Genomic DNA, 56,858 nt, shown 5'->3' with positions numbered 1-56,858 from the left:
CCGAGCGAGCCTTCGATGACGCTCATGTTCTGATCGAGCACGAGGTGATGGATGTCGGCGCCGTCGAGCAGCGCCCCTATCGCCGAAACCAGCACGATATCATTGGTCCGAACCAATTCCTTCAATCGTTATGTCTCCATGCGGGCTTGGGTCAAGAAGGCTCGGGTCAAGACGGCTCGGGTCAAGGTTCCGTGTCTGCCCTTGCCGCCTGCGGCCGCAGTTTCTATTGTCGTTTCGAGCATAGCAAAATCGGAGACCAGAGTGGCGGTTATCGTACCTTTCGAGAGTCCATCGGGAGCCTCCATCGATGGGCTGGTCGCGCTGGTCGCAGCCGACATGGAACGGGTCAACGCTACGATTTTGTCGCGCACCGGCTCGGACGTCACGATGATCCCGGAGGTCGCAAACCACCTGATCTCCTCCGGCGGCAAGCGGTTGCGGCCGATGCTGACGCTGGCGATGGCGCATCTCACCGACTACACCGGCGATGGTCACGTCAAGCTCGCCGCGGCCGTCGAGTTCATGCATACGGCGACGCTGCTCCATGACGACGTGGTTGACGAGAGCGAAATGCGCCGCGGCAAATTGTCGGCGCGCATGCTGTGGGGCAACGAGGCCAGCGTGCTGGTCGGCGACTTCCTGCTCGGCCAGGCGTTCCGCATGATGGTCGAGGTCGGCTCGCTGCGCGCGCTCGACATTCTCTCGGCCGCCGCAGCCACGATTGCCGAAGGCGAGGTGATGCAGCTTGCCGCCGCCAAGAACACCGCAACGACCGAGGACGAATATCTCGCCGTGATCCGCGGCAAGACGGCGGAACTGTTCGCTGCCGCCTGTGAGGTCGGCCCGGTGCTCGCCGACCGTCCCAAGGCCGAGCAGGCCGCATCCCGGTCTTTCGGCATGAATCTCGGCATCGCCTTCCAGCTCGTCGACGACGTGCTCGACTATGGCGGCAAGGCCGCCAAGCTCGGCAAGAACGTCGGCGACGATTTCCGCGAGGGCAAGATCACGCTGCCGGTGGTGCTGGCGTTCCGCCGCGGCAGCGACAGCGAGCGTGCCTTCTGGATCAAGGCGCTGGAGCGCGGCGAGATCAGCGATCACGATCTCGACCATGCGATCGGGCTGATGAACAAGCACCGCGCCTTGGAGGACACGATCAGCCGCGCGCATCACTATGGCGCCATGGCCGTCGACGCGCTGGCGCTGTTTCCGGCGTCACCGATGAAGGCGGCGCTGGAGCAGGTGGTGGCGTTCTGCCTGGCGCGATCGCATTAGTTCGTCCGTCTACCGAGAGACCGTCACCCAAGCAAGTTCTGTAGGGTGGGCAAAGGCGCCTGCCCAGCTGATGCGACAAATCACGCTGCAATGGCGCCGTGCCCACCATCGGGCGTCGTGCCCCGCGGTCAGACGGTGGGCACGGCGCCGCCACGACCTTGTGCCGGGCTGCAGCCAGGCTGCGCCTTTGCCCACCCTACGAATCATCAGCGCGCCGGCATCGCGAGGAGCGTAGCGACGACGCGATCCAGGGCCGCAGCAAAGAGTCTCGATGCTTCGCTCGCAACGGGGGCCGAGCCAGCAAACTAGCTCAGCGTCCCCGCATGCACCCACCATTCAGGGTGCGCGGCTGCGATCGCAGCGCCGGCCGACTTTGCATCCGCCTCGCTGCCATAGATCGCAAAGCAGGTCGCGCCGGAGCCGGACATGCGCGCCAGCAGCACGCCTGAACTCGCGCGCAGCGCGTCGAGCACCGTGCCGATGATCGACTGCACCTTCAGGGCGGGCGGCTCCAGATCGTTCTTCACCTGATCGAGTGCAGCGATCCAGTCTCCGACCGATGCGCCGGCCTGCGGCCAGGACGGCGCCGTGAGGACATCGGTCACGCCGACCAGCAGCTCGCCAGGCTTCAGGCCGAGCGCCTGGAACACGTCCTTGGTCGCGACCGGCACCCGCGGATTGATCATCACGCAGGGCAGGACGGGAAGCGCAAGCGGCTGCAGGTTCTCGCCGACGCCGGTCATGGTGCAGGCGCGCGAGGGCACGCAAACCGGCACGTCGGCGCCGGTCTTCAAGGCAACCGCAGTGAGGCGCGGATCGTCCAGCGACAGGCCGTTCAGCTTCGCCAGCAACCGCAGCGCCGCTGCGGCATCGGCCGAGCCGCCGCCGATGCCGGCGGCGACCGGCAGCACCTTCTCCAGCGTGAACGCGCCGAGCTTCAGGCCGGGAACGGCCTCCGCCAGCAGACGCGCCGCCTTCAGCACCAGATTGTCCGTGGTCTCGCCACAGGCCTCTGCCAGAGGTCCGGTCGTGGTCAGCGTCAGCTCCGGCCCCGGTACCAGCGCGAGCTGGTCCGCGCAATCCGCAAAGGCGACGACGCTTTCGAGATCATGATAGCCGTCGACCCGGCGGCCGACGACCCGCAGGGTCAGATTGACCTTGGCGCGCCCCTGCTCCTGCAGCGCGCCGGTGACCGTGGACGCCAACATCGGCGCAATGCCCCCAGCATGTTCGGTGGTGGAGCTCAGATGCCAACTCGCCGCGGCCCGAGGCCGAAGCGAACGTGGCCGGCAACCGCCACACCCTTCATCAAAATCATCCGGGCTCCCCGGCAAGCCGAGGAGCCCGTGATGGCTCTCACATCGTAATCAGGACGACCTAGCCGCCCTTGCCGTCGTCCTTCTTGGCGTCGGACGGCGTATCCTTGGTGTCGTTGCTGGCCGCAGCGGGTGCCGGATCATCAGTCAGGCCGTTCTGGATCTTGGCCTCGATCTTCGGCAGCTCCTCGGCCTCGGGCTTCAGGTCGCGGGCATGGGCCCACTGGAACTTGGCTTCCAGCTTGCGGCCGATGCGCCAATAGGCGTCGCCGAGATGGTCGTTGATGGTCGGATCCTCAGGCTTGAGGTCGATCGCGCGCTCGAGGTTCTTGACCGCCTCCTCGTAATTGCCGATGCGGTAATAGGCCCAGCCGAGCGAGTCGACGATGTAGCCATCGTCCGGCCGCTGCTCGACGGCACGCTTGATCATCTTCATGCCTTCGTCGAGATTGATGCCCTGGTCGATCCAGGAATAGCCGAGATAGTTCAGCACATGCGGCTGGTCAGGCTGCAGCTCGAGGGCCTTGCGCATGTCGGCCTCAGCCTTCGGCCACTGCTTGGAGCGCTCCAGGCAGATGCCGCGGTAGTAGTAATAGACGCTGTTGGCCTTTTCATTGTTCACCGGCAGCGAATCGACGCCGAGCGAATAGGTCTTGGCGCAGTCGGCGAACTTCTTGCGGCCGCGCTCGATGTTGCCGAGCGCCATGATCGCCTCGAGATCCTTCGGATCCTGCGCAATGACGTCCTTGAGGATCTTGATCGCCTCGTCGCTGCGGTCGGCGCTGTCGAGATCGGTGGCGAGCTGGATCTGCGCATTGCGCTTCAACGGCGAGCTCGCCGGCACACGCTCATAGACCTTGATCGCCATCTGCGGCTTCTTCACGGTCTCGTAGAGATCGGCGAGCGACAGCAGCGCCAACGGATGATTCGGCTGCAGATGCAGCGCGAGCTGCAGATAGACCAGCGCCAGATCCTCGCCGCCGCGGCGGCTCAAAGTGGCGCCGATGCCGTACAGCGCCTCGGCGGCGCCGGCCTGCGCCGAATCGACCAGCGACGGCAGCTTCTTGCCGGCCTTGGTCTCGCGCAGGCCCTCCTGCACCAGCGGATGGCGCGCGAGCTTCTTGTCGAAGGCTTCATAGATCGCGGTCGCGGCGGCCGCATCCTTGTTGCGCGACAGCCAATGCGCATAGGCCTCGGTGATGCGCAGCATCGAATCGTCGAGCTTGTAGGCGCGCTCGAACCGCGTGCCGGCGTCCTTCTCCTTGCCGGCCAGCTCCAGGATCATGCCGGCATGGAGGTCCTTGAACAGCGGATACCATTCGGGACCAGTCAGCTTGTCGATATTGGCGACGGCGGTCTTCGAATCGCCCGCACCGGCCGCGGCCCACGCCGACAGCAAGGTGGCGACGAGATCGGTGATCGGCCCGCGCACCGATTGGTTGATGTTGGTCTGGGCGGCTGTGTATTTCTTCTGCTTGATGTCCTGCACGCCGACAACGAGGCGCGCGATGCGGTTCGCCTTGTCGATCGTGAGCACGCGCTCGGCCAGCTTCACGGCCTCGTCGATGTCGCCATCGGCGACCGAGGAGATGAAGGCGCGGTCGAGCAGCTCGTTGTTCTTCGGGTCGCTACGTAGCGCCGAGCGGTAGAACGCCGCCGCCGAGGCCGCGTCGCGCTCGACGCTGGCGTGGCGGGCCGCCAGATAGCTGCCCGAGGTGGTGAGCGACTTCAGATCGACGCTGGTCGGAAACTTCGCGGCGTTATCCGCAGGATGATCCGGCGTCTGGGCCAGGACGGCACCGGGGAGCAGCAAGGCAGAAACGGCAATTGCGGTCCAGCGATTGCGAATTGACAACATCACGGTGCGCTCTGGTTGTTGGAAATGACGGATCGGTACGGACACGACCCCGATCGGCAGCTCTTCAAGGCGCCGACAATGCCGCGTTTGGCGGCCAACCGCAAGGATTTGCAGGATATTCGGGTCAGCCGGAGGCCCCTTTGGCGAAGGTGACCCGCGTCAAACCGCGCCAGTATGGCCGTATCGTGGCCGGCTGCCCTCCCCGGAGCAGCCGACTCACGCAATCGTGCGTTATGCGAGGCTACATCGCCTCGTAGTTCGGCCCACCGCCTCCTTCCGGAGGAACCCAGGTGATGTTGCCGTTGGGATCCTTGACGTCGCAGGTCTTGCAGTGGACGCAGTTCTGCGCGTTGATCACAAAGCGCGGGGTGGCGCCCTCCTCGACCCATTCGTAGACGCCCGCCGGGCAATAGCGGTTGGACGGCCCGGCATAGACGTCGTGCTCGGAGCTCTTCTGCAGCGCCATGTCGGCGACCTTCAGATGCACCGGCTGGTCTTCCTCGTGATTGGTGTTGGACAGGAACACCGAAGACAACCGGTCGAAGGTCAGCTTGCCGTCCGGCTTCATCGCAGGCTTCGGCTGATGCGCCTTGGCCGGATCAAGCGTGGCGCGATCGGGCTTGACGTGCGACCGGGTGCCGAACAACGAGAAACCGAGCGTGTTGCACCACATGTCGAAGCCGCCGAGCGCGACGCCGAGCACCGTGCCGAACTTCGACCATAGCGGCTTGACGTTGCGGACCTTGAACAGATCATCGCCGACTGGCGAGCCGCGCCAGGCGTTCTCGTAACTGACCAGCTCGTCATTGGCGCGGCCGGATGCGAGCGCGGCATTGACGTGCTCGGCCGCGAGCATCGCGCTGCCCATCGCGTTGTGCACGCCCTTGATGCGCGGCACGTTGACGAAGCCCGCGGCGCAGCCGATCAGCGCGCCGCCCTCGAACGACAGCCGCGGCACCGACTGATAGCCGCCTTCGGTGATGGCGCGCGCGCCGTAGGCGAGGCGCTTGCCGCCTTCGAACACGCCGCGGATCGACGGGTGCGTCTTGAAGCGCTGGAATTCCTCGAACGGCGACAGATAGGGATCGTCGTAGTTCAGGTGGACGACGAAACCGACTGCGACCAGATTGTCGTCGTAGTGATACAGGAACGAGCCGCCGCCGGTCTTCATGTCGAGCGGCCAGCCGAAGGAATGCTGGATCAGCCCCTTCTGGTGCTTGGCGGGATCGATCTGCCAGACTTCCTTGAGGCCGATGCCGAATTTCGCCGGCTCGCTCTTGGCGTCCAATGCGAATTTCGCGATCAGCTGCTTGGACAGGCTGCCGCGCGCGCCTTCCGCGAACAGCGTGTACTTGCCAAGCAGCTCCATGCCGCGCGTGAACGAGGATTTCGGCTTGCCGTCCTTGCCGATGCCCATGTCGCCGGTGGCGATGCCGCGCACCGCGCCCTGCTCGTCATAGAGCACCTCGGTGGCCGCGAAGCCCGGATAGATCTCGACGCCGAGCGCCTCGGCCTTGCGCGACAGCCAACGGCAGACATTGCCGAGCGAACCGATGTAGCAGTGATGGTTGTCCATCAGCGGCGGCATCGCGAAGCCGGGCAGCGAGATCGCGCTGCTCTCGGTCATCCAGAAGAACTTGTCGACCTTGACCTGGGTCTTCAGCGGGCAATCGTCGTCCGAGCGCCAGTCGGGGATGAGCTTGTCGAGCGCCGCCGGATCGATCACCGCACCGGACAGAATGTGCGCGCCGACCTCGGAGCCCTTCTCGACCACGACGATGTTGAGGTCGGCATTGAGCTGCTTCAGCCGGATCGCGGCGGACAGGCCCGAGGGGCCGGCGCCGACGATGACGACGTCGAACTCCATGGATTCGCGCGGAGGTAATTCTTCGGTGCTCATCTCTCTCGATCTCAGGCCCGGCCGGTGCAGGGGACCCGACCTCTGCCGCCCCCTGGCGCGTGCAAAGGTCAAACCCGGAGCTGCAATGGCAACAATGACTTAACTAGGGTTCCTGAAGGCGTTCACCGTTCGCTGAAGACTGGTCCGGAGGGGGAGCGACGGCTGGCGCCGGAACACTAGGGCGTTCCGTCCCTTTTTGGGTTATTCCAAACTCTTGTTTCCGATTTTTCGGGGCAGGACAACCACCGAAATGCATTCCGCCATGCGCCGAGGCAGCGTACACTGCCGCGGCGATCGATCATGATGACTCCCGAGCCCCTCCCCGACGTCCGGCAACTGCTCGCCTTCTATCTGGAGGCCGGGGTCGATTGCGCCTTGGCCGACGAGCCGATCAACCGGCTGGTCGAGCCCGAGGCGGTTTCGTTCCCCGCCGCGGCCCCCGTCGCCCGTCAGGCGCCGACGCAGCCCGGCCGGCCGGCCGCGCCGGCGATCATTCCGCCGCGCGGAGAACCGCCGCCTCCGCCGGAAGCGGCCGTCGCCTCGGCCCGCGAGGCGGCGCGGACGGCGCCGACCCTGGAGGCGCTGCGCGAGCTCCTGGAGACTTTCGACGGCTGCGCGCTGAAGCAGACGGCGTCGCGGCTGGTGTTCGCCGACGGCAATCCGCAGGCGCGCATCATGCTGGTCGGCGAGGCGCCCGGCCGCGACGAGGACATCGAGGGCCTGCCATTCGTCGGCCGCTCCGGCAAGCTGCTCGACCGCATGATCGGCGCGATCGGGCTCGACCGCAGCAAGGTCTACATCGCCAATGTCATTCCCTGGCGCCCGCCCGGCAACCGCACGCCAACGCCGCAGGAGACGCAGATCTGCCTGCCGTTCATTCGCCGCCAGATCGAGCTGGTCGATCCCGATGTGCTGGTGACGCTCGGCAATCCCTCGACCCAGTCGCTGCTCGGTACCACCGAGGGCATTATGCGCGTGCGCGGCAAATGGCGCGACTACGACACCGGCAAGCGGACGATCCGCGCGATCGCGACCTTCCATCCGGCCTATCTGTTGCGCTCGCCGTCCTATAAGCGGCTGTCCTGGCAGGATCTGCGCGCAATCGCGACGGTGATAGCGGTCTGAAGACCCAATTCGCTTCCGTCATTGCGAGCGCAGCGGCGCAGCGAAGCAATCCAGAGTCACGCGCGCAGCCCTGGATTGCTTCGTCGCTTCGCTCCCCGCAATGACGGCTCGCATGGAAAGCGCTAAGGCCCCCTCGGCCGCACGATGGCCCAGCCGATGCGCAGCACCGGCTGGCGGCCGTTGATCAGCCAGTCGAAGCTGCGCGGCACCTCCGGCACCAGCCCGGGAAAGCGCTGGGCGATGTCAGGCGGTGGGGTGCCGACCGTGTCGGAGGCGCGCCACACCACGACGCCGCCGCTCTCGGCGAATTTCGCCGGCGTGACCCAGGGTGTCCGCTGCGGGGTGGCATCGAGGAACAGATGCGCGCGGCGGCGACCGAGCGCGACCAGGCTGGCGAGTTGCGGATCGCCGGCGACCGCCTGCAGCCGCTGGTTGGTACGGCGCTCAAAACTCTCGACGAAGAAGCGGGCGATGTCGCGGGCCGGCATCGACGTCGCGACCTCGCCCTCGCCGATCACGGGCTGAATCACGGCGCTGCCGGCAACGAAAACCGCGGGTGCAGCGACCGCAGCCGCCCACACCGTGCGCAACAGCCGCTGGCGGCGCAGATAGATCAGATCGCCGGACGCGACCACCAGCGCGAGGCCGACCATCGTCAAGGTGACGGCGACGCCGCCGAACACCGTGGGCAGACCGAACAGGCCGGAGATCAGGCTGCCCGCCAGGGTCGGTGCGATCGCGAAGCAATAGACGAAGTCGCGGGCGAGCGGCGGGACCGAACGGCGGTAGATGATCGGGGCGTCGGTCTCGCTGCGGCTGATCCAGCTGGCGTCGAGCAGCACCAGCAGCACCATGGCCGAGATCGCCAGCAGCGCCCCGCCAGCCAAGGCGAGCCAATGCCAGGCGCGCACCGAGAGCTCGGCGAGAACGGGCAGCGCCGGCAGCCCGACGCTGTCGGCGCGCAGCACGAAGATGAGGTAGGGCAGCGCCAGCGCCAGCACCACCAGCAGCGCGAACAGCGGATCGAACGAGCGCAGCACCCGGCGGCCCTGCGCGGTGGAGACCACGAAGCCGGCGATCAGCAGCAGCAGGCCCGCCGCGGCCGAGGTGGTCAGCAGCAGCAGGCCGGCCTCGATCGACCAGGCAAACCAGGCGTTGCGCCGGCCCTCGCCGAGAATCCGCCAGCTATGGAGCAGCAGCAGCGCCCAGAGCGGACGCGCCAGCACCTCCGGACCGAATTCCAGCGTGGGTGCACCGAACGCGGTGATGGTCATGGTCAGCAGCACGGCGAGCACCGCCTGCTGGCCGCCGACGATCGCCCCCGCCAGGAGATACATCACCCACAGACCCAGGGCCGAGCACAGCACGGCCAGCACGTAGACGCCGAACAGGTGGTTGCCGGCGAGGCGATAGGCGATGTCCGACAGCCAGAACGACAGTGGCGGGCCGAGATCGGTGCCGACCTGGTACTCGCGTCCGAACGCGATGGTGGTGGCAAGCTGGCCGGGTGGACTGCGATAGAACAGCATGGCCACGCCGAGCCACATCAGGGCCTGGCACAGCACCACGATGACGACGACCAGCCGCGGCCTTGCGCGGATCAGTTCGACAACCAGTGACGTGAAACGCATGAACGGCTGGATCGCTTGGCTGAATCGCTGAGGACGTCGAGGAGGCCGGCAGGACCGTCGCTCATCCGCAGCAGCCTCGCTGTCCGACGCCCGCAATCGATACCGCACGATCGGGGCGCACAACACCGCCCCTGCTGCGAGGGGTGACACTTCGTGCTGGCTGGCTGACAAAAACTATTAAGACCGCGGGGCCCGCGAGGCAACCTGCATCAGACCTCGAGCGAGATTTCGGTGGATGTCACCACAGTCACCTCCGCGAAAAGATCCGGCTCCGGCACATCGGTCCACGGCTGATGCTTGCGCCGGGCGGCGACGACAGGCGCGAACAGGCTGCGATGATGCACCGAGGGGCCGAGCCGGTCCAATGCGGCGAGATGCTCCGGCACAGCATAGCCCTTGTGCTGCTCGAAGCCGTAACCCGGGCAATCCTGCGCCAGCGCGCACATCAGCCGGTCGCGCGTGACCTTGGCGACGATCGAGGCGGCCGCAATCGACATCACCAGACCATCGCCGCCAATCACCGCCTCGCAGCCGCAATCGACGTCGATGCGGTCGCGGCCGTCGACGAAGACGTGCTTCGGCGCCTCGGGCAGCGCCCTCACGGCGCGCGACAGCGCCCAGAGCGAGGCACGCAGGATGTTGTCGCGATCGATTCGCGCCGGCGATGCGACGGCCACCGCAAACGCCGACGTCTTGCAGATCTTGTCGAACAGCGCCTCGCGCTGCTCCGCGCTCAGGCGCTTGGAATCATCGAGACCCCTGGGGATGCGCGCAGGATCGAGAATCACGGCCGCAGCGACCACCGGACCGGCCAGCGGCCCCCGTCCCGCCTCGTCGCAGCCCGCGACCGGCCAGACCCCCTGCTTCAACAGCGCGCGCTCACGCCGGAAGCTCGGCGGCGCCACCGCGATGACGCCCTTGCCGAGCTTGGCGCCCGACTTGCCGGCAGCACCCGGGGCAGCAGGCTTGGTCGCGGCCTTTGCAGGGGCGCTCTTCGCCACGGCACGGCTCGCTGCTTTCGCCCTGCCCGGCTTCTTTGACTGATCGCGAATCATGGCCGCCATGGTGCGAAACGGCTGGCGGCGGCGCAACCCGAACGGGCCTCAATTCCCCGCTATTCGCCCCCTGCCGGCGACCGACTACGCCGGCAGATGCACTCGATCATCCTCGCCGACATCAATCCCCGGCGCGACCACCACTTCCCAGACATGACCGTCCGGATCGGAGAAATAGCCGCTATAACCGCCATAGTCGGTCCGTTGCGCCGGTCTCAGCAGCATCGCGCCTTTCTCCACCGCCGACGCGAGCGCCGCATCGACCTCAGCCTCCGAGCGGCAGTTCCATGCCAGCGTCACGCCTCGGAACGCCTGGGGGCGCGGTGCGTCTGGCACGCCCGCGTCATCGGCGAGCGCGCCCCACGGGTACAGCGCCAGCACCGTCCCGCCGGTCTCGAAGAATGCCACGGCCTCGCCGGTCGCGCGGAATTTTCGGACGAAGCCGAGCAATGTATAGAAGGCGATGCTCCGCCGCATCTCGGACACACCGAGTGTGATGACGGTGAACCGCGGAACGCTCGCTTGTGCGCTCATCACTTACTCTCCACCTACTCTCCGCACGCTTCAGAACAGGCTGAGCTGCTGGCCGCCGCCCTTCGGCCGGACGAAATGATCGGTCGTCAGCTTGGTCCGACGCTTATTCAGCCCGAGCTTCTCGCAGGCGATCTCGAAGCGGCGGCCGATCATCCAGGCCATCGGGCCTGTCCCCTTCATTCGCGTGCCCCATTGCGAGTCGTAATCGCGGCCGCCGCGCATGTCGCGGATCAGGGTGAAGACGTGGCGGTAGCGGTCGGGATAATGCTCGAGCAGCCATTCCCGGAACAGGTCGCGCACCTCCAGCGGCAGCCGCAGCAGCACATAGGCCGCTTCCTTGACGCCGGCATGGGCGGCGGCATCGAGAATGCGCTCGATCTCGCTGTCGTTGAGCGCCGGGATCACCGGCGCCACCATCACCGTGGTCGGAATGCCGGCCTTGGACAGCGCCTGCAGCGCCTCCAGCCGCTTCGACGGCGTCGAGGCCCGCGGCTCCATCGTGCGCGCCAGCTTCGGATCCAGCGTGGTCACGGAGATCGCGACCTTCGCCAGGTTCTTCTTGGCCATCCGCGCCAGGATGTCGGCATCACGCATCACCAGCGCCGACTTCGTGACGATCCCGACGGGATGGCCAACCTTTTCCAGCACCTCGAGGATGCCGCGCATGATCTTCCGCTCGCGCTCGATCGGCTGATAGGGATCGGTGTTGGTGCCGATCGCGATCATCCGCGGATCGTAGCCGCTGGCCGCGAGCTCCTTCTCCAGAAGCGCGGGCGCATCCGGCTTCACGAACAGCTTGGATTCGAAGTCGAGACCAGGCGACAGCCCGAGAAACGCATGGGTCGGCCGCGCGAAGCAGTAGACACAGCCGTGCTCGCAGCCCCGATACGGATTGATCGAGCGATCGAAACCGATGTCCGGCGAGTCGTTGCGGGTGATGACCTTGCGCGAGGTGTCGGTCGCGACCGTCGTCTTGAACGGCGGCAGCTCCTCGAGGCTCTGCCAGCCATCATCGAAGACAACGCGGGCCTCCGCCTCGTAGCGGCCGCTCGCGTTGGATTGGGCACCCCGGCCGCGGCGCCGGCCCCGTTCGATGGCGACCGCAAGTTCGGGAAAGTCCTTCCCAGGACCTGACGAAGGCGCGCCCGCCGGCTCGGAGGGCACCGGGACCGGCGGGCGCTTGAGGGCATGTGAAGATGCTCGGCTCATGGCCAAGACATAGCACGCAAACAGAACATTACAAGAACAAAATAGAACAAAAGCGCACGCATGCTCTGCACGGGCGCAAGGCCAGCCATCACATTCCCGTTCTATCCTGCAGGTGCGCTGGAACAGGACGGTGCGGCGTTACTCTCATACAGTATCCCGCAGGCGCGAAGCGGAAGGCAAGCGAGGTCCCATGCAGATCACTTCTCCCCAACAGACCACCCCGGCCGACGATCTTGACCTGCTCGATCGCTACTGGCGGGCGGCGAATTATCTCTCGGTGGGGCAGATCTATCTGCTGGACAATCCGCTGCTGCACGAGCCGCTGAAACCGGAGCACATCAAGCCGCGCCTGCTCGGCCACTGGGGGACGACGCCCGGCCTGAACTTCATCTATGCCCATCTCAACCGCGCCATCGAGGCGCAGGATCTCAGCGTCATCTACATCTGCGGCCCCGGCCATGGCGGTCCGGGCATGGTCGCCAACACCTATCTCGAAGGCACCTACAGCGAGATCTATCCGGAGATCACGCGCGATGCCGATGGCCTGCGCAAACTGTTCCGGCAGTTCTCCTTCCCCGGCGGCATCCCGAGCCATGCCGCGCCTGAAACGCCGGGCTCGATCCATGAAGGCGGTGAACTCGGCTACGCGCTGGTCCACGCCTATGGTGCGGCGTTCGACAATCCCGATTTGATCGTGGCTTGCGTGGTCGGCGACGGCGAGGCCGAGACCGGCCCTCTCGCCGCGTCCTGGCATTCGAACAAGTTCCTGAACCCGGCCCATGACGGCGCGGTGCTGCCGATCCTGCATCTCAACGGCTACAAGATCGCCAATCCCACCGTGCTCGGCCGCATGGGCGATGCCGAGATCAAATGCCTGTTTGAAGGTTACGGATACGAGCCGCTGTTCGTCGAAGGCGCGGAGCCGAAGGCGATGCATCGGCAGATGGCGGACGCGCTCGATGTTGCGCTCGCGAGCATCCGCTCCATCCAGCAGAATGCGCGTCAGCCGGATGCAACGATCCAACGGCCGCGCTGGCCGATGATCGTGTTGCGCAGCCCGAAGGGCTGGACCGGGCCGAAGGAGGTCGACGGCCTCAAGGTCGAAGGCTTCTGGCGCGCCCATCAGGTGCCGATTGCCAACCCCCGCAGCAAGCCGGAGCATCTCGCGCTGCTCGAAGCCTGGCTGAAGAGCTACGAGCCGGAGACGCTGTTCGACGCCCATGGCCGTCTCAGGCCGGAATTGCAGGCGCTGGCGCCGAAAGGGCAGCGACGCATGGGCGCCAATCCGCATGCCAATGGCGGTCTGCTCAAGCGCGAGCTCAAGCTGCCGGACTATCAAGCTTTCGCGATCGAGGTGTCCTCACCAGGCCAGACCATCGCTGAAGCGACGCGCGAGCTCGGCAAGTTCCTGCGCGACGTGATCACGCTGAATGCGAAGACCCGAAACTTCCGCATCATGGGTCCCGACGAAACGGCGTCGAACCGGCTCGATGCGGTGTTCGAGGTCACCGAGCGCGTGTGGATGGAGGGCATCGAGCCCTATGACGTCCATCTGGCGCATGACGGCCGCGTCATGGAGGTGCTGAGCGAGCATCTCTGCCAGGGCTGGCTCGAAGGCTATCTGCTCACCGGCCGCCATGGCCTGTTCTCCTGCTACGAGGCCTTCATCCACATCATCGATTCGATGTTCAACCAGCATGCCAAATGGCTGAAGGTGTCACGCGAGCTGCCGTGGCGGCGCCCGATCGCGTCGCTGAACTATCTCTTGACCTCGCATGTCTGGCGGCAGGACCATAACGGCTTCAGCCATCAGGATCCCGGCTTCGTCGACCTCGTCGCCAACAAGAAGGCGGATATCGTCCGCATCTACTTCCCACCGGACGCCAACACGCTGTTGTGGATCGCCGACCATTGCCTGCGCACCTACGACCGCATCAACGTCATCGTCGCCGGCAAGCAGCCCGCGCCGCAATGGCTGTCGATGCAGGACGCCGCCACGCATTGCGACGCCGGCATCGGCATCTGGTCTTGGGCCGGCACCGAGCCCGCCGACGAAGAGCCCGACGTGGTGATGGCCTGCGCCGGAGACGTCCCGACCCTGGAAACGCTCGCAGCCGTCGACCTCCTGCGCAAGGAATTGCCCGACCTGAAGATCCGCGTCGTCAACGTCGTCGATCTCATGACCCTGCAGCCGAAGCAGGACCATCCGCATGGCCTCAGCGACCGCGACTTCGACAGCCTGTTCACCGCCAACAAGCCAGTGATATTCGCCTATCACGGCTATCCGTATCTGATCCATCGCCTCACCTACAGCCGCACCAACCATGCCGGCATGCATGTGCGCGGCTTCATCGAGGAAGGCACCACGACGACGCCGTTCGACATGGTCGTGCTCAACGAGCTCGACCGTTTCCACCTCGCCATCGAGGCGATCGAACGCGTGCCCGGCCTCAGCGTGTCCGCGGCCCATGTGAAGCAGAAATTTCGCGATGCGCTGATCGAGCATACCCGCTACATCCGGGCGCATGGCGAGGACATGCCGGCGATCCGCGACTGGGTCTGGCCGAACAGCGCCGGCGGCACCACGCCGACACAGGCGGGCGACTGAACCAGCCAAGCGCGAGCTCCAGCAACGCAGCACCTTGAAATAGCAATCGTTCGGCGTTGCCCGAACGTGCGCGACCCGCTACGTGCTGCAAAATTCCGCAGCGCAGCGGGCTGATTTGGCTATGACAAGATGATAACAGTCATGCTGGAGGCGCGACAGATAACGATGCCAGGTTCATGCTGAGCGTGATCATCCCGACCGAAGGTGTCGAGCAGACCGCCGTGGCCACCCTGTCCGCGCTGGTGCCAGGCGCCGCGGCCGGTGTCGTCACCGAGGTGCTGCTGGTCGATCGCTCGCCCGATTCCAGCGTGATCGAGCGTGTCGCGGACGTCGCCGGCTGCCACTTCATGAAGTTCGAGGGCTCCCAGGCCGCGGCACTCGCGGCAGGGGCCGCGAACGCGCGGGCGCCCTGGCTGATGTTTCTGCCCGCTGGCGCGATGCTCGATCCCGGCTGGATCGACGAAACCAGGCAGTTCGTCCAGAGCGTCGCCGCCGCCGGCCAGCCCCGCGCCGGCGTTTTCCGTTACGCCAGGTCTCCTTACGCTGCGATCAGTCTGCGCGAGCGGATGCGATCGGTCGCTCGGGCCCTGGTCGGACCGCTCGGCGACCAGGGCCTGCTGATCGCCCGCGATCATTACCGGCAGGTCGGCGGCTACCAGCCCGATCGAAAGCGTGCCGAGACGCGCCTGTTGCGTCAGCTCGGCCGCTCCTCGCGGACCATGCTGCGCAGCCGGATTGTCATGGTCTAGCATCGGGACGATACTTGCCAAAGTCAATCAATTGATTGACAATGGCAAGTATTGGAGGTGCCACATGATTCCTGCCCCATCCGACGGCCAGGTCGCCGCCGTTCGCGCGTTCAACCGCTTCTACACGAGGAAGCTCGGCGCGCTGGACCAGCATCTGCTCGACAGTCCGTTTTCGCTGGCCGAAGCGCGTGTGCTCTATGAGCTGGCGCAGTACGACGCCATCTCGGCCAAGGAGATCGGTCTCTCGCTCGGCCTCGATGCCGGCTATCTCAGCCGCATCGTCCAGAGCTTCGACGAGCAGGGCCTGATCACCCGCACGCCATTGCCGACCGATCGCAGGCAGCAGCAGCTCGGGCTCACCGCCAAGGGACGACAGGCCTATGCCAGGCTCGACCGCAGCTCGCAGAAGGAGATCGCGGCCATGCTGGCGTCGCTGGCGCCATCCGTGCGCGACCGGCTGGTCGGTGCAATGACGACGATCGAGACCGCCCTGGAGCCGCAGCAGCCGGGCCGCTCCCCGGTGCTGCTGCGCAGCCATCGCCCGGGCGACATCGGCTGGGTGGTCTCACGGCACGGCGCCATCTACGCCGAGGAATATGGCTGGGACGTCTCGTTCGAGGCGTTGGTCGCCGAGATCGGCGCGCAGTTCATCAGGAGCTACGACCCGGCGCGCGAGCACTGCTGGATCGCCGAGCTGGCGGGTGAGCCGGTCGGCTCGATCTTCCTGGTCAAGGGCAGCGACGAGGCCGCCAAGCTGCGGCTGCTGCTCGTCGAGAAGAAGGCCCGCGGTCTCGGCGTCGGCCGGGCCCTGACCGAACAATGCATCCGCTTCGCCCGCGAGAAGAACTACAGGACGATCGAGCTGTGGACGCAAAGCATTCTCACCGCCGCGCGCGACATCTATGCCCGCGCCGGGTTTCGCAAGATCGCCGAGGAGCCGCACGCCATGTTCGGCGTCCCGCTGACGGGCGAGACATGGCGGCTCGAGCTGTAGCCCGCACCGCCCGGGTTGCAGCAACCGCCGGTAGGCCGAGATCACCCCCACAACACGTTGCGCATGCCGATTGCGAAGTTCCCGCGCGTCGGTAGTATCCCGCCGAACGGGGCGGGTATCAGCAGTGATGGAATCGATGGTGCGATCGAAGCTTGCGGCGCTTGCCGCGCTGGCAGGCTTGTTGGGGGTCGCGGCTGGGACGGCGGCTCACGCCGCGCCCAAAGGACGCGCAACGGTCGCGATTTCGCGCACGGCCGATTTCCTCTATCTGGCGGCGCCCGCGGCGATCGAGATCAACGGCGCCAAGGTGGCGAGCCTTGGCCGCGGCGAGAGCTACAGCGGCCCGATTGCGCCGGGCGCCACGACGATCACCGTATCGACATGGTCCTCGCCGGGCTCGTCGAACATTCGTTTCACCGCCGTGCCCGGCAAGACCTATCGAATGGTCGTGGGACCGCGCGGACAGAATTTCGCCGCCAGCATGATGGGCGGCCTCATTGGAGCGGCAATCGAAGGCGGCGGCGCTTTCGAGATCGTACCAACGAAGTGAGGCGTGCGATGGACGCGCGGCGCGTCGTCGTGCCGGGGCCCTACGCCGTCGCGCCCTGCGCCTTGGGCCGGCGCAGATGCTCGTCGAGCCGCGGCATGATCTCGACGAAGTTGCAGGGCCGCGTGCGGTAGTCGAGCTGGGCGGCAAGGATGCCGTCCCAGCCGTCGCGGCAGGCGCCCGGTGATCCCGGCAGGCAGAAGATGTAGGTCGCGCCGGCGACGCCGGCCGTGGCCCGGCTCTGGATCGTCGACGTCCCGATCTTGGCGTGGCTCAGCATGTGGAAAGCGATCGAGAAGCCGTCCATGCGCTTCTCGAACAGCGGCTCGATCGCTTCCGGCGTGACGTCACGGCCGGTGAAGCCGGTGCCGCCGGTGGTGATGACGACGTCGACGCCGGGATCGGCGATCCACGACTTCACCACCGCGCGGATCTTCTCGACGTCGTCGGTGACGATCTCGCGCGCCGCGAGCCTATGGCCGGCAGCGGTCAGGCGGTCACTCAGGGTGGTGCCGGACTTGTCGTCGGCAAGCGAACGCGTGTCGGACACCGTCAGCACGGCGATGTTGAGGGGAATGAAGCTCTTGCTCTCGTCGATCGCCATCATCGCGCCTCCCTACAGCGAACTGGCGCTGAACGTATTGCAGGCCTGCACCGTGCCCTGCTGGTAGCCGATCATGAACCAGCGTTTGCGCTGCGCGGCGGAGCCATGGGTGAACGAATCCGGCACCACGCGTCCGGTCGCCTTCCGCTGCAAGGTGTCGTCGCCGATCGCCGAGGCCGTCGTCAACGCGGCGTCGATGTCGCCATCCTCGAGGAAGCCCGGACGCTTCTTGGCCTCACGATTGACCCAGACCCCGGACAGGCAGTCGGCCTGCAGCTCGACCTTGACCTGCAGCGCGTTGGCTTCGGCCTTGTTGTCCGACTGCTGCTGCATCCGCGTCACGCGCGGCAGGATGCCGAGCAGGTTCTGGATGTGGTGCCCGGCCTCGTGCGCAATGATGTAGGCCGCGGTGAACTTGCAGGCGCTGCCCGAGCAGCCCCGGAAGCGCGTCTCGACCTCGCGGAAGAAGTTGGTGTCGAGGAAGATCTGCCGGTCCGGCGGACAGTAGAACGGTCCCATCGCAGACTGCGCCATGCCGCAGCGGCCGCCATTGGTGCTGTTGCGAAACAGCACGATCTTGGGCCCGGTATAATTCTGGCCGCTGGCCTGGAAGATCTCGCTCCAGCGGTCGTCGATCTCGCCGAGCACGCCGGAGATCATGTCGCCCATCTCGTCCTTGGGTGCGCCCGTCCGGCCCGGCGAGCGCCGGTCCGCCTGCTGGGTCGGCGCGCCGCCATGGCTCAGCATCTCGGCGCCGCCGATCAGGATGCGCGGATCGATGCCGAAGGCATAGCCGATCAGGCCGAGCACGATGATGGTGCCGATGCCCAGGCCGCCGCCGCCGATCGGCAGACCCATACCACCGCCCATCCCGCCGCCTTCGTCGCGACGGTCGTCGATGTCGTCGCTGCGACGGAAATCATCGTAACGCATGGGCGGCCTTTCCTCACGATTCTTGCGCGGCTCTGCACGAAATGCCTAACGCGGCAGACAGGTAAAATTTCCACTGTGTTAATCAATAACCCGGCCGGCAAATTTTGCCTAGCGCAGCCCAAAAAAACCGGCCCGCGCCGAACCTCGATCGGCTGCGCTCGCGCGCGACCGGCGCGAAAAACCCATCGCAATCGGCGTCTTGCGCAGAGACCATCGTGCATCGACGAACGGAATTCGTCGCTGGTGCGCGTGATGAAAGCGTGCGCATCGATGCGAATAATTTTCCGGGTTAAGTCCATTTTTACTTTGCCGGGTCAATGTGTGGGCAGTCGGTTGTTAGGTCCCGCGTCGCCGACAGCGTCGCCTGAGTCAGAGTTCTTGAGTCATGGTAGAGTCGCGTCGCGGGGCGTCTGCAAGGGCGCCCCGCACTAAATTTCAGACCCTCGAAGAGCAACGAATCATCGTCGGCGACTGCGTCGCCGAGATGTCGAAACTGCCAGGCGCATCGGTCGACCTGGTGTTTGCAGATCCTCCCTACAATCTGCAGCTCAAGGGCGAGCTCAAGCGTCCCGACGAATCGCAGGTCGATGCGGTCGACGACGATTGGGACAAGTTCTCCTCGTTCTCCGCCTATGACGACTTCACGCGCGCCTGGCTGCTCGCCGCGCGCCGCCTGATGAAGCCGAGCGCAACGATCTGGGTGATCGGCTCCTATCACAACATCTTCCGCGTCGGCGCGATCATGCAGGATCTCGGCTTCTGGATCCTCAACGACATCGTCTGGCGCAAGTCCAACCCGATGCCGAACTTCCGCGGCCGCCGCTTCACCAACGCGCACGAGACCATGATCTGGGCCGCGCGGGACGAGAAGGCGAAGGGCTACACGTTCAACTACGAAGTGCTGAAGGCCGCCAACGAGGACGTCCAGGCGCGCTCGGACTGGCTGATTCCGCTGTGCACGGGCGAGGAACGGCTGAAGGATGGCGATGGCAAGAAAATTCATCCGACGCAGAAGCCGGAAGGCCTGCTGGCGCGGGTGCTGCTATCATCCTCGAAACCCGGCGATCTGGTGATCGATCCGTTCAACGGCACCGGCACGACCGGAGCCGTGGCAAAACGCCTCGGCCGCCGCTACATCGGCTTCGAGCGCGACAAGGTCTATGCGAAGGCAGCAGAGCAGCGCATCGCCGCGGTCGAGCCGCTGCCGGAGGCAACGCTGGCACCGTTCATGACGGCGCGCGAAGCGCCGCGCGTCGCCTTCTCGGAGCTGATCGAGCGCGGCATGATCGCGCCCGGCACCAAGCTCGTCGACTCCAAGCGCCGCCACGGCGCACTGGTGCGCGCCGATGGGGCCATCATGCTGGGTGACAAGGTCGGCTCGATCCACCGCATCGGCGCGGTGGCGCAAGGCCTTCCGGCCTGTAACGGCTGGACCTTCTGGCATGTCGAGACCAAGGGCGGCCTCAGGCTGATCGACGAATTGCGCGCCGAGATCCGCTCCGAGATGTCCGCCGCCTGACGCTCAGGAATTCCGGCGTTCCTGTCCGGAATAGCGCGCCAGCAGGTCTTCGACCTCGTACTGCTCATCGTAGCGAACGTCGTCCCGCGGTACGACCGAGACCTGCGCGGTGGGCTGCGACGATTTACCCCTGCGTCCCGCCAGGGCCGGATAGTAGCTGTCCACCGGCGGCAGGTGCATGCGATCGAGCTCGGGCTCCGCCGGCCAACGCGTGACGCGCCGGGCGGCCACCGGCTCGATGCGAAGCTGCCGCCTGCCCCGGGCGCGCGCAAACAGCACGCTGATCGAGAAGCCCGCAATCGCGACTGCGCCGAGGAAAGCAAACATCCGCGTCCTGGACGCATCATCCCCGGACATGCCGAGCGTCACGGCCGGCGACGCATCCGCGGCGGCCAGCGCCGGCGTCGCGGGAGCAGCCGCTTCCGCGGCGCTGGTGTCACTGGCGGCCGCGAGCGTGTAGGAGGACGCGCGGGGCGCGGCGGGCTCCGCCGCTGCCGGCAGCGTGCCGGACTGGTCGGGCCAACGCGTCGCAACAGCAGATTCGCTCACAGCCGCGCCGACCGGGTCGGGCGCCGCCGGCGCTGACGCGACGGGCGCCGGCGCAGCCGGAAATGCGGCAACCGACGGAAACGCAGACGTCGCCGGCACAGACGGCGCGGCGGTCGGTGTCGAGGACACGACCTTCACCTCATCGGCGGCGTCCTTGGACGACGATTGGATCTCGGCACGTGCATTGGCCGCGGTCGACGAGAGCTGAGCACGTTCCTTCTGCGAGGCGAGCTTACGCGTGACGAGCGATGCGCCCTTCGCCTCGCGATCGTCGTCGCGCAGATACCAGCACTGCTTCTTCGTCGCGCGATCGATGCGATAGAACCAGTGCTTCCCCGCCGGCGTTCCCGCAGGCTTTGCAAGGCATTCGTCAGCAGCCGATGCCGGTGTAAACTCGATTGTCGCCGCAGCCGCTCCCGCCAGCACGGCGACAGCAACGCGCGGCAACAAACTCGTCGTTCGATTCGTCATCACACCTCCGACGATTCAACGCGCCCCCGCTGCGCCGTTTCGGCGATGACTTCGTTCGGAATAAGGCTGCGGAGGTTCCATTTGTCGAAACAATGTTAGAACAGCGGTGTCCTTTGGATGCGTTCCAATATTTTTGGGCTGTTTTGTCGCAGCAACAGTGGGAATTCGCGTTGATACGACGACGATACGCGTGCTGTGCCATTCGAGACAACACGCGGATGTGAGAAAACCCAAGACTGAAATCCTGAATGCCAATCACCGCAAGGCGTAGTCCAGAGATTGATGCGCGTGCGCCTCACTTGATCTAAGTCAATGACTCTCGACGGTCCCACGCGTGTACGACGGCGTCGGACAAACTCGCCGCTTCATCGACGTACGCTCGCCATGGCCGTTGCGAACATGACGCGCACATCGACCACACGCCGCGCCCCGCTCACTTCATCATCCTCGTCAACGCCTTCTCGACCAGCTCGCGCGTGTACGGCTTCTGAATGATCGGCGCGTCGGACAGCTCGGGCGGAATCGGCGCGCGCTCGCCATAGCCGGTGGCGAACATGAAGGGCACGCCGAGCTCCTTCAGCCGGTGCCCGACCGGCAGGCTGCTCTCCGCGCCGAGGTTGATGTCGAGCAGCGCGAAGCCCGGCACCGCGCGCTCGATCGCCTTCAGCGCCTGACCGACCGAAGCCGCCGTGTCGACTTGCCGCGCACCGAGCTCGAGCAGAATCACTTCGGCGCCCATCGCGATGATCAAATTGTCCTCGACGATCAGCGCGGCGCCTGAGAGACGCGGCGTCGGCTCCTGCTTCTGCTCGGGACGTGGGACCGCGCCGGTCGGCGCCGGAATCAACTGGACGAAATTGGCGGGAATCATGAAGCGGGCCTGAACGCCGAGCAGATCAAAGCGAATCTCGGCGTCGCCCTTGAGATCGAATGGCACCGACCGCTCGATGATGGTGGTGCCGAAGCCGCGCCGCGTCGGCGGCTGCACCGGAGGTCCGCCGCTCTCCTTCCAGTCGATGACGAGGCTTGCGCCGGGATCCAGTCGCCACGCCACCTGAACCTGCCCGGTGGAGTCGGCCAGCGCGCCGTATTTCGCCGAGTTCGTCATCATCTCATGCACGACGAGCGCGAGCGTCCCGAACGCCTTGGGGTCGAGCGCGACGTCCGGCCCTTCCATCCGCACCCGCGCGGCCCGCGAGCCGAGATAGGCGCCCGCCTCCGACTCCAAGAGCGCGCGCAGCGCGACCGGCGCCCAGTTGAGATTGGTGATCTGGTCGTGGGCACGCGCCAGAGCCTGGATGCGGCCGCCGAGCACCGCGGCGAAGTCCTCGACCGATGTCGAGGTCTCCTTGCTCTGCGCGACCAGGCCGCGCACGAGACTGAGGATGTTGCGAACGCGGTGATTGAGCTCGGCGATCATGAGCTCCTGCCGCTCCTGGGCGCCGCGGCGCTCGCGCGCGGCGAGCTCCGACAGTTGCAGGATCACCTCCAGCAGGGTGATGCGCAGGCTCTCGGCGATGCGCAGATCCGCCGCTGACCATGGCTTCGACTGGCCGGCCACCGTCTGCTGCCAAAGCTCGAAGCTCTTGCGTGGCGTGAGGCGCGGCCCGAGCGGGCCTTCAGCGTAGGTCTTGTTGGGATCGCCCGCCCAGTTGACCGAGCGCAGCACTTCGCGCCGGAAGAAGATCAGGCAGTCGCGCGGCGTCCGCGAGATCGGAACGGCGAGAAATCCGGCGGCGCGATCGCGGAACGCCTCGCCCGCCGCGTACACCTTGGCAATCTCGGCGCTGGCGCAGATGCGGCCGGGGGATGTCCGGTTGATGAAGCCGATCAGGTCCTGCACCTCCTCTTCGGACGGCGTCTCGCCGTCGAGCGTGATCTCGTCATCGGACCACACGGCAATGCCGTCGCATTCGATCATCTGCCGATAGTCGGCGACGAAGTCGAGGATCGCTCGCTTGCTGTGGGCGTGCAGAGCCGCACGCTCGATCAGACGCTCCTGGATCTGATGCGCGCGCGTCTCATAGGCGACGTCGGTCTCCCGCTCGCGGGCCTCGAGCAGCCAGGAGTACATCTGGCCGAACAGCTCGGCCGCAGTGCGCTTCTCGAACGACAGGTGATGCGGCGCATAGTGATGGCAAGCGAACAGGCCCCACAGCTTGCGTTCGCGCAGGATCGAGACCGACATCGACGCGCCGACGCCCATGTTGCGGAGATATTCGATGTGGATCGGCGAGACCGCGCGCAGCACGCTCATCGACAGGTCGAGCAGGCCGGCATTGTGCGACGGCGTCGACAGCAGCCGCGCCGGCGCGGCGTCGATGTCGGCGATGATCCGCAGCCAGTTGCGCTGATAGAGCTGCCGCGCCTGCCTGGGAATGTCCGAGGCCGGATAATGCAGCCCGAGGAACGGCTCCAGGCCGGAGCCCGCGGCCTCGGCGATCACCTCGCCCGAGCCGTCCGGATGAAAGCGATACACCATCACCCGATCGAAGCCGGTCAGCAGCCTGAGCTGGCGTGCCGCCTCCTGCGCGAGGTCCATCATCCCCGTCGTCTTGCGGATGCGGCCGAGCATCAGCCGGACCAATTCGCCGGAATTGACGCCGGGCTCGATCAGGCTCGGCTCGGCCTCGACGACGAGATACGCACCGGAAAAATGGATGGCGAGGTCGAACAGCCGGCCCCGGCCCTGAAGATCGACGCCGAACACGCGCTCGACCGCGTCCGGACCGCTGAGATAGTCGACCCGGGCACGGATCGCCGTCACGGCGGCTTCCGAGAGCACGACGTCGAGCGGCCGCTGCAGCAGCCAACCGATGTCGCCGCCGAGAAAGTCCGGCACGTTCTCCGAAGCCATGCAGATGGTGAAGTCCGACACCAGCGCCAGCAGGAAGCCAAACGGCTGGACGCTCCCGGGAACATGGATCGGCTCGCGATCGCAATTGGTGAGGTTGACCGGCTCGTTCATGCTGCTGCCATTGCCTTCGCAAACATCGCGAACGCTGCGCGCGCACTCACGATCATCCTGACTTCCTCGTCGGCTGTCGTCCGCTCCTGTGCGAGTTGTGACAGGAAGCTGCGCCACAAGCCCTGCCGCGCGCCATGGCCGAGATAGCGGGTCGCGCGTCTCACCCGCGGATCGGCGGAGGCCGCGACCATGCGCAGCAGATAGACTGCGCCGAGCCGCGATCCTTCCAGCACGTAGAGCGTGCCGAATACGCCCGCACGGTCGAGCGAGGGGGCGGGAAGGTCCATCGGAACCGGCACGGCACCGAAATCCGCGAGATCGCTGGCGATCGCCTGCGATCGTCGGCGCTGCGGCCAGTCCTCGATCAGTTCATCCACCCCGGCCTGATCGAGCGCCGCCTCCAACGGCAGCAGCGCGGCCGCGCTGGCCTGCAGGAACCGGCGGTAATGAGCCGTCGTGGTGAGATCGAAATGAACGAGCCCCTCATCCAGCGCGCGGTGCGCCGAGGCCGTTGCCGCCTTCAGTCTCTCGCGGATGCCCTCGGTGCCGGTCGCGCGCAAACGGTCATCTGAAACGGCAGCCGGCAACATCAAGGGGTCCCAGAAAAGGAGATCGGTCGCAGGCCGCGCCACGGCCTCCTGCAACGTCGATGGCCGGAGCTGGGTTCCGGCTTCGCGCGGCTATTTTTTCCGCTCTCCCGATGCGCCATGCTGGCGGGCGCTGTTCCGACGCCATGGCCTCGAGGATGGCCGTCAGCCCGCCAGCTCGGCCAGCGCCTTCTTGACGGCCGGCCGCCCGGACATGCGGCCAAAATGGTCGGCGACCTTCGGGAAGGCGTTGATGTCGACGCCGTCGCCTTCGAGCCATTGGGCGATCGTGAACAGATAGGGATCGCAGATCGTGTACTGCTCGCCCATCACCCACGGGCCGCGCAGCATCTTCTGCTCGATCAGCGCGAAGCAGGCGCCCATCGTCTCCGGCACCTTCTTCTTCATGTCGGCGAAGGAGGACTCTTCGGTGGCCCAGCGATAGCCCCGCATCTTGTGCGCGTGGGCGATGTGGACCGTCGAGCAGAGATAGCTGTTGAACGACTGCACCTCGGCAAACGCGAAGACGTCGTCGAGCGGCGCAAGCCGCGCTTCCGGAAAGCGCTGCGCGACATAGGCGAGCATCGCCGGCGTCTCGGTCAGGACGCCCTGCTCCGTCACCAGCGCCGGAACGCGCCCCTTGGGATTGATCGCGAGATAGTCCGGGCTGTTCTGCTGGTCGGTCTTGAAGCTGAGCTTCTCGGCGACGTAGTCGGCGCCGGTCTCGGCGAGCGCGATGTGTGAAGCGAGCGCGCAGGTGCCCGGCGCGACATAGAGCTTGAGCATGGTGATCCCTGACAGATGATGTCCGACCCTATCTGCACCCATCCAGACCGTCCACCCCTGGCCGCCCGCGTGCGCCGTCATGGGCGATCTGCATTCTGCGGGCCGCGTGCTCGACCCGCGCGGATCCGGACACGACCCATGCCGATCGATGACGACGCGACGACAGACATCCCGATGCAGGACATCCCGATGAAGGACATGACCTCACCCTCTCGCGGCGCGCAGCGCCCGAGGTGTTGCCGAGAAGGACCCCCGCAAAGAAAAGAGGAGGGCGCAGGGAATGCCGGGTGCTGGCCGCAACCCATGGCCCGCCTGCAGAAAAGAAAGCAGGCGGCAGTCACCACAGGTCCAGCCGGTCATCCGGCATTCCCTGCGCGATGGGCTTTACGTCTTATACGTGATCTCCCTGGTGCGCCGGGCTTTCTGGCCACCATCCCCGCGCGAAGCGAAGCCTCAACGCGAGTTGACATCAGCATCGGGATGCCAGGACCACACGATTTCAACGTCCGCGAAAGGCCCCGCACCCGCGCCACGCCGGCAAGCCGCCGCAGCACTGGACGAAGCCGGTCGACGTCGCTCGTCGTGACGACGCCGTCGCAGCCACCGCATCCCGCCCCGCGTGTCGTGACGACGCGTACGCCCCTCCTGCCGGGACGGAACGGGGCGGATATAGCCATTGATTTGGGGTCGGAGTCAAGACAAATTCCGAAAAACGGAAGACGCATCCTGGAACGGAACGGAGCGACGGATCGGAATGACGTGCAATGTCGGCGCATGCTGCGCCGTCGATGCGATCAGCGCCGACCGGTATGCAGCCGTCTCGTCGGGGCAGCGCGCCACGACAAGTTTCATGCAGCGTCACCTTAATACTCAACGAAATACTGGAATCCGCCGCCCGGCGTGCTACTGCCACCGACAAAGCGTGGGGCGTGACTTCGCTTTAGTTTCGCGGCATGCTGTCGATTAGCTCGCGGGATGGGTGGAGCAACGCGAAACCCATCAATTGGTCTACGAGACAACAATGGTATCGCTTCGCTCCAACCAGTCCACGCGCTGGCGGGTTTGTCCTATCTGGTGACGCAGCGGAAGTCTTTAAGCCTGACCTCATACGCTCGCGGAAGGCGTCACCATATTCATGTTCATCCTCCGACGGATTGCCTCGCGGCCGATCGCCGGTATGACGATGAACTCACACCGGGTGCTTCCGCTCGAGTTTCCCAACAATGCGCTCGCCAAGTCTACGCACAATCGATGGTACCAGCCGCAAGCCGAGGACGGCCAGCCGGGCGCGGCCACCCGGAACGATGAAATACCGGTCGCGCCGGATTCCGCGCAATGTGTCCGCAACCACGATTTCCAAGGGAGTTCTCGGGATGGTCAGCGTATGTCGCCGGTTCTCCGGTGTCCGATAGGAATCAAGCGCCGCCACCATAGGCGTCTCGAACTCCGCTGGGCAGACGAGGTGAACCTTGATACCTTGGCGCAGCAGTTCGTAGTGCAGGCATTCGGTGAAGCCGACCAAGGCGTGTTTCGCAGATCCATAGGCGGTGAAACCGAAGATTCCGGTCAGACCAGCGATCGATGCTATGTTGATCAACCGCCCGCCAGCGGCGCGTAGATGGGGTAAAGCAGCCCTGGTGACATTTACCGGACCGAAGAAATTGGTTTGCATCACGGCCTGGAAGTCATTGTCGGTGAGGGTCTCGAACCGCCCCTCGCGCATCACACCTGCATTGTTGAACAGCATATCGATCCCTCCACGGCGCCGAGCAACCTCCTCGATAGCCTGAGACGTTGCAATCGGATCGCCAACATCGACGGACTGAACCTTGATATCGGCGCCGGCGTGTCGCCGACGAAGTTCATGAACCGCGAGATCCAGATTATCGGTTCGCCGCGAGAGGAGCGTCAGCCGAGCACCTTGGGGGGTAAGCGCGTTCGCTATCGCAAAGCCTAGGCCCGTCGCCCCCCCGGTGATGACAATGCTACGTGAATGGAACATATGAGAGTCCTAAGCCAGAATCCACTTCGGGAAGCCGGGAGAAAGGACGAGCCCCAGCTTCGCCCAATCGCGCGGTCGAGTGCTGCCCACTGACCGCCGTTGCCTCAGAGACACCTATTTTCATTTTGTCGACCTTGCTGAGCTTCCTAGGTGCAGTTGCTGAGCAGGACTTCGTACAAACTCCGCCAGCGGTTGAAGCCTCCGGTGATACCCCCGCAGGGCGACGGCGCGTTCGCCGCAAGGCATGGCTACATCGTTTTCGTACAGTCACATCGGAGCTTTTCCGATTGCTATTTGAGCGGCAGCAGACCGCATGCCGGGCTGCGGTCAATCAAGCGCAGTGGCGATGCGGTCGGCGAGGGCGAGCAGGGTTTCTGGTTTACCCATCGGCGCCTGCCCGTGGCCCTTCATCGGAACGTCCGCCCAGCGAGGTATGATATGGAAATGCAGGTGGAAGACGGTCTGACCGCTGGCCGCGCCGTTCAACTGAACGATCAGGAAACCCTCGGGTGCCAGCGCCTTGACCACTGCCCGGGCGGTGCGTCGGGTGGCTGCGACCAGCCGAACGAGCACGTCCGGCTCCACGTCCAGCAGGGTGCGGGAGGTCGAGGTCTTCGAGATCACCAGTACGTGCCCTTCGGACTGGGGAAAGGCGTCCATGAACGCGAGGACGTGATCGTCCTCCCAGACCTTGGCAGCGGGGACTTCGCCGCGAAGGATTCGGCCAAAGATGTTGTCGGGGTCGTAGGGGGCGGCGAGGGTCATCTGGTGCTCCGGAGTATGGGCGAGGCTAGAAACCGCGGTGCGGTGGGGCGTTTTGGGTGACGGCGCAGTGCTTCCCTAGTTTTGGCGGCCCGGGCTCCATCGGCCGAGGACGTGCGGTCCCCGGCACGGCGGCTCAATCGCTGAGGGGTCTCGTGTGCCGGGCGCGGCGCCCGTGACATGGACTGTCGTCTCTTAGTCCGGCTGAGGCTGACCGGGCGCCTGTTGCAAGTGGGCTATATCGCGTAGCCCGCTTGAACTCCTCGTGTGACAGGCCTTCAGATTCGGCTGTTCGGGTGATCGTTGAAAGCTACCAGCCATCGCGAGGAAGGTGATCGCGTGCTGACGGCGATCACGCTGACGCCCGGTGGCCAGCTCAGCCGCGCGAATTCTGCAAGAACCAAGCAAACAGGTGAATACATTGGCGCTGCGATGGCAGGGGTCGGCGTAAACAGACGCCCGCACTTCGGGCGACGCAACCATGCGGCGGCATTTCCAGATGCCGCCCACCGGAAGAAGCCGCCACAACTCAATATTCGCAATCAAGAAAGCGTTCGACATTATTTCCCCAAACAAATCTTTCCGCTATGGACGCCGGGTACAAGAGCTTGCGCGCCAAGGTCGCTGGATGCCGTCGGCGTGACCTTCTCGAAGCATAGACGTGTGGAGGAATGGCCGCTTGCCAGAATCGGCTACCAATTTCGACGAGAGAGCTTTGTTGTGCCTCTGGCCTCAACGAATGATGTTCATCGGGCGTCTGGGTACGCTGCCGCTGCACCGGCATCCAATATCGGTCTGCCTGGTGGCGCTTCAGGCCCCTCTGCGGATCGGCACCACAATGGCCGGGGAGAGCCTGGCCTGCCTTACCGCCATCGTCCCCGCAGGCTTGGCGCATACCCTTGATCTAAGCGGGGCGCCGGTCGCCGTGATATACAACGACCCTGACGATCCTTACTATCGGCGCCTCTCGCCCCGTCAGAGATGTGGCCTAAGCTCACTGGACCCTGACATCGAAAGTTCGCTTATCGTCGCTGTGCGGAATCTCTACGCGCTGCATCAGACAGGTGATAGGCTACGCTTCGACGATTTCGATTTCGCTGCTGAACAGGCATTGGGAATCGAACCGCGCCCACCACGGTTCGATGCGCGGGTTGAACGTGTCGTAGCTATCATAAGGGCTGACATCGCCCGCAATCACTCGATCCAGGAACTGGCCCGGCGAGTCGACCTTTCCCCTGGTCGCCTGCAGCATCTGTTCGTCCAAGAGATTGGGGTGCCACTTAGGACGTTTAGGATTTGGATTCGTTTCCGGCACGCTGTGGAGCGCGTGGGAAATGGCGATTCTATCACGTCGGCGGCGCTCGATGCAGGCTTTTCGAGCTCCAGCCATTTCAGCCACGCCTTCAAGGCAACCTTTGGCGCTACTGCCGCCAGCGTGCTCAAGGACGCTCCGTCTAGGGTCCGGATTCAGTTGATCGAATAACTACGATGGCCGCGATGGGCGCCGGAAACTGACGGCTCTTCCCTCTTGCTGCCACAGGTCATCCTCGAAATGCCTGTCGCAGAAATTATCTGTGTCTCACTTGAGGGGTGCAGTCCAGAGATGTCACCGTAATTGTCTCATGACGTCGTCGGCGGCGGACCGAGTGCGGTCTCGATCAGCAGCGTGTCGCAATATTCGATCCATTCCAGGACACGGCCGTTCTCCAGGCGAAGGACGTTGCAATAGCTGTTGTTGTAGATCTTGCCGTCGCTCGTCGTATTGCGGCCACGCGCCTCGACCACGACGCGGTCATCCTCGGCCGTCAGCCGGATCGGGATGGTGGTGATGCGGCCGAGCCGCGCCCGCAGCGGCGCGAACAACTCGGCGAGAACGGTCGCCTTGCCGTCATAGCTGCGCGACCAGGATCCGCTGCCCATGATGACGAAGCGGAAATCATCCGCGAGACGATCGAGTAGCGGCCGCGGATTGCTCTTCGCCAGCTCGTCGAACACATGCTGCACGATCCGCTTGTTGTCATGACCCGTGGCTTCTGCGGCGCTCATCGGCAAACCCTCCTTGAATTCAGGCATCGTCGCATCAACCCGTCTGCCTGAGCGCAGCCGGAAACGGTCCCAGCACCGCTTCCGTCAGCGCCGAGTCGCAGTATTCACGGATCTCGACGATGCGCCCCTCGTGCAGCCGATAGATCAGGCAGTAGTCGTTGTTGTAGGGCCGTCCGGCCCTGGTGCGCATCTCGCCCTTGGCCTCGACCACGACGAGGTCGTCATCCGCGATGAAGCGCAGCGGAATGGCGCGGCGTCCCTCCGCCAGCAGACTGGTGAGGAGGCCATGGAGATTGCGCAACAGCGCCTCCTTGCCGCGGATCGTCTGCGACCACGAATATTGTCCCGTGATCACCATCGTGACGTCGTCGGCGATGGCCGCGACATAGGCCGCGCGGTCGCCGGCGACGGCCTTGGCGAGCAAGTCCTGCATCAATTGCTTGTTGGCGCTTGCGGTCATGTCATCTGTCTCCGATCTCCTCTGCAACGGAGCGAAGCATGACGGGCGGCGGCGCATTCTTCCAATCGATATCGGATATGATATCAATTTGCCCCATGAATTTGGCCGCGCTCGACCTCAATCTGCTGGTGGCGCTCGACGCGCTGCTCCGCGAGAGCAGCGTCAGCCGGGCTGCGCTGCGGATCGGACTGTCCCAGCCGGCCACCAGCCACGCCCTGCAGCGGCTGCGCGACCTGCTCGGCGATCCCCTGCTGGTACGCACCGGCGCGCGGATGGAGCTGACCCCGCGCGCCCTTGCGCTGCAGGCTCCGCTCGCCCAGGCGCTGGATCAGGTGCGCGGCCTGTTCACGCCCGACGCGTTCGACGCTGCACGGAGCGAACGCCAATTTCGCCTGATGATGCCTGATCTCGCGGTCGAGCTGCTGATGCCGTCGTTGATGGCCAAGGTGACGCGCGCCGCGCCCAACCTCCGCATCGACGTCGTGCCTTGGCGAGGCCCTGCGATCTTCCACGCCGAGTTCGCCCGCACCATCGACATGGTGATCTCGATCGGCAACGCCTTCAAGGGCTTCCATCGCCAGTTGCTCTACACCGACAGCGATGCGCTGGCGGTGCGGCGCGGTCACCCGGCCGGCAGGCGACTGAGCCGGCGAGACGGCTTCCTGGCCGCCCGGCATGTCGCGGTGGTGCTGCGCGGCCAAAGCGAGGACCTGGTCGACGGCTGGCTGCGCAGCAAGGGCTGGGAGCGGCGGATCGCACTGGTCGTGCCGAGCTACATCGAGGCGCTGCATGTCGCCGCGCGCACCGATCTCGTCGCCTTCGTGCCGCGCCGCCTGATCGCGGCGCTGGCGCAGGCCTTGTCGCTGTCAACCGTCGCGCCGCCGCTCGATCCCGGCGTCGACGAACAATACATGTTCTATCCGACCAGGGCGCAGGTCGAGCCGGGATCGATCTGGCTGCGCACGCTGATGCTGGAAACCGGCCGCGAGCTCGGCGGCGCGCCAGGACGTCCGACGAAACCGACGTGAGCGGACGCCGGCGGGCGCCCGCGCGTTCTCCTCCGTCAGGCCGCCAACAGCAAAATGCGTTAATACAGTCGAGGTCGCGCAGGGTAGGCAAAGCAGCCGCCCGGCAGGGCGGCAGCGTGCCCACCGCGGTGCTGCGTACTCCGAGTCAGATGGTGGGCACGGCGCGCGATCGAGCGCAGTCTGCGGTGAATACGGTGATGCGCGCCTTTGCCCACCCTACCCTCCAAACCGGCTAGCGCAGCAGCGGCATGAATTCCGCCTCGTTCAGATTTTTGGCTGGCGTCCGCCTTGTTGTCAGGCTATCAGACGCCCGCTGCGCGGATGCGCACCGTAAGCGTCTCACGTCAGGCAACGCATTCAACGGATCGGCTCGATCCGGAGGAATGCAGGATGCGTTGCCCGTGATCGACCGATCGAATTCCGGAACTGCTATCATGAATCCACCTGGTGAACGGCGCGCGCGCAGAAAACTGCCCGCGCGCTATGCAGCCGTCGTCATGCCGCTGACACTCTCGGTGCTGATGACGTTCGTCGTGTCGGCGATCGCCACGCTGAAGAGTCTTGGACCGACACAGGCGTTCATCGAGACCTGGCCCGCAGCGTGGGCCATCTCCTGGCTCGTCGCGCTCCCCACGCTGCTCGCTGTCCTGCCGCTGGTGCGGCGGATCGTGGCGCTGGTGGTGGAGACGCCCAAGCCGAATTAAGCGAAAGCAGCGGGGCCGCTCAACTGCGGCCCCGCTTCAACGGGTATCATGCAAGCCGCTGTTTGAGCCGTGAATCCGCCTCATCTACCGCTGTCGTCCCGGACAAGCCGCGACGCGCACCAGCGCGGCGCGGCGCCGATCCGGGACCCATACTCCGCGGCCGTCGTGATGGGCAGAATGCCAATGACCGGTGTGCCTCAAACCACTCCCTGTGGGTATGGGTCCCGGCTTTCGCCGGGACGACAATGGAGCATATTGATATGCGCGGCCGTAGGGTGGGCAAAGCGGTCGCCGAAGGCGGCAGCGTGCCCACCGTCTCGCTGCGCACTCGCAGCCTCGATGGTGGGCACGGCGCGCCTTCGGCGACCGCTTTGCCCACCCTACAAACTACACGCTCAGCGCGCCCTCACTGCCCCAGCCCGTGCGCGACGACCTTGCGCATGACGTTGGGCAGCGCCTCGCCGTCGAGGGTCGCGATCGGGACCCAACGCATGCCGTCCGGCGCGCGCGTCCGGGCGGGCACACGCGCCGTGTAGACCACGAGTTCCAGCGGGAAATGGGTGAAGACGTGGGTGACGACGCCGAGCTTGCGGTGCCAGCGCTTTACGCCGGCCAGCTCGGGCGCCTGGGCGAGCGCGTCGGCATCGTCCTGGCCGGCGAGCCATTCCGAGCCGGGAACCTCGGTCATGCCGCCGAGCAGGCCCTTTGCGGGGCGGGAGCGCACCAGCAGCTCGTCGCCTCTGGTGACGACGAAGGCGGCGCCGCGCCGGAGCGTGCCGGTCTTCTTGGCGGCCTTGCGCGGGAACGTGTCCTGGTCGCCGCGCTCGCGTGCGGCGCAGTCCTCGCTCAAGGGACACAGCGAACAGGCCGGCTTCTTCGGCGTGCAGATGGTGGCGCCGAGATCCATCAGTGCCTGCGCGCTGTCGCCGGCGCGGGACGGCCCGAGCAGGGTCGCCGCGAGCGCCTGGATCTGCGGCTTGGCCTGCGGCAAGGCCTCCTCCACCGCGAACAGCCGCGATACCACGCGCTCGATGTTGCCGTCGACCGGCATGGTCAGCCGATCGAACGCGATCGCGGCGATGGCGGCCGCGGTGTACGGACCGACGCCGGGCAGCGCGCGCAGCCCCTCCTCGGTGTCCGGGAACACGCCGGCATGCTCGCGCAGCACGGCGACGGCGCAGGCATGCAGGTTGCGCGCCCGCGAATAATAGCCGAGGCCCGCCCACATCCTGAGCACGTCGTCGAGATCAGCGCTGCCGAGCGCGGTGACATCAGGCCAACGCGACAGGAACTTCTCGAAATATGGCCCGACGGCTTTCACCGTGGTCTGCTGCAGCATGATCTCGGACAGCCAGACGCGATAGGGATCGGAGCGCTGCCCGGCCAGCGCGCGCCACGGCAGCCGCCGCTGGTGGCGGTCGTACCAGGCGAGCAGTTGCACGGGACGCTCGGCGGAGGCGCGATTCTCTGATCGGCTCTTGCGCTTGGAAGGAAGGGCTGATGACACCATTGGCTTAATCTAGTACGTCAGGAGCCATCGTCGCCCGCTGGACCGCAGTCTCGTCTGCGGCATCCACGGCTTTCTTCGAGCCCCGGCGGCTCGGACGGGCGGCAGACCACGAGAAGCCTGCATCGATGGCAAAGCCCGGCCGCCTCACCGCAAAACCGCTGTCGCTGATGATGGGCGACGTGCTGTCGGCCGCCTATGCCAAGCAGGGCTTTGCGGCGCGCGAGCTGGTGACGCGCTGGCCGGAGATCGCCGGCCGCGACATCGCCGACCATGCCCAGCCGCTGAAGATGCAATGGCCGCGGCCGGTCGAGGGCCAGCCGCAGGAGCCGGCGACCTTGATCCTGCGCGTCGAGGGGCCGATGGCGCTGGAGATCCAGCATTCGTCGGACGTGATCCTGGAGCGGGTCAATCGCTTCTTCGGTTGGCACGCTGTGGGCAAGCTGGCGCTGCGCCAGGGGCCGCTGTTGCGCCCCCCGGTGAAGCGCCGCCCGGTGCCGCCCGATCCGAACACGGTGGCGAAAGTCGCGCAGACCCTGACCGCCATCGAGGACGACGCCCTGCGCGACGCCCTCGCCCGGCTGGGCGCCGCCATCAAGCGAAATTGACGCTTCCCGTTTGATCCCGGTTTGCGACCCGGCATTGCCTCAAGCTGGGTTTCAAGCTAGCGAAAAGCCGAGTTACGAGTGTTTCAGGCGCGAGATGCGCCCATTCCGGAGCAGAGCCTTGATCATCACCCGCCGCGCCTTCACCGCAGCCTTGTCGCTGACCGGCCTCGCCGCTCTGGCGGGCCTGTCCCCGCTGCGGCTGATTTCGGACGCCATGGCCCAGAGCGCCACCGATGTCGCCAAGCCGGTGTCGCTGCCGGACATGGCGATCGGGCCGGCCGACGCCGCCGTCACCATCACCGAATATGCCTCGATGACCTGCCCGCATTGCGCCGCGTTCAATGCGACCGTGTTCCCGAAGCTGAAGGCCGAATACATCGATACCGGCAAGGTGCGCTACATCTTCCGCGAGTTCCCGCTCGACATCAAGGCCGCGGCCGGCTCGATGCTGACGCGCTGCATCGCCAATGGCGACGCGCAGAAGTATTTTGCCGTCACCGACATGCTGTTCCGCTCGCAGAACGACTGGGTGGTGAAGAACACGACCGAGACGCTGACCCGGATCGGCAAGCAGGCCGGCCTCAGCCAGCAGCAGGTCGAGGCCTGCCTGAAGGACCAGGCGCTGCTCGACAAGATCGCCGCCGACCAGAAATACGCGAGCGACATTCTGAAAGTCGATTCGACGCCGACCTTCTTCATCAACGGCGAGAAGATCAAGGGCGAGACTTCGATCGAGGAGTTTCAGAAGAAGATCAACCCGCTTCTGAAGAGCTGATTCGAATCACTGAGTCCTCAAAGACACAGCGCGGCCCCTCAATGGGGCCGCTTCTGTTTCGTGGGCCGTTCGCCACGAGAAAGCCTTGGAAAAGCAGGGCCGGCGGGTTGCCCTGGGGACCGGCCCTCGCCATTGTCCCGCCCTCAGAATGGGGCGCCAGGGCGACTCAGTCCACATTGACATTGCCTTCCATGGTATTGTCGGGGCTAGGAGATTCGTCTCCCGCCAACAGAGAATCTGTACATGAAACTCACCCGTCTTCGTCTTCACGGTTTCAAGACGTTCGTCGAACCGACTGACTTCGTGATCGAACCCGGCCTCACCGGCGTCGTCGGTCCGAACGGCTGCGGCAAGTCGAATCTGGTCGAAGCGCTGCGCTGGGCGATGGGTGAGACCTCGCACAAATCGCTGCGCGCCGCCGACATGGACGCGGTGATCTTCTCCGGCTCGAACACGCGTCCGTCGCGCAACCACGCCGAAGTGGTGATGACGATCGACAACAGCGATCGCACCGCGCCAGCCGCCGTGAACGATCGCGACATTCTCGAAATCTCGCGTCGCATCGAGCGCGAGGCCGGCTCGGTCTATCGCATCAACGGCCGCGACGTGCGCGCCCGCGACGTGCAGATCCTGTTCGCCGACGCCGCCACCGGCGCGCGTTCGCCGGCGCTGGTCCACCAGGGCAAGATCGGCGAAATCATTCAAGCGAAACCTGAGCAGCGCCGCCGCGTGCTCGAAGACGCCGCCGGCGTCGCCGGCCTGCATGCGCGCCGCCACGAGGCCGAGCTGCGCCTGAAGGCGGCCGAGACCAATCTGCTGCGCGTCGAAGACGTCATCGGCCAGCTCTCCGGCCAGATGGAAGGCCTGCGCAAGCAGGCGCGGCAGGCGATCCGCTACCGCGAGGTCGCGGCCAAGGTGCGCAAGGCGGAAGCCACCCTCTATCATATGCGCTGGATGGGCGCGCATGCCGATCTCAACGACGCCGCCCATGTGCACGATGTCGCCGTGCGCGAGATGGCGGAGCGGACCCGCGAGCAGGCCGAGTCGGCCCGCATCCAGGCAATCCGTTCGTCGCATCTGCCGGCGCTGCGCGAGGCCGAGGCCCGCGCCGCCGCGACGATGCAGCGGCTGAAGAACGCCCGCGACCTGCTCGACCGCGAGGAGCTGCGCGCCAAGGAGCGCGCCGGCGAGCTCGATCGCCGCCTGATGCAGCTCACCGCCGACGTCGCCCGCGAGCAGCAGCAGAACCAGGACGCGCAGGTCGCGCTGCAGCGGCTGGAAACCGAAGACGCGGAGCTGAAGGAAGAGATCAAGGCGCGCGTCGAGATGCGCAGCGGCGTCGACGAGCGCGTCGCCGAGGCCGAGGCGCTGCTGGCCGAAACCGAGCGCCAGTTCACCGAGCTGACGACGCAGCTTGCGGACCTCACCGCCCGCCGCAACCAGCTCGAAGCCAACGTTCGCAGCCACCGCGATCGTCTCGCCCGCCTCGACCAGGACATCGCCAATGTCCGCGCCGATGAGGAGCGGCTGGCGCAGGAGACCGCCCATCTCGGCGATCTCGACACGCTCGCCGCCTCGCTCGAAGCGGCCGAGGAGGCTGAGGCGCAGGCCGAGGCCGCGGTGCAGACCAACGAGTCGGCGCAGGCCAATGCACGGCAGAAGCTCGAAGCCTCGCGCGCCCCGCTCGCCGAGGCCGAGAAGCGCGCTCAGCGGCTCGAGACCGAGGCCCGCACCATCTCCAAGATGGTCAACAGCGAGACCAAGAATCTGTGGCCGCCGATCATCGACGGCGTCACGGTCGCCAAGGGCTATGAGAAGGCGCTCGGCGCCGTGCTCGGCGACGACCTTGATGCGCCGGTCGACGCGTCCGCGCCGATGCATTGGACCGTGGCCGGCGCCGAGGTCATCGACCCCGCGCTGCCGGATGGCGTCGAGCCGCTCGCGGCCTATGTCCAGGCACCGCCGGAGCTGTCGCGCCGTCTGGCGCAGATCGGCGTGGTGTCGCGTGATCGCGGCGCCCAGCTGGTGTCGCAGCTCAAGACCGGCCAGCGGCTGGTGTCCTCCGAAGGCGACGTCTGGCGCTGGGATGGCTTCATCGCCGCGGCGCATGCGCCGACCGGCGCGGCGCGTCGCCTGGCCGAGCGCGCCCGCCTGATCGACATCGAGGCCGAGCTGGAGCAGGCACGCATCGATGCGACGAACAAGCGCCAGGCGCTCGAGAGCGCCGAGGCCGAGGTGCGGGCCGCGACCGCCGCCGAGAGCGCCGCGCGCGAAGCCTGGCGCGCCGCCCAGCGCGAGGTGAACTCCGCGCGTGAGCGCCACGCCAATGCCGAGCGCGAGATCAACCGCCATTCGGCGCGCAAATCGGCGCTGGTCGAAGCCTCGACCCGCCTCGCCCACGACCGCGCCGAGATCGCCGAGCTGCACCAGAATGCGCTGGAGGCGATCGAGGAGCTGCCGGCGACCAACGAAGCCGACGGCCGTCTTGCCGCCGTGCGGGCCGAGATCGAGACCAAGCGCCGCGCCGCGGCGCAGGTCCGGGCCGAAGCGCAGGCGCTGGCCCGCGAGGCCGAGCTCGCCGACCGCCGCGTGCAGGCAATCATCAGCGAGCGCAACGACTGGTTCAACCGCATCCGCGGCGCCGGCTCGCAGATCGCCACCATCGAGGCCCGCATCGCCGAGGTGAAGGACGAACGCGCCGAGCTCGAAAACGCGCCGGAGATCTTTGCCGAGAAGCGCAGCGCGCTGATCGACGAGCTCGCCATCGCCGAAGGCGAGCGCCAGGTCGCCGCCGACGCGCTGGCCGAGGCCGAGACCGCGATGGGCGACACCGACCGTGCCGCCAAGGCGTCGCTGGAAGCGCTGTCGAAGTCGCGCGAGGCCGCGGCCCGCGCCGAGGAGCGACTCGAAAGCGCCAAGCGCCGCGTCGGCGACGTCGAGCGCGAGATCCACGACATGCTCGAATGCGAGCCGCAGGCGGTCGCCGCCATGGCCGAGATCGGCCCGGACACGCAACTGCCGCCGTTGCACGAGATCGAAGAGAGCCTGGAGAAGCTGCGGCGCGACCGCGAGCGGCTTGGCGCCGTCAATCTGCGCGCCGAAGAGGAGCTCACCGAGGTCGAGGGCTCGCACACCGCGCTGACCACCGAGCGCGACGACCTCGTCGAGGCCATCAAGCGGCTGCGCCAGGGCATCCAGAGCCTCAACAAGGAGGCGCGCGAGCGGCTGCAGGCCTCGTTCGAGACCGTCAACGACCACTTCAAGCGTCTGTTCACCGAGCTGTTCGGCGGCGGCGAGGCCGCGCTGCATCTGATCGAGAGCGACGATCCGCTCGAGGCCGGCCTCGAGATCATCGCCAAGCCGCCGGGCAAGAAGCCGCAGACGCTGTCGCTGCTGTCGGGCGGCGAGCAGGCGCTGACGGCGATGGCGCTGATCTTCGCGGTGTTCCTCACCAACCCCTCGCCGATCTGCGTGCTGGACGAGGTCGACGCGCCGCTCGACGACCACAACGTCGAACGCTTCTGCAACCTGCTGCACGAGATGAAGGGCTCGACCGAGACCCGCTTCATCATCATCACCCACAACCCGATCACCATGGCGCGCATGAACCGGCTGTTTGGCGTCACCATGGCCGAGCGCGGCGTGTCGCAGCTGGTGTCGGTCGCACTCGACGAGGCCGTGAAGATCCTCGACCAGCAGGTGGCGTGATCTTGCTCCGTCATTCCGGATCGCCGCAAGCGCGGCGCCCGGACTGACGCGCGGAGAGGACCGATGATCTCTCCTGATCTGCCCGCAGCGCTGAAGGCATCCCTCGAAGCCAGGCTGCACGGGCAGTCGCGGCAGGAGGCCGCCGCCCGCGCGGCCCGCATCTCGGATTCCTATCGCAGCGGCGGCAATTCGGGGACGATCACGAGCGAAGCCGACGCGATCGCCTATGCCGTCGTGCGGATGCCGGCGACGTATGCAGCGGTGGTGGCCAGCCTGAATGCCGTGATGCAGGCGAGCCCGGACTTCGCCCCGGCCTCGCTGCTCGATGTCGGCGCCGGTCCGGGCACCGCAAGCTTCGCTGCGGCGGACGCATTCCCGTCGCTGGCGTCTTTCGCCGCCATCGATTCCAATCCCGCCTTGCGCACGCTCGCGCTGGCGCTCGCTGGCGACGCGACACGCATCCGCGACCTCGACTACGCGCTGGGCTCGGCGCGAGCGCTGCTCGAGCGCAGCACGGGCGCCGATCTCGTCATCGCCAGCTACATGATTGGCGAACTGAGCGACGCCGAACGCCCGGGCATCATTGATGCGCTGTGGGCGAGGACCGGCGATACGCTCCTGATCGTCGAACCCGGCACGCCCGCCGGCTATCAGCGCATCATCGCGGCGCGCGACCGCCTGATCGCGTCCGGAGCCCACATCGCCGCCCCCTGCCCGCACGCCGCGGCGTGTCCACTGATCGCACCGGATTGGTGCCATTTCGCCCAGCGGCTGGCGCGCTCGCGGGCGCATCGCGAGCTCAAGGGCGCGGACGTTCCGTTCGAGGACGAGAAGTTCAGCTTCATTGCCCTCACCCGCAAGCCCGCGACGCATCGGCCCGCCGCACGCGTGCTGGCGCCGCCGGCGGTCACCAAGGTCGGGGCAACCGCGAAGCTGTGCCAGGCGGATGGTGCCGCCAGGGTCGTCAGCATCCCCCGCCGCGACAAGCCCGCCTTTGCCGCCGCGCGGCGCTGGGACTGGGGCGACGGCGTGGAGCCGCCAGGTTCGTAGATACCTCGGCCGACGGCCCATGGTTAACGGTGGGTCGTATTCGTCTCTCATTTTCGCGATTTCGCGAAACCGGCGAGAAATCCGCGCTTGCTACGGTGAGCTGCAACAGGCGCTGAAGGCGCTGCTCACTAGGGAACGCGTTTCGATGTACAGGACGATGATGATCACCGCCGCGCTGCTGGCTTCGGCAGGAACGGCCCTGGCAAACGGCCACGGTGGTGGATCCTCGGCACCGCCCCCGCCGAAGCAGGAAGGCCCGCCGGCCAAGGCCATCGTCGGCAAGAACGGCCCCGTCCTGGTCGATCCCAAGGGGATGACGCTGTATTACACCGAGCGCGACAACACCGGGAACAAGTCGACCTGCGACGGTGCCTGTGCCGAGAAGCGGCCGCCGCTGATCGCACCCGACAACGCGACCGCCAGCGGCGACTTCACCGTCATCACCCGCAGCGACGGCAAGAAGATGTGGGCCTACCGCTACCGTCCGCTCTACACCTCGCAGCTCGACAGCGCCCCCGGCGATATCAAGGGCAACGATCCCACGCAGCAATGGCGGGTCGCCCGTCCCTATTGAGCCCTGCGCATCACTGCCTCCGGCGCCCATTCGGTCGCCTGGGCGCCCATCGAACGGACCAGTCAGCCTCAAGCGACTTGAACGGGCATCCCCCCTAGTGCGACCAATGCACGCCGGTCCACCTGCGGACCGGCGGCGCCGTCGCGTGGCGGCGCCTCGTCCTCCTGCCCTCTCCCTCGGAGCCCGTCATGTCCGGCTGGATCGTCCTCGGCATCATCGTCATCCTCGTACTGTTCGCCCTTGGCGCCTACAACCGGCTGGTCGCCCTCAGCCAGCGGGTCGGCCAGGCCTTTGCCGACATCGACGTCCAGCTCAAGCTGCGCCACGACCTGATCCCGAATCTGGTCGAGACCGTGAAGGGCTACGCCGCGCATGAGCGCGGCACCCTGGACGAGGTCATCAAGGCCCGCAATGCGGCGATGTCGGCGCAGGGCCCGGCCCAGGTCTCGGCCGCCGAAGGCCAGCTCTCCGGCGCGCTCGGCCGCCTGATCGCACTGTCCGAGGCCTATCCGGACCTCAAGGCCAACGCCAACTTCCAGCAGCTCGCCGGCGAGCTCTCCGACATCGAGAACAAGATCGCCGCCAGCCGCCGCTTCTTCAACAACGCGGTGCAGGAGTATAATACCGGCATTCAGCAGATGCCGGCCGCGCTGTTCGCCGGCACCTTCGGCTTCACCCGCAAGGAATTCTTCGATCTCGGCGCCAGCCGGACCGAGGTCGAGGCCGCGCCCAGCGTCAAGTTCTGATCCCGCGCCCTCCGCGCTGAAGGGCCCGACGCCATGGCCGCCTATGGTCTCTACACCCACATCGCATCGAACAAGACCCGTTCGATGCTGCTGCTCGGCGGCCTGTTCCTGCTGATCTACGTGCTGGTGTTCGCCGGCGCGCTGATCGCCGAGGTCATGATCAACGGCAATGGCAGCGTCGCCTATTACATGCAGGCCGCTACGCGCGACCTGATCAAGGCGTTGCCCTGGGCCACGATCGGCGCCGCGGCCTGGATCGTCATCGCGTATTTTTTCCATCAGAAGATGATCGACGCCGTGACCGGCGGGACGGCCGTGACCCGCCAGGAGCAGCCGCGGCTCTACAATCTGCTCGAGAATCTCTGCATCTCGCGCGGCATCACCATGCCGCAGCTGAAGGTCATGGACAGCCCGGCGCTGAACGCCTTCGCCACCGGCCTGAATCCGCGGCAATACGCCGTCACCGTCACGAGCGGTCTTCTGAACGCACTCGATGACCAGGAGATCGAGGCGGTGCTCGGCCACGAGCTCACCCATATCCGCAACGGCGACGTGCAGCTGATGGTCGTGGCCGTGATCATCGCCGGCGTCGTCGGCTTCTTCGGTGAATTGTTCTTCCGCCTGTTCACCAACATGAGCTGGGGCGGCGGCTGGGGTCGCTCGTCGTCGTCGTCCTCCTCCTCGTCCGACTCCGACCGCAAGGGCTCCGGCGGCGGGGCCATCATCGTCGTGATCATCGCGGTGGTGCTGATCGTGGTGGCCTGGCTGCTGTCCCAGGTGGTCAAGCTGGCGCTGTCGCGCACCCGCGAATACCTTGCCGATGCCGGGTCTGTCGAGCTGACCAAGAATCCGGACGCCATGATCAGCGCCCTGCGCAAGATCGAAGGGCGGGGCGAACTGCCCGGCGCCACCTCCGCCGTCATGGAATTGTGCGTCGACAATCCGCGCGAGGGCTTTGCCGATTTGTTCGCCACCCATCCCTCGGTCGACTCCCGCGTCCAGGCGCTGATCAAGTTCGCCGGCGGCCATGATCCGGGCCCGCTGGCGCTGCCGTCCGACGGGAGAGATACCGATACCGGTGACGAGCCAGCCGACGGCACTGCGCCACCGCCGCTGCCCCCGGCCGGCCCGTGGGGCGATGCCGATGGAGGGGGTAAGTCGCCCGGCAGCGGGCAAGCCGCCCCGGAAGGCCCCTGGACGACACCTGCTGCAGGCCCATGGGGCCGGCATTAGGACCAGCCGCTGCGGCGCTGTTCGAGCCCCGATCGCGCGCAGCGCGCAATCATCCCGGCATTCGCTCTCAAGTGTTTCGGCGCGAACCGGACGTTTCGGCTGGAACGGGTCCGATTGCGCCGATCTGTTGCAGCGAAGGCGCAAATTTCCCCGGTCTCGTGCTGCAATGAATTTGAATTCTCCAGCGTTTCTGCCATGTTCGCGCCCAAAGCAGAATGCAAAGCGCCGGCCCCCTGGCCGGCCTCAGGGCTGAAGGACTTTCCATGGCGAAACCGGCAGTGGTTGTGGTGGGTGCGGACAAGGGCGGGGTCGGCAAGACCACGGTGTCACGGACGTTGCTCGATTATTTCAGCGCCAACAACGTCCCGACGCGGGCGTTCGACACCGAGCATCCGCGCGGCACGCTGAAGCGCTTCCACCCGGAAATCACCGAGATCGTCGACATGAATTCGACGCCGGACCAGATGAAGATCTTCGACACCTTGAGCGCGGTGGCGCCCTCGGTGACCGTGATCGACGTCCGCGCCGGCCTGATGTCGCCGACGCTCGCGGCACTGCGCGACATCGGCTTCCTCGACGCCGCCCGCTCCGGCCAGATCACCTTCGCGGTGTTCCACATCCTGGGCTCGTCGATCGCCTCGCTGGACGAGATCGCGGAGACGGCAAGCTACATGATCGGCGCGAAGTACTTCCTGGTGAAGAACTTCATCAACAACACCAGCTTCTTCGAGTGGGACCAGTCGACCTACAATTCCTACTTCCACCGCATCAAGGATGCGACCGAGCTGACCATCCCCAAGCTCAACGAGATGGCGTTCGAGCAGGTCGAGGTCGCCTCGGTGCCGTTCCTGAAGTTCGTCGCCAACAAGGGTCCGCGCGACGAGGCCGCCAACTACTCCTTCGTGCTGCGCGGCTATGTCCGGCATTGGCTCGCCAATGTCTGGAGCGAGTACGACCGCATCAAGCTGACCGACATCGTCGGCTCGACCAAGGCGGCGGCGCCGCGGCCGGCCGGGGAAAAATAGCAGCCCCGTGAAGGATGGGACTTTATCGCAACCGCATTTGACCTGATATAGGTCTGATGCCCGCAACGCCCGTCTACATCGTCTGCTCGCCCCGGCCGCAGTCCGGGAAGACGCTGCTTGCGCGGGTGCTGAGCGAGTTCCTGCTGCTCAAGAACGGCCAAGTGCTCGCCTTCGACGTCACCTTGCGCGAGCCGTCGCTGCTCGACTTCCTGCCGCAGATCACGGAGACCGCGACGATCGAGGACACCTACGGCAAGATCCAATTGATGGATCGCGTCATCCTCAACGACGGCATCGCCAAGGTGATCGACCTCGGCTACTACTCGTTCGACGAGTTCTTCAAGATGTCCGAGGAGATCGGCTTTTTGAAGGAGGCCTCACGGCGGAACGTGGTCCCGATCGTTCTGTACTGCGCCGAGGGCGACCGGGTGTCGATGCGCGCCTACGACGCCCTGCGGCGACAGATCCCGCGACCGCAGCTGATCGTGGTCGAAAACGACCACGTCCTGCGCGAGGAGCTCCCCGACCTCTACAGCCGCGGCAAGCATCTGCGCATTGCCGCCCTGCCCGCGTTCCTGAGGACCTATATCGAGCGCTTCTCGTTCTCCTTTACCGGCTATCTGCGCCAGGAGAAGGACCCGTCCACCGAGCTCTATCAATGGATCCGGCGCAACTACTATGCGCTGCGCGAGATCGAGAACGAGCTCCTGATGCAGCGGTCCTGACGCCGCCGCGCGTTCCTCAGTGCCCCTCGAAGGAGATCAGCGTGCGCACGGGCACGTCGAGCGCGCGCAGCTTGGCGGCGCCGCCGAGATCCGGCAGGTCGATGATGAAGCAGGCCGCCACCACCGTGGCGCCGATCTGGCGGAGCAGCTTCACCGCCCCCTCGGCCGTGCCGCCGGTGGCGATGAGGTCGTCGACCAGGATCACGCGCTCGCCGGGCTCGACCGCGTCGACATGCATCTCCATCTCGTCGGTGCCGTATTCCAGCGCATAGGACATGCTGACCGTCTTGTGCGGCAGCTTGCCCTTCTTGCGGATCGGCACGAAGCCGGCCGAGAGCTGATGCGCCACCGCGCCACCGAGGATGAAGCCGCGCGCCTCGATGCCGGCGACCTTGTCGATCTTGGAGCCGGCCCAGGGATGCACCAGCTCGTCCACCGCGCGACGGAACGCGCGCGCGTCCGCCAGCAGCGTCGTGATGTCCCGGAACAGGATGCCCGGCTTCGGATAGTCCGGAATGGTGCGGACCGTATTCTTGATGTCCAGATCGAACGTCATCGTGCTCTCATCCACTCTGTTTATGTGCCGTCATTGCGAGCGAAGCGACGTGTCCGCCGAAGCCCACTCGGGCGAAGGCGGAAGCAATCCAGGGCCGCGAAAACAACTCTGGATCGCTTCGTCGCTCACGCTCCTCGCGATCACGGCAACCACCCTTCACCCCGGCTGATTGAGCCGGAACGCATTCTCCACGATCCTCAAACCAACGGCATCGCCGAGCGACATCAGCGACTCCGGGTGGAACTGCACGCCGCCGACCGGCAGCGTCTTGTGCTCGATCGCCATCGCCACGCCGTCCTCGGTCGCTGCGGTGACGGTCAGCACCTCCGGCATGCTGTCGCGCTCGACGAACAGCGAATGGTAGCGGCCGATGACGATCTCGCTCGGCAACCCCTGCATCAGGCGTCCGCCGCGCACCTGGACCCGCGACGGCCGGCCATGCGCCGGTTGGGCGAGCTGGCCGAGCTGACCGCCAAAATACTCGCCCATCGCCTGCACGCCGAGGCATACGCCGAAGATCGGCAGCTTCTTCGCGAGCGCCGCATCGATCGTCGTCGAGATCTTGAAGTCCTCGGGGCGGCCCGGTCCGGGCGACAGCACGATGAGATCCCAGCTGCGCTCGGCCAGCATCTTCAAGGCATGGACGTAACGCACCACGGTGACGTTGGCGCCGACCTGGCGGAAATAGTCCGCCAGCATGTGCACGAACGAATCGTCGTGGTCGATCAAGAGCACGTTCTTGCCGGAGCCGGTGGCGTCCGGCGCGGTCGAGGACAGCGGCTTCGGCGGATCGCCACGCAGCGCCTGGAAGAGGGCCGCCGCCTTGACCTGGCACTCGCGATCCTCGGCCGCGGGGTCGGAATCGAACAGGCAGGTGGCGCCGACGCGGACCTCGGCGAGCCCGTCCTTCATGCGGATGGTGCGGATGGTGAGGCCGGTGTTGATCGAGCCGTCGAAATTCACCGCGCCGATGGCGCCGGCATACCAGCGCCGCGGCGAGCGCTCATTGTCCTCGACGAACTGCATCGCCCACAGCTTCGGCGCGCCGGTCACGGTCACCGCCCAGGCGTGCGTCAGGAACGCGTCGAGCGCGTCGAAGCCCGGCCGCAGCATGCCCTCGACGTGATCCACCGTGTGAAACAGCTTCGAATAGGTCTCGATCTGCCGGCGCGCGAGCACCTTGATGGTGCCGGGGACGCAGATGCGCGCCTTGTCGTTGCGGTCGACGTCGGTGCACATGTTGAGCTCGAACTCGTCCTTCTCCGAGTTCAGGAGCTGGCGGATCTGCTCGGCATCGCCGATGGCGTCGCGACCGCGGGCGATGGTGCCGGAGATCGGACAGGTCTCGACGCGACGGCCGTCGGAGCGGACGAACATCTCGGGTGAGGCCGAGACGAGGAACTCGCCGTCGCCGAGATTCATCAGCGCGCCATAGGGCGACGGATTGATCCGGCAGAGCCGCTGGAACACTTCCGCCGGCGAGCGCTCACAGGGCTCAGCAAACAGTTGGCCGGGCACCGCCTCGAACAGGTCGCCGCGGGCAAACGCCGCGCGGGCCTTCTCGACCGTCGCCTGGTACTCGCCGGGCGCGTGATCGGCAAAACCCTGGCGCGGCTCCTTCAGGTAGACGCTGGCGTCGGTGTCGCGCGGCAGTCCTGCCGTCGACTGGCCGTTCCAGGAAAAATCATAGGAAAGAACGACGCCGCGGCCGGTGGCGCGGTCGTAGGCCAGCAGGCGATCCGGCACGTAGAGCACGATGTCGCGCTGGTCCTTCTCGCGCGGCCGCTTCTGCAAGAGGTCCTCGATCTGGAACACGAGGTCATAGGCGAAGGCGCCGAACAGGCCGAGCAGCGGATCGTCATTGGCCGACAGCACAGCGATCATCGCCCGCACCAGCGACATCACGCTGGCGCGGCGGGTGCGCTGGTCCTCCTCGACCGGGGCAGGCCCGCGGACGATGTGCCCGGCGAGCCGCGCAGGCGAGGCCTCGGTGATGACCACGCAGGGCTCGCGCAGCGTGTCCTTGAGGAACGCGATCAGCACCTCGCCGCGACGATTCAGCGCCTGCAGGGTGAAGGTGGTGCCCTTGGTCTCCAGCACGAGCGGCGGATCGGCAAAGCCGAGGTCAAAACTCTCGTAGCGGCCGGGCACGGTCGTGCCCGAGGACAGCACCACGCCGCGGCGGCGGTCGAGCAGGTCGATCAGATCGTCGAGCCGGCTGGCGCCACCGGAAAACTGCTCGACGGCGCGCGTGATCGCGAGCCCGCCACGAGTGCGGTAGTCGCTGACAGCTGGAAGGGCGAAAACGGTCCTGTTCATGGGGTCCTCTCAGGCGTCCTCTTACGAAACTTGCCGAGGAAACGCCACACAGGACCAACCGGAAGCCGCCGCTGCGTGGCGGCCCCTCTGCGATTGGATGTCAATAAAATCGCACCGGCCACCTTTTACAAGGTGCGCCACCAGAGACGGGCTGGGCGGACAAGGGTGCTCATGGCGCGGACCTGACCATGCGGGACGGCTGCGGTCAAGGGCGGCGGGGCCACAAATGGGGGTGGGATGCGTCAGCAAATCAACAGAGGCGCCGCGGGGCGGCTGCCAGATACAGCGCCCTCGCCCCTTGCGGGAGAGGGCATGCACGGCCCATCCGCGGGCGCGGTTGGGTGAGGGGTATCTCTCCGCGAGTCCTGCTTGCAGAGGCATACCCCTCACCCAATCGCGTTTGCCGCTCTGTCCTACATGCCCTCTCCCACAAGGGGCGAGGGCGCAATAACGGGCAGCGGCGAGGCCAAGGCAAGAGCGGAAACTGAGATGACGATCAAACATGGAAAAGCATTCTCGCGACACGATCTGCCCGAGGGATGATCATCGACACCGCCCTCTCCAAGTCGAGGGCGCAGGGAAGGCCGGGCATCGGCTGATGCCCGTGGCCCGCCTGCAGCAAAAAAAGCAGGCGGCAGTCACCACAGGTCAGCCGGACGACCTGCCTTCCCTGCGCGATGGTTTGACGGATTATACGCATTCTCCCCGGGGACCGGGCTGTCTTGCCCCCGTGACTGGCGGATCATCCACCAGCGTAGCCTCAGCGTCGGGAGGCCAGGACCATGCGACTTCACCGTGCGCGCCCGCCGTTCGTCCGCACGACCTGAGCCATGCTGCGACGTGACGCGCCCACCGCATCTCCACCCCGCGTCTCGTGACGATCGCGATACGCCCCTCGTGCCGGGGTGGGACGCGCACATCCAAGCATGAATTCTGAAAAAAAGAAACAAGAATATTTTTCGAGGCCGGACTGGACAGGGCAAATCAGCTTGAGACGGCTGATGAATTTGGCGTACCGGCGCATGCTCGACCAGCCCGGCTCAGATCTCACCGGCAGAGCGGCTATCCGAATTGCCGGGCCTGCGGCGCCCGGTCTATGCTGCATCGTCTCCCTTGCAGAAGGCATTCGTCCGTTGCAACGCCATTCCCTGGCCCTGCCCGCCATGCTCCTTTTTGCCCTGGCGACGGCGCCCGACGCTGTTGCACAGAGCGAGCCGCCACCGGCCTGGTGCCTGGACCGCCGTTTCCCGGCCGACCAGCGTATCGAGAGCTGCACCTTCGCATTGCAGTCCGATCGATGGTCCGGACAGGAGGAGATCCAAGGCTATTTCAATCGTGGCAATGCGTACTATGAGAAACAGGACTATGACCGCGCCATTGCCGATCTCACCGAAGCAATCAGGCTCGATCCCTCTTACCCGGCAGCTCGCAACAATCGTGGGTTCGCCTACGCGGCCAAAGCCGACTACGACCGCGCGATTGCCGACTATGACGAGGCGATCAAGCTCGATTCGAAAAAGCCGCTCTACTACTACAATCGCGGCTTGGCCTACTTCTCGAAAGAAAATTATGATCAGGCGCTCTCGGACTTCAATCGAACGTTGGCGCTGGATCCCGAGCAAGCCAAGCCCTACGTTGATCGCGGCGCAGTCCATGTTATCAGGAACGACTTCGATCGCGGACTCGCAGATATAGACGAGGGGATCCGACGCGACCCGACTGACGCCACCGGATACACCCTTCGCGCCATCGTGCATAAACACAAGAAGCAGTTCGACCGCGCCATTGCCGACTACAGCGCTGCGATCAAATTTGGCCTGACGCCCGCGAAAGCCCTTAATGCCCATTTCAACCGAGGGATCGCGTATTTCGAAACAGGTGACATCGATCAGGCCATCGCCGATTTCGACGAAACGATCAGGCGCGATCCGGGTCACGTTCTTGCCCATGTCAATCGCGGTATTGCATATGACGACAAGGGCGATCACGACCGGGCCATCGTGGATTTCGGCGTGGCGATCAAGCTCGAGCCGCAGCACGCGAAAGCATACATGAACCGCGGCGCGGCCTACGACAAGAAAGGCGATCATGATCGCGCCATCGCCGATTATGACGAGGCCTTGAGGCTCGATGGCAAGCTGGCAGAGGCCTTCAACCGTCGCGGCATCGCCTACGACGACAAAGGGGATCACGACCGGGCCATCGTCGACTTCGACCAGGCCATCAGGCTCGATCCGAGCTATGCCGATGCCTACAACAATCGCGGCCTCGCCTATAAGGAGAAGGCGGACTACGATCGCGCGATCGCCGACTTCGATGCGGCCATCGCCCTGGAGCCGGATTTCGCCGAGGCCCAAGGCAACCGGGACGCGGCTCGCGAGCTGAAGAAGAGCCGCGAAGCTGCCATACCGCCCCCGCAACGATAGGCGTTTCCGCAGCGAATCCGGTCGGGGCGCCGCTTTCGGTCAACCCGACTCTTCCGCGCACCTCATGCGCCGCCACTCGGCAACCGCAACGCGCTGCGATGCATATCAAGCAAATCGCCACGACACTCCAGGCGGCCAGCCGCAACCAGTGCGCGGACACGCGCGAACAACTGCAGATCACCTGTCTGCATGCCCTCGGTCCAGCTCTCGCAGAGCGCCTCGCCGATGATCCTCGCCGTCTTCGTCCATTCGGCGGTGGCGCAGGACAGCAGCAGGGGATCAAAATGCGTGATCGGGGCTGAGACGAGCTCGCCGTCGCGGAGAATGCGGAACGGCGCGTTATCCGCTTTGAGGCGCGCCCATTGTTCGCGGCAGGCCGCGCGCATATCCGATGTGAGGTGCTGCCCAAAACTCCAGAGTTGATTGTCGCTGATGATGGAGGGCTTTAGCTCGCCGAGGCTGAACACCCGGCGCGGATTGGGCGCGCCATGATCCCCTGCCCTCGCGACAGCGTCAGCGAGATCAACGATCTCGATCGGCTCGTCGCCGAGCCGCCACAGGAATTCGAGGAAGCCGGCATATTCCTGGGTCGACCGCCGCGTGAGCCAGGCGATCCTGCTATGCGTGCGCGAGAGCGCCTCGTCCCAGAATGATGTGGCCTGTCCGCCCACCTCGTCCCAACCTGACACTTCAAATTCCTGGTCCACCCAGGCGGTTCGCAACGCTGGATCGGGCGGGTCGATCGGACCGAAGCTCAGGCTGTCGCCAAGACCAATGACGCGGTCGTCGCGGCCAGCGTGCTGGAGCGCAGCGCGCAACATGCCGGCGGCAGACATGTTGAAGACGACATGAAGAATGGAGCGGGGAATCATGATCTCCTTTGCCAGACGTGCGTTCAGCCGGGGCGAGGCATGCCGCTTCCCTCGCGCCTCATCGCCACGCGAGCCTGCTGAAGCGCACCGATGACCCGATCGAGCTCTTCGGCCGCCAAGAACACCTCGATGTCTCCTTCAGTCCTCAACGACAGCGCTAAACCGATGCTGTCGCCGACGACGCGAACCAGCACGCATGCCTCGTCACCGGAGGATGTGTCGACGAACCTGATCGGGTCGATGGTCATGCGGGATCCTGGATTGGCTGATAGGCCACTCTAGCAGTATCGACGCGTCGTGAGAGCCGCCGTGCCGCCAAGATGACGGTGGGCTCCCCTCCCCCTTGCGGGGAGGGGAGGCCACCGATGTCGGGGTGAGAGGCCCATTCACGCTTGCGAAGATGACCCCGCTCGCGGCGCGCGCCGTCACATCAGCCTCCCGGCTTCACCAGCCCGAGCTCAGCGAACTTCATCTCCGTCGCCACCACGGCATTCTCATACACCTCGCCGCGCTCGACGAAGTAGTTGAAATAGCCGGCCGGCGTTTCCGGCTGGATCTCGACCAGATCGACGGTCTTGTATTTGGGATCGGTGATCACGCCGCCCGCGATCAGATCGTTGATGCGCTTGAGCGCGTCGACCTCGGCCTTGTAGCCGACCGAGAACCACATCTCAGTGGTCCAGTCCTGCACCTCGAACCAGTTGGCGGGCGCTTGGCCCTGCCACCCCTGGGCGAGCGGGCGGACGGCGAAGATGCGGTCGAAGCCGTGCAGCTCGGAGATGATGCTGGCGCGGTGATAGGCGCCGTCCATCTGTCCCTGCGGCAGCTTGGTGAAGCCGTAGAGCGACAGCCACAGCGCAGCCTTGACCGCCTCTGGCGTGATCGGGCGGATGGCGCGCTCGGCCAGCACCTCGGAGGCGTAGCGCAGATCGCGCTTGGCCGCCGATTGCCGCGCCTTGACGGCATGGGCGTTGGGAACCGACTTCTCCGCCGGCAGCAGCGCCCGCGCCGCCTCGTTGCCGTAGAGATAGCCCGTGCCCGCCTCGGGATCATAGGTGTTGAACACAACGCCGATCGGCGTGGCATTGAGCGTCTCCGCCGCGTGCGCGAAGTCAGCCTCGCTGCGCACCGGGACATATTGCTGCGCCGGCCACAGCCGGTCCGCGAGGGCGTTGAACGGGCCGTCGCGCCAATCCGGCCAGGAGACGAATCGCGCCAGCGCCTCGGCATAGGCGGGACGAAACACGCCGGGATAGCCGAACAGCACTGTGCGCAGCTGCGACGCCGGATCTCTGAGGCGGTCGGAGGACATCAGCTCGTTGCGCAGATCGAGACCCTGAAGCCACGCCGACAGCACCAGGATCTGGCCGGACGTCGCGGTGACGAGATCCGGCGTGACGCCCCAGGCGCGGGCGGTGTCGAGGAAGCCGGCGCCATGGGCGTTCAAGCCGCCCAGCCCAGCCAGCGCAAAGGCCACACGCACAGCTTTCTCCATCAGCAGAGGGACCGGAAAACGCTACCTCAGATTGTTTCGGCAACGCAACCGACGGCGAGACACGGCGAATTCGACCATCGAACGAAGCGACGCGCTGCGAACATGATCAATGCTCAGATCCCCACAAAATCCCGGTGATTCGCGGAAGCGTACGGCGGCAAGCGGCGAAAAGCTGCAGCCGGCGGCTGTGAGCCCCCTCCACAACCTCATGTTGCGCGCGTGCAGAATGCTTCACTTATCGACCAATGATTGTCGCAACCCCAAAAAAGTTACATAACTTGGCTGTGCGCGAGGGCAACACTGTTGTCTAGCTGCAATAGTGTGGCAATGATTGGTTAACCATATTGAATTACCTTGGTTAACATGGCCCGCGGCAAACAGCCTTCAGTGTCGCATGCGCTCCCGAAGCAGCCGACGCTGCTCGATTGCTTCCTCGAAGCGCAGGCGAAGCGGACGAAGCGTCGGCGACGCCCCGCCGACGCGGTGACCAGCGCCGATCCCTTGGATCCTGCAGACGACGCTTCGGCTCTCGATGAGGCCGAACAGCCGTCGGCCGAGACCAAGACCGCCCGCGCGGTTTGAGTCCGCGCGGCACGGTTGAGGACCGACACGCCGGCCCTCTCGGCTCAGCCGAGGTGCTTGTGGAAGAACGCCGTGGCGCGGCCCCAGGCGAGCTCGGCGGCCCTGCGATCGTGCACGGTCATGCGCTGCTCGTTCACGAAGGCATGCTCGGCATCGTAGCGATAGAGCTCGAGCGACTTGCCGGCGGCCTTCATCGCCTTCTCGAAGCCGTCCACCAGCGCCGGCGTGCACCAATCATCCTTGTTGGCAAAGTGGGCCTGCAGCGGGATCTTGACGTCGGCCGGCTTCGCCGCCTGCTCCGGCGGAATGCCATAGAACACGACGCCGGCGGCGAGCTCGTCGATCTTGGTCGCGCCGATGATCGTCACCGCGCCACCGAGGCAGAAGCCGGTGAGGCCGACCTTGGCGCCGTTGCGCGCCAGATATTGCGCGGCCCCGCGCACGGTCTGCGTGGTCGCGTCCATGAAGTCGAGCGAGTTCATCTCCCGGCCCGCCGCATCCGTGTCGTGATAGGGCACCACCGTGCCCTTGTAGAGATCGGGCGCCAGCGCGTTGAAGCCGGCGAGCGCGAAACGATCGCACATCCCCTTGATCTGGTCCTGCAGGCCCCACCATTCCTGGATGACGACGACGCCCGGCGCATCGGCCTGCGCGGCCTTGGCGAGATAGCCCTTGGCCTCCTGGCCGTCGGGGCGCTTGAAGCTGATGAGTGTGCCCATGTGTTCCTCCGCATTTTCTGTTGGAAGCTCAGGAGCGGGGTTTACCGCAAATGCGTGTCCGGCGCGACGGGAGCAATCGGGTTCGTTTCAACGTGACTCCCGTAGCCCGGATGAGCGCAGCGACATCCGGGACCACAACCGGCGCCGCGACGATCCCGGATATCCGGGCGATGGCCCTCGACCAGCCAGCCCCACAGCAGCGCCGCGGTGATATCGATGCCGCCATAGGCGGCATAGGCGCGGCCGGCGAGCGGGCTGTCGGCCAGGGTCAGCAGATAGGCAAAGCCGGCAAGCGCGGCCAGCCCCGGCAGCAGCCATAGCGGCGACTGGCCGAGCCGCAGCTAGGCCCAGAACGCGAAGCAGCCGCCGATTTCGAGCACGGCGGCGCCTGCGAAGGCCAACGATGAAGTCATGCGTCCCCTCCTCTGCCGTGCCTCGCCAATGGCGCGACGGCCAGACCGGCCAAAAGCAAAAAAGCCCCCGAAGGGGCTTTTTCAATCTCATGCCGTGATGGCCCGCACACCGCTCAATGCGCGGCGGCCCAGACCCGCTTCTTGGTGAAGTACATCAGGCCGGCGAAGATGATCAGGAAGATGAACACCTGGTAGCCGAGGCGCTTGCGCGCTTCCATGTGCGGCTCGGCGGTCCACATCAGGAAGGTCGCGACGTCGTGGGCATACTGCTTCACGGTGGCCGGCGAGCCGTCGTCGAACGTCACCTGGCCGTCGGACAGCGGCGGCGGCATCTTGATCGCATGCCCGGGGAAGTACTTGTTGTAGTACGAGCCCTCCGGGATGGTGACGCCGTGCGGCGGGGTTTCTTCATAGCCCTGCAGCAGCGCGTTGATGTAGTTCGGGCCCTGCTCCTGGAACTGGGTGAAGAAGTCGATCAGGAACCAGGGGAAGCCGCGCTTGTATGAGCGCGCCTTGGCCATCAGCGACAGGTCCGGCGGGGCCGCACCGCCATTGGCGGCCCGTGCGGCCTGTTCGTTCGGGAACGGCGACGGGAAGTAGTCGGCCGGCCGGCCCGGACGCTCGAACATGTCGCCAGCGTCGTTGGGACCGTCCTTGATCTTGTACTCGGCCGCGAAGGCGGCGGCCTGCGCCGCCGAGTAGCCGGGGCCACCGGGCTCGGCGAGGTTGCGGAACGCCACGTATTGCAGCGAATGGCAGTTCGAGCAGACTTCCTTGTAGACCTTGAGGCCGCGCTGCACGGCGCCGCGATCGAAGGTACCGAACGGACCGGCGAACGACCAGCTCGCCGACGGCGGGTTCTCCTGGCCTTCGCTGGCACGGGCGTCGCCCATGCTGCCGGCGAGCAGCGACACCGCGGCGGCCAGCGCGATCACGGTCGAGACCATCGGCGCCGCCTTGCGGCCGGACTTGGCCAGCACGTCGTCAGCGATCGAGTTCGGCAGCGGGCGCGGCCGCTCGATGCGCGCGAGCAGCGGCAGCACGATCAGGAAGTAGGCGAAATACAGCACCGTCAGGATGCGGCCGAGCACGACATAGACGCCCTCCGGCGGCTGCGCGCCGAGATAGCCAAGGCCGATGCAGACGACGACGAAGATCCAGAAGAACTGCTTGCCGAGCGGACGGTACTTGTTGGAGCGGGTCTTGGCCGAGTCGAGCCAGGGCAGGAACACCAGCACGATGATCGCCGCGAACATCGCCACGACGCCGGCGAGCTTGTTCGGGATCGAGCGCAGGATGGCGTAGAACGGCAGGTAGTACCATTCGGGCACGATGTGCGCCGGCGTCACCGCCGGGTTGGCCGGGATGTAGTTGTCGGCCTCGCCGAGATAGTTCGGCATGTAGAAGATGAACCAGGAATAGAAGATCAGGAAGCAGGTGGCGCCGAAGAAGTCCTTGATGGTGGCGTAGGGCGTGAACGGCACCATGTCCTTCTCGGTCTTCGGCTCGACGCCGGCCGGGTTGTTCTGGCCGGCGACGTGCAGCGCCCAGACGTGCAGCACGACCACGCCGGCGATCAGGAACGGCAGCAGGTAGTGAAGCGCGAAGAAGCGGTTCAGGGTCGGGTTGCCGACCGAATAGCCGCCCCACAGCAGCGTCACGATGCTCTCGCCGAAATACGGCACGGCCGAGAACAAATTGGTGATGACGGTGGCGCCCCAGAAGCTCATCTGGCCCCACGGCAGCACATAGCCCATGAAGCCCGTCGCCATCATCAAGAGATAGATGATGACGCCGAGGATCCAGAGCACCTCGCGCGGCGCCTTGTATGACCCGTAATAGAGGCCGCGGAACATGTGGATGTAGACGGCGAGGAAGAACATCGACGCGCCGCAGGCATGCATGTTGCGCAGCAGCCAACCGTAGTTCACGTCGCGCACGATCAGCTCGACCGACTTGAAGGCCAGGTCGGCATGCGGCGTGTAGTGCATCGCCAGGATGACGCCGGTGACGATCTGGACACCCAGCATCATCGAGAGGATGGCGCCGAACGTCCACCAATAGTTCAGGTTCCGCGGCGTCGGATAGGCAACGAAGGACGAGTGGACCAGGCCGATGATCGGAAGTCTTTGCTCGAGCCACTTCAAGGCGGGGTGGCTCGGCTGGTAGTCAGAAGGTCCACTCATGATGCGTTCCTGAAGAAATTATCTTGCACGATCGAGCGTGAGCTGAAGACGAACGTCCGCTCAGCCGATCTGGATCTTGGTGTCGGAAACGAACTGATAGGGCGGGACGGGAAGGTTGAGCGGCGCCGGCCCCTGGCGCACGCGGCCGGAAGCATCGTACTGGGAGCCGTGGCACGGGCAGAAGAAGCCGTCGTAGTTGCCTTCATGGGCGATCGGGATGCAGCCGAGATGGGTGCAGATGCCGATCACGACCAGCCACTGCTCGTGGCCGTCCTTGGTGCGGGACTGGTCGGTCGCCGGATCGATCAGGCTCGACACGGGAACCTTACGGACCTCCTCGACCTGCTTCTTGGTGCGGTGGGAGATGTAGATCGGCTTGCCGCGCCAGAACACCTTGATGTCCTGACCTTCGGCGACCGGAGAGAGGTCGACCTCGATCGGCGCGCCGGCCGCGATGGTCGAGGCATCGGGATTCATCTGGGAGATGAAGGGCCACAGGGCGGCCACACCACCGACCGCTGCGGTCGCGCCCGTGGCGACGAAAAGAAAATCCCGGCGTGTCGGATGATCCGCAGTAGACGCTGTCACGATTCCAACCCTTTCTTCGTTGCAGCCGGTGGAACCGCCCCGCTCGACGTCTTGGATCTCGGCGTTGGAGATCACGTGACCGGGAGATCCTGCCGGCGCCCGCGTCCCCCGCGGCGGCAGAAAACGGCTCGCTCCACCGCCCCTGGGGAACAAGCCGTCCAGAATCGTTCTATTGGCACCCTTGCGATACGAGCGCAAGCCCGCTATCGGCCCTGCAGCACGCCATGCACCAATTCCCGCGCAGGAAGCGGACTTTCCGCCTCAGTCTTAAGACCAATTCGCATGCAGATCGCGCTCTATCAACCCGACATTCCGCAGAACACCGGAACGATCCTGCGGCTGTGCGCCTGCCTCGGGCTCGCGGCCCACATCATCGAGCCGGCCGGCTTTCCGGTGTCGGACCGGCAGTTCCGCCGCGCCGGCATGGACTATCTGGACCAGTTGAATTGGCGGCGCCACGACTCATGGCACGCGTTCGAGGCCTGGCGGGCGGCGGCGGGCCATCGCCTGCTGCTGCTGACGACCAAGGCCGCG

General features: G+C 65.8%; 51 protein-coding genes (2 of these 51 only partly in view). 22 read left to right on the top strand and 29 right to left on the bottom strand.

Features of this window, described 5'->3' with window-relative positions; all coding sequences use genetic code 11:
- A protein-coding gene (locus tag QX051_RS11540; protein ID WP_315739960.1) for a DUF2007 domain-containing protein crosses the window boundary here: on the bottom strand, positions 1 to 125 show its 5' portion. Its footprint begins 103 nt before the window's first position; 125 of the gene's 228 nt are visible here — the first part of the coding sequence; its start codon is at positions 123 to 125; its stop codon lies off the left edge, out of view.
- Positions 126 to 261: 136 nt separating this feature from the next.
- On the opposite strand from QX051_RS11540, the gene QX051_RS11535 reads away from it, so the two are divergent.
- On the top strand, positions 262 to 1,272 hold the full coding sequence (locus QX051_RS11535; protein ID WP_315739959.1) for a polyprenyl synthetase family protein: 1,011 nt from the start codon (positions 262 to 264) through the stop codon (positions 1,270 to 1,272).
- 305 nt (positions 1,273 to 1,577) lie between these two features.
- Here the strand turns inward: QX051_RS11535 and QX051_RS11530 are convergent, their stop codons facing one another.
- The 3 genes from QX051_RS11530 to QX051_RS11520 form a co-directional block, all read right to left on the bottom strand.
- Positions 1,578 to 2,480, bottom strand: coding sequence for a 4-(cytidine 5'-diphospho)-2-C-methyl-D-erythritol kinase (locus tag QX051_RS11530; protein WP_315776172.1), 903 nt, complete (start codon positions 2,478 to 2,480; stop codon positions 1,578 to 1,580).
- 169 nt (positions 2,481 to 2,649) lie between these two features.
- A complete protein-coding gene (locus QX051_RS11525; protein ID WP_315773965.1) occupies positions 2,650 to 4,446 on the bottom strand; it encodes a tetratricopeptide repeat protein in 1,797 nt (598 codons plus the stop codon).
- A 241-nt stretch (positions 4,447 to 4,687) separates the two neighbouring features.
- Complete coding sequence (locus QX051_RS11520) at positions 4,688 to 6,346, bottom strand: electron transfer flavoprotein-ubiquinone oxidoreductase (protein WP_315776171.1); 1,659 nt, start codon at positions 6,344 to 6,346, stop codon at positions 4,688 to 4,690.
- A 303-nt stretch (positions 6,347 to 6,649) separates the two neighbouring features.
- Between QX051_RS11520 and QX051_RS11515 the strand changes: the two genes are divergently transcribed.
- Positions 6,650 to 7,471 (top strand): uracil-DNA glycosylase, encoded by an 822-nt coding sequence (locus QX051_RS11515; RefSeq protein ID WP_315776265.1) that lies wholly within the window; start codon positions 6,650 to 6,652, stop codon positions 7,469 to 7,471.
- Positions 7,472 to 7,593: 122 nt separating this feature from the next.
- Here the strand turns inward: QX051_RS11515 and QX051_RS11510 are convergent, their stop codons facing one another.
- The 4 genes from QX051_RS11510 to QX051_RS11495 all read right to left on the bottom strand — a co-directional run bounded on the left by QX051_RS11510 (position 7,594) and on the right by QX051_RS11495 (position 11,900).
- Positions 7,594 to 9,102, bottom strand: a complete 1,509-nt coding sequence (locus QX051_RS11510) for a glycosyltransferase family 39 protein (protein ID WP_315776170.1) — start codon at positions 9,100 to 9,102, stop codon at positions 7,594 to 7,596.
- Positions 9,103 to 9,311: 209 nt separating this feature from the next.
- Positions 9,312 to 10,166, bottom strand: coding sequence for a ribonuclease HII (locus tag QX051_RS11505; RefSeq protein ID WP_315757058.1), 855 nt, complete (start codon positions 10,164 to 10,166; stop codon positions 9,312 to 9,314).
- A 75-nt stretch (positions 10,167 to 10,241) separates the two neighbouring features.
- On the bottom strand, positions 10,242 to 10,691 hold the full coding sequence (locus tag QX051_RS11500) for a VOC family protein (protein WP_315757057.1): 450 nt from the start codon (positions 10,689 to 10,691) through the stop codon (positions 10,242 to 10,244).
- Positions 10,692 to 10,721: 30 nt separating this feature from the next.
- Entirely contained in the window at positions 10,722 to 11,900 is a 1,179-nt protein-coding gene (locus QX051_RS11495; protein ID WP_315773972.1) for a PA0069 family radical SAM protein, read from the bottom strand.
- A 190-nt stretch (positions 11,901 to 12,090) separates the two neighbouring features.
- Here QX051_RS11495 and QX051_RS11490 point away from each other — a divergent pair, with 190 nt between their 5' ends.
- From QX051_RS11490 to QX051_RS11475, 4 genes are all read left to right on the top strand, one after another.
- Complete coding sequence (locus QX051_RS11490) at positions 12,091 to 14,508, top strand: phosphoketolase family protein (protein ID WP_315776169.1); 2,418 nt, start codon at positions 12,091 to 12,093, stop codon at positions 14,506 to 14,508.
- Between the two features lie 176 nt (positions 14,509 to 14,684).
- Positions 14,685 to 15,257, top strand: coding sequence for a glycosyl transferase (locus QX051_RS11485; protein WP_315739950.1), 573 nt, complete (start codon positions 14,685 to 14,687; stop codon positions 15,255 to 15,257).
- Between the two features lie 64 nt (positions 15,258 to 15,321).
- A complete protein-coding gene (locus QX051_RS11480) occupies positions 15,322 to 16,251 on the top strand; it encodes a helix-turn-helix domain-containing GNAT family N-acetyltransferase (protein ID WP_315776168.1) in 930 nt (309 codons plus the stop codon).
- A gap of 136 nt (positions 16,252 to 16,387) precedes the next feature.
- Positions 16,388 to 16,801 carry a hypothetical protein gene (locus QX051_RS11475; protein ID WP_315776167.1) on the top strand — a complete coding sequence of 138 codons (414 nt, stop codon included), beginning with the start codon at positions 16,388 to 16,390 and terminating at the stop codon, positions 16,799 to 16,801.
- Between the two features lie 40 nt (positions 16,802 to 16,841).
- On the opposite strand, the gene moaB is transcribed toward QX051_RS11475, so the two are convergent.
- Both moaB and QX051_RS11465 read right to left on the bottom strand, forming a co-directional pair.
- Entirely contained in the window at positions 16,842 to 17,405 is a 564-nt protein-coding gene (moaB, locus tag QX051_RS11470; RefSeq protein WP_315739947.1) for a molybdenum cofactor biosynthesis protein B, read from the bottom strand.
- A 9-nt stretch (positions 17,406 to 17,414) separates the two neighbouring features.
- Positions 17,415 to 18,335, bottom strand: coding sequence for a neutral zinc metallopeptidase (locus QX051_RS11465; RefSeq protein WP_315776166.1), 921 nt, complete (start codon positions 18,333 to 18,335; stop codon positions 17,415 to 17,417).
- Positions 18,336 to 18,720: 385 nt separating this feature from the next.
- On the opposite strand from QX051_RS11465, the gene QX051_RS11460 reads away from it, so the two are divergent.
- Complete coding sequence (locus QX051_RS11460) at positions 18,721 to 19,854, top strand: site-specific DNA-methyltransferase (RefSeq protein ID WP_315776165.1); 1,134 nt, start codon at positions 18,721 to 18,723, stop codon at positions 19,852 to 19,854.
- A gap of 3 nt (positions 19,855 to 19,857) precedes the next feature.
- Here the strand turns inward: QX051_RS11460 and QX051_RS11455 are convergent, their stop codons facing one another.
- The 7 genes from QX051_RS11455 to QX051_RS11425 all read right to left on the bottom strand — a co-directional run bounded on the left by QX051_RS11455 (position 19,858) and on the right by QX051_RS11425 (position 29,231).
- Positions 19,858 to 20,874, bottom strand: a complete 1,017-nt coding sequence (locus QX051_RS11455; protein WP_315776164.1) for a hypothetical protein — start codon at positions 20,872 to 20,874, stop codon at positions 19,858 to 19,860.
- 433 nt (positions 20,875 to 21,307) lie between these two features.
- A complete protein-coding gene (locus QX051_RS11450) occupies positions 21,308 to 23,842 on the bottom strand; it encodes an HWE histidine kinase domain-containing protein (RefSeq protein ID WP_315776163.1) in 2,535 nt (844 codons plus the stop codon).
- Positions 23,839 to 24,432, bottom strand: coding sequence for a biliverdin-producing heme oxygenase (locus tag QX051_RS11445; RefSeq protein ID WP_315776162.1), 594 nt, complete (start codon positions 24,430 to 24,432; stop codon positions 23,839 to 23,841). The genes QX051_RS11450 and QX051_RS11445 overlap by 4 nt, the downstream gene beginning before the upstream one ends.
- Before the next feature lie 162 nt (positions 24,433 to 24,594).
- Positions 24,595 to 25,215, bottom strand: coding sequence for a glutathione S-transferase family protein (locus QX051_RS11440; RefSeq protein ID WP_315776264.1), 621 nt, complete (start codon positions 25,213 to 25,215; stop codon positions 24,595 to 24,597).
- Positions 25,216 to 26,404: 1,189 nt separating this feature from the next.
- The gene (locus QX051_RS11435) at positions 26,405 to 27,217 is read right to left on the bottom strand and encodes an SDR family oxidoreductase (RefSeq protein ID WP_315776161.1); all 813 of its coding nucleotides are present in this window, start codon (positions 27,215 to 27,217) and stop codon (positions 26,405 to 26,407) included.
- A 327-nt stretch (positions 27,218 to 27,544) separates the two neighbouring features.
- Entirely contained in the window at positions 27,545 to 27,982 is a 438-nt protein-coding gene (locus QX051_RS11430) for an HIT family protein (RefSeq protein WP_315738323.1), read from the bottom strand.
- Between the two features lie 1,069 nt (positions 27,983 to 29,051).
- Positions 29,052 to 29,231 (bottom strand): hypothetical protein, encoded by a 180-nt coding sequence (locus QX051_RS11425; protein WP_315738324.1) that lies wholly within the window; start codon positions 29,229 to 29,231, stop codon positions 29,052 to 29,054.
- Between QX051_RS11425 and QX051_RS29475 the strand changes: the two genes are divergently transcribed.
- Positions 29,148 to 29,462 carry a helix-turn-helix domain-containing protein gene (locus tag QX051_RS29475; RefSeq protein WP_409997676.1) on the top strand — a complete coding sequence of 105 codons (315 nt, stop codon included), beginning with the start codon at positions 29,148 to 29,150 and terminating at the stop codon, positions 29,460 to 29,462. The two genes, QX051_RS11425 and QX051_RS29475, sit on opposite strands and share 84 nt — an antisense overlap.
- 137 nt (positions 29,463 to 29,599) lie before the next feature.
- Here the strand turns inward: QX051_RS29475 and QX051_RS11420 are convergent, their stop codons facing one another.
- Positions 29,600 to 30,025 (bottom strand): nuclear transport factor 2 family protein, encoded by a 426-nt coding sequence (locus QX051_RS11420; protein WP_315776160.1) that lies wholly within the window; start codon positions 30,023 to 30,025, stop codon positions 29,600 to 29,602.
- 34 nt (positions 30,026 to 30,059) lie between these two features.
- Positions 30,060 to 30,485 carry a nuclear transport factor 2 family protein gene (locus tag QX051_RS11415; RefSeq protein WP_315776159.1) on the bottom strand — a complete coding sequence of 142 codons (426 nt, stop codon included), beginning with the start codon at positions 30,483 to 30,485 and terminating at the stop codon, positions 30,060 to 30,062.
- Positions 30,486 to 30,580: 95 nt separating this feature from the next.
- Between QX051_RS11415 and QX051_RS11410 the strand changes: the two genes are divergently transcribed.
- Both QX051_RS11410 and QX051_RS11405 read left to right on the top strand, forming a co-directional pair.
- On the top strand, positions 30,581 to 31,513 hold the full coding sequence (locus QX051_RS11410) for a LysR family transcriptional regulator (protein ID WP_315776158.1): 933 nt from the start codon (positions 30,581 to 30,583) through the stop codon (positions 31,511 to 31,513).
- A 434-nt stretch (positions 31,514 to 31,947) separates the two neighbouring features.
- Positions 31,948 to 32,217, top strand: coding sequence for a DUF2798 domain-containing protein (locus tag QX051_RS11405; protein ID WP_315776157.1), 270 nt, complete (start codon positions 31,948 to 31,950; stop codon positions 32,215 to 32,217).
- A gap of 406 nt (positions 32,218 to 32,623) precedes the next feature.
- Here the strand turns inward: QX051_RS11405 and mutY are convergent, their stop codons facing one another.
- Positions 32,624 to 33,727 carry an A/G-specific adenine glycosylase gene (gene mutY / locus QX051_RS11400; RefSeq protein WP_315776156.1) on the bottom strand — a complete coding sequence of 368 codons (1,104 nt, stop codon included), beginning with the start codon at positions 33,725 to 33,727 and terminating at the stop codon, positions 32,624 to 32,626.
- Between the two features lie 125 nt (positions 33,728 to 33,852).
- Between mutY and QX051_RS11395 the strand changes: the two genes are divergently transcribed.
- From QX051_RS11395 to QX051_RS11355, 9 genes are all read left to right on the top strand, one after another.
- Positions 33,853 to 34,332 (top strand): DUF721 domain-containing protein, encoded by a 480-nt coding sequence (locus QX051_RS11395; RefSeq protein WP_315776155.1) that lies wholly within the window; start codon positions 33,853 to 33,855, stop codon positions 34,330 to 34,332.
- A 118-nt stretch (positions 34,333 to 34,450) separates the two neighbouring features.
- Positions 34,451 to 35,107 (top strand): DsbA family protein, encoded by a 657-nt coding sequence (locus tag QX051_RS11390; protein ID WP_315738330.1) that lies wholly within the window; start codon positions 34,451 to 34,453, stop codon positions 35,105 to 35,107.
- A gap of 243 nt (positions 35,108 to 35,350) precedes the next feature.
- Positions 35,351 to 38,815 (top strand): chromosome segregation SMC family protein, encoded by a 3,465-nt coding sequence (locus QX051_RS11385; protein ID WP_315776154.1) that lies wholly within the window; start codon positions 35,351 to 35,353, stop codon positions 38,813 to 38,815.
- 63 nt (positions 38,816 to 38,878) lie between these two features.
- Positions 38,879 to 39,865 carry a small ribosomal subunit Rsm22 family protein gene (locus tag QX051_RS11380; RefSeq protein WP_315776153.1) on the top strand — a complete coding sequence of 329 codons (987 nt, stop codon included), beginning with the start codon at positions 38,879 to 38,881 and terminating at the stop codon, positions 39,863 to 39,865.
- Between the two features lie 145 nt (positions 39,866 to 40,010).
- Entirely contained in the window at positions 40,011 to 40,439 is a 429-nt protein-coding gene (locus tag QX051_RS11375; protein ID WP_315776152.1) for a hypothetical protein, read from the top strand.
- A gap of 188 nt (positions 40,440 to 40,627) precedes the next feature.
- Entirely contained in the window at positions 40,628 to 41,185 is a 558-nt protein-coding gene (locus tag QX051_RS11370; protein WP_315717271.1) for a LemA family protein, read from the top strand.
- A gap of 33 nt (positions 41,186 to 41,218) precedes the next feature.
- Positions 41,219 to 42,418, top strand: a complete 1,200-nt coding sequence (locus QX051_RS11365; RefSeq protein WP_315776151.1) for a M48 family metallopeptidase — start codon at positions 41,219 to 41,221, stop codon at positions 42,416 to 42,418.
- A 263-nt stretch (positions 42,419 to 42,681) separates the two neighbouring features.
- On the top strand, positions 42,682 to 43,443 hold the full coding sequence (locus QX051_RS11360; RefSeq protein ID WP_009025709.1) for a hypothetical protein: 762 nt from the start codon (positions 42,682 to 42,684) through the stop codon (positions 43,441 to 43,443).
- 56 nt (positions 43,444 to 43,499) lie between these two features.
- Positions 43,500 to 44,168: a hypothetical protein gene (locus QX051_RS11355; RefSeq protein ID WP_315738336.1), complete on the top strand. Its 669-nt coding sequence runs from the start codon at positions 43,500 to 43,502 to the stop codon at positions 44,166 to 44,168.
- Positions 44,169 to 44,184: 16 nt separating this feature from the next.
- On the opposite strand, the gene QX051_RS11350 is transcribed toward QX051_RS11355, so the two are convergent.
- Positions 44,185 to 44,724, bottom strand: coding sequence for an adenine phosphoribosyltransferase (locus tag QX051_RS11350; protein ID WP_315738337.1), 540 nt, complete (start codon positions 44,722 to 44,724; stop codon positions 44,185 to 44,187).
- 156 nt (positions 44,725 to 44,880) lie between these two features.
- A complete protein-coding gene (locus QX051_RS11345) occupies positions 44,881 to 47,043 on the bottom strand; it encodes an anthranilate synthase component I (RefSeq protein WP_315776150.1) in 2,163 nt (720 codons plus the stop codon).
- Positions 47,044 to 47,969: 926 nt separating this feature from the next.
- Here QX051_RS11345 and QX051_RS11340 point away from each other — a divergent pair.
- Positions 47,970 to 49,469, top strand: coding sequence for a tetratricopeptide repeat protein (locus tag QX051_RS11340; RefSeq protein WP_315773447.1), 1,500 nt, complete (start codon positions 47,970 to 47,972; stop codon positions 49,467 to 49,469).
- Between the two features lie 62 nt (positions 49,470 to 49,531).
- On the opposite strand, the gene QX051_RS11335 is transcribed toward QX051_RS11340, so the two are convergent.
- From QX051_RS11335 to QX051_RS11325, 3 genes are all read right to left on the bottom strand, one after another.
- Positions 49,532 to 50,341: a DUF3658 domain-containing protein gene (locus tag QX051_RS11335; protein ID WP_315776149.1), complete on the bottom strand. Its 810-nt coding sequence runs from the start codon at positions 50,339 to 50,341 to the stop codon at positions 49,532 to 49,534.
- A 23-nt stretch (positions 50,342 to 50,364) separates the two neighbouring features.
- On the bottom strand, positions 50,365 to 50,589 hold the full coding sequence (locus tag QX051_RS11330) for a hypothetical protein (protein ID WP_315738341.1): 225 nt from the start codon (positions 50,587 to 50,589) through the stop codon (positions 50,365 to 50,367).
- A 182-nt stretch (positions 50,590 to 50,771) separates the two neighbouring features.
- Positions 50,772 to 51,824, bottom strand: coding sequence for a hypothetical protein (locus QX051_RS11325; protein WP_315776148.1), 1,053 nt, complete (start codon positions 51,822 to 51,824; stop codon positions 50,772 to 50,774).
- Positions 51,825 to 52,199: 375 nt separating this feature from the next.
- Between QX051_RS11325 and QX051_RS11320 the strand changes: the two genes are divergently transcribed.
- Complete coding sequence (locus QX051_RS11320; protein WP_315773445.1) at positions 52,200 to 52,418, top strand: hypothetical protein; 219 nt, start codon at positions 52,200 to 52,202, stop codon at positions 52,416 to 52,418.
- Positions 52,419 to 52,462: 44 nt separating this feature from the next.
- On the opposite strand, the gene QX051_RS11315 is transcribed toward QX051_RS11320, so the two are convergent.
- From QX051_RS11315 to petA, 4 genes are all read right to left on the bottom strand, one after another.
- On the bottom strand, positions 52,463 to 53,137 hold the full coding sequence (locus QX051_RS11315) for a dienelactone hydrolase family protein (RefSeq protein ID WP_315717281.1): 675 nt from the start codon (positions 53,135 to 53,137) through the stop codon (positions 52,463 to 52,465).
- Between the two features lie 41 nt (positions 53,138 to 53,178).
- The gene (locus QX051_RS11310) at positions 53,179 to 53,478 is read right to left on the bottom strand and encodes a hypothetical protein (RefSeq protein ID WP_315776263.1); all 300 of its coding nucleotides are present in this window, start codon (positions 53,476 to 53,478) and stop codon (positions 53,179 to 53,181) included.
- A gap of 185 nt (positions 53,479 to 53,663) precedes the next feature.
- The gene (locus tag QX051_RS11305) at positions 53,664 to 55,736 is read right to left on the bottom strand and encodes a cytochrome c1 (RefSeq protein WP_315776147.1); all 2,073 of its coding nucleotides are present in this window, start codon (positions 55,734 to 55,736) and stop codon (positions 53,664 to 53,666) included.
- 60 nt (positions 55,737 to 55,796) lie between these two features.
- Positions 55,797 to 56,327: a ubiquinol-cytochrome c reductase iron-sulfur subunit gene (gene petA, locus QX051_RS11300; RefSeq protein WP_315738712.1), complete on the bottom strand. Its 531-nt coding sequence runs from the start codon at positions 56,325 to 56,327 to the stop codon at positions 55,797 to 55,799.
- Positions 56,328 to 56,606: 279 nt separating this feature from the next.
- On the opposite strand from petA, the gene QX051_RS11295 reads away from it, so the two are divergent.
- On the top strand, positions 56,607 to 56,858 hold the 5' portion of the coding sequence (locus QX051_RS11295) for a tRNA (cytidine(34)-2'-O)-methyltransferase (RefSeq protein WP_315738345.1). Its footprint extends 234 nt past the window's final position; 252 of the gene's 486 nt are visible here — the first part of the coding sequence; its start codon is at positions 56,607 to 56,609; its stop codon lies off the right edge, out of view.

Source organism: Bradyrhizobium sp. SZCCHNR1053 (assembly GCF_032381235.1).
Lineage (GTDB): Bacteria > Pseudomonadota > Alphaproteobacteria > Rhizobiales > Xanthobacteraceae > Bradyrhizobium.
This window is presented reverse-complemented; position numbering and strand designations above follow the sequence as displayed.

Coding starts and splice junctions, on each gene's coding strand:
- QX051_RS11460 (WP_315776165.1), top strand. CDS start 18,721: ATGGTAGAGTCGCGTCGCGGGGCGTCTGCAAGGGCGCCCCGCACTAAA.
- QX051_RS11450 (WP_315776163.1), bottom strand. CDS start 23,842: ATGAACGAGCCGGTCAACCTCACCAATTGCGATCGCGAGCCGATCCAT.
- QX051_RS11440 (WP_315776264.1), bottom strand. CDS start 25,215: ATGCTCAAGCTCTATGTCGCGCCGGGCACCTGCGCGCTCGCTTCACAC.
- QX051_RS11430 (WP_315738323.1), bottom strand. CDS start 27,982: ATGACCCTCGCCGCCCCCTACGACCCCGACAACATCTTTGGCCGAATC.
- QX051_RS11410 (WP_315776158.1), top strand. CDS start 30,581: ATGAATTTGGCCGCGCTCGACCTCAATCTGCTGGTGGCGCTCGACGCG.
- mutY (WP_315776156.1), bottom strand. CDS start 33,727: ATGGTGTCATCAGCCCTTCCTTCCAAGCGCAAGAGCCGATCAGAGAAT.
- QX051_RS11335 (WP_315776149.1), bottom strand. CDS start 50,341: ATGATTCCCCGCTCCATTCTTCATGTCGTCTTCAACATGTCTGCCGCC.
- QX051_RS11525 (WP_315773965.1), bottom strand. CDS start 4,446: ATGTTGTCAATTCGCAATCGCTGGACCGCAATTGCCGTTTCTGCCTTG.
- QX051_RS11355 (WP_315738336.1), top strand. CDS start 43,500: ATGCCCGCAACGCCCGTCTACATCGTCTGCTCGCCCCGGCCGCAGTCC.
- moaB (WP_315739947.1), bottom strand. CDS start 17,405: ATGATGGCGATCGACGAGAGCAAGAGCTTCATTCCCCTCAACATCGCC.
- QX051_RS11415 (WP_315776159.1), bottom strand. CDS start 30,485: ATGACCGCAAGCGCCAACAAGCAATTGATGCAGGACTTGCTCGCCAAG.
- QX051_RS11445 (WP_315776162.1), bottom strand. CDS start 24,432: ATGTTGCCGGCTGCCGTTTCAGATGACCGTTTGCGCGCGACCGGCACC.
- QX051_RS11435 (WP_315776161.1), bottom strand. CDS start 27,217: ATGTTCCATTCACGTAGCATTGTCATCACCGGGGGGGCGACGGGCCTA.
- QX051_RS11480 (WP_315776168.1), top strand. CDS start 15,322: ATGATTCCTGCCCCATCCGACGGCCAGGTCGCCGCCGTTCGCGCGTTC.
- QX051_RS11345 (WP_315776150.1), bottom strand. CDS start 47,043: ATGAACAGGACCGTTTTCGCCCTTCCAGCTGTCAGCGACTACCGCACT.
- QX051_RS11385 (WP_315776154.1), top strand. CDS start 35,351: ATGAAACTCACCCGTCTTCGTCTTCACGGTTTCAAGACGTTCGTCGAA.
- QX051_RS11505 (WP_315757058.1), bottom strand. CDS start 10,166: ATGGCGGCCATGATTCGCGATCAGTCAAAGAAGCCGGGCAGGGCGAAA.
- QX051_RS11305 (WP_315776147.1), bottom strand. CDS start 55,736: ATGAGTGGACCTTCTGACTACCAGCCGAGCCACCCCGCCTTGAAGTGG.
- QX051_RS11330 (WP_315738341.1), bottom strand. CDS start 50,589: ATGACCATCGACCCGATCAGGTTCGTCGACACATCCTCCGGTGACGAG.
- QX051_RS11340 (WP_315773447.1), top strand. CDS start 47,970: ATGAATTCTGAAAAAAAGAAACAAGAATATTTTTCGAGGCCGGACTGG.
- QX051_RS11490 (WP_315776169.1), top strand. CDS start 12,091: ATGCAGATCACTTCTCCCCAACAGACCACCCCGGCCGACGATCTTGAC.
- QX051_RS11515 (WP_315776265.1), top strand. CDS start 6,650: ATGACTCCCGAGCCCCTCCCCGACGTCCGGCAACTGCTCGCCTTCTAT.
- QX051_RS11510 (WP_315776170.1), bottom strand. CDS start 9,102: ATGCGTTTCACGTCACTGGTTGTCGAACTGATCCGCGCAAGGCCGCGG.
- QX051_RS11485 (WP_315739950.1), top strand. CDS start 14,685: ATGCTGAGCGTGATCATCCCGACCGAAGGTGTCGAGCAGACCGCCGTG.
- QX051_RS11530 (WP_315776172.1), bottom strand. CDS start 2,480: ATGTTGGCGTCCACGGTCACCGGCGCGCTGCAGGAGCAGGGGCGCGCC.
- QX051_RS11315 (WP_315717281.1), bottom strand. CDS start 53,137: ATGGGCACACTCATCAGCTTCAAGCGCCCCGACGGCCAGGAGGCCAAG.
- QX051_RS11465 (WP_315776166.1), bottom strand. CDS start 18,335: ATGCGTTACGATGATTTCCGTCGCAGCGACGACATCGACGACCGTCGC.
- QX051_RS11350 (WP_315738337.1), bottom strand. CDS start 44,724: ATGACGTTCGATCTGGACATCAAGAATACGGTCCGCACCATTCCGGAC.
- QX051_RS11500 (WP_315757057.1), bottom strand. CDS start 10,691: ATGAGCGCACAAGCGAGCGTTCCGCGGTTCACCGTCATCACACTCGGT.
- QX051_RS11320 (WP_315773445.1), top strand. CDS start 52,200: ATGGCCCGCGGCAAACAGCCTTCAGTGTCGCATGCGCTCCCGAAGCAG.
- QX051_RS11370 (WP_315717271.1), top strand. CDS start 40,628: ATGTCCGGCTGGATCGTCCTCGGCATCATCGTCATCCTCGTACTGTTC.
- QX051_RS11360 (WP_009025709.1), top strand. CDS start 42,682: ATGGCGAAACCGGCAGTGGTTGTGGTGGGTGCGGACAAGGGCGGGGTC.
- QX051_RS11420 (WP_315776160.1), bottom strand. CDS start 30,025: ATGAGCGCCGCAGAAGCCACGGGTCATGACAACAAGCGGATCGTGCAG.
- QX051_RS11405 (WP_315776157.1), top strand. CDS start 31,948: ATGAATCCACCTGGTGAACGGCGCGCGCGCAGAAAACTGCCCGCGCGC.
- QX051_RS11395 (WP_315776155.1), top strand. CDS start 33,853: ATGGCAAAGCCCGGCCGCCTCACCGCAAAACCGCTGTCGCTGATGATG.
- QX051_RS11455 (WP_315776164.1), bottom strand. CDS start 20,874: ATGACGAATCGAACGACGAGTTTGTTGCCGCGCGTTGCTGTCGCCGTG.
- QX051_RS11495 (WP_315773972.1), bottom strand. CDS start 11,900: ATGAGCCGAGCATCTTCACATGCCCTCAAGCGCCCGCCGGTCCCGGTG.
- QX051_RS11375 (WP_315776152.1), top strand. CDS start 40,011: ATGTACAGGACGATGATGATCACCGCCGCGCTGCTGGCTTCGGCAGGA.
- QX051_RS11380 (WP_315776153.1), top strand. CDS start 38,879: ATGATCTCTCCTGATCTGCCCGCAGCGCTGAAGGCATCCCTCGAAGCC.
- QX051_RS11425 (WP_315738324.1), bottom strand. CDS start 29,231: ATGCTGCAGGCGACCAGGGGAAAGGTCGACTCGCCGGGCCAGTTCCTG.
- QX051_RS11520 (WP_315776171.1), bottom strand. CDS start 6,346: ATGAGCACCGAAGAATTACCTCCGCGCGAATCCATGGAGTTCGACGTC.
- QX051_RS11365 (WP_315776151.1), top strand. CDS start 41,219: ATGGCCGCCTATGGTCTCTACACCCACATCGCATCGAACAAGACCCGT.
- QX051_RS11475 (WP_315776167.1), top strand. CDS start 16,388: ATGGTGCGATCGAAGCTTGCGGCGCTTGCCGCGCTGGCAGGCTTGTTG.